Raw genomic sequence first — 57,671 nt, 5'->3', positions numbered from 1 at the left:
TGATCCTCGCGCTGGCCTATTTTGGCAGCAAAATCGTACTCGAACTGCTGCTGGATCGACATTGGGGCGCAGGGATTTTTTGAGCCGGCAGCGCGGAATCTTGACGACCGGAGGCAGACTGGTGAAATATGCGGGTAAGTCGCAACCACGGGAGGTGCTCACTCGTTGAGCGATGATTTCTCTTTAGGCGCCCAGATCGGAATCCTGATCGCGCTGCTTATACTCTCAGCGTTTTTTTCCAGCTCCGAGACCGCGCTGATGAGCATCAACCGCTACCGGCTTCGTCATCGCGCGCGCTCCGGGCATCGCGGCGCGCAGCTTGCCGAGGCTTTGCTGAAAAGGCCGGATCGCATCATTGGTCTCATCCTGCTGGGTAATAACCTGACCCACATACTCGCGGCCTCGCTGACGACGCTGATCGCTATTCGTCAATGGGGAGAACATTCCGTCGCTGTGGCGGCACTGGGTCTTACGGTAATCATTCTGATTTTCGCCGAGGTGATGCCCAAGACCGCCGCGGCGAGGAACCCGGAAAAGATCGCTTATCCGGCGGCCTTCATTTATTACCCTTTGCTCAAGATAACTTACCCGATTATCTGGATGCTCAGCGGTATTTCCAACGGCCTGCTCTGGCTGATCGGGATTCGCGATCAGGACGGGTACCAGCACCATGTGACCAAGGAAGAACTGAGAGCGGTCCTGACCGACCCGGGCACACGCATCCCCAGGAAAAGACAACAAATGATGACCCGTATCCTGGATCTCGAAAACATCACCGTCGAAGATGTCATGGTGCCACGCGCGGATGTCGTTGGCATCGATCTCGCACAGGACTGGGAGGACATTCTGCAGCAGATACAGAACACGCAATACACCAGGCTGCCGGTTTTCTCCGATGAACTGGATAATCTACAGGGCGTTGTGCATTTGCGCTCAGTGGTCAGGGACCTGGCACACGGGCGGCTTGAACGGGACGCACTGGCCAGAAGCTTGAAAGAACCGTACTTCGTACACGAAGGGACGTCGTTAAACCGGCAACTGTTTCATTTCCAGAATGAAAAGCAGCGGCTGGCGCTGGTGGTCGATGAATATGGCGATATCCAGGGGCTGGTCACGCTGGAAGACATCCTCGAAGAAATTGTCGGCGATTTTACCAGCGACCCGGCCGACCTGGCGCGTGATGTACACCCGCAACGGGACGGTACATTTGTCGTCAACGGGAGCGCCAACATACGCGACCTGAACCGTACGATGGGTTGGGAACTGCCCGTCGATGGCGCAAAAACGCTGAACGGCCTGATCGTGAATTATCTTGAATCCATTCCGGAGCCGGGAACGGGTCTGAAACTTTCCGGCTACCCGATTGAAATCCTGAATGTGACCGACAACATCGTCAAGACCGTGCGCATACATCCGCGCAAAAACTCCTGAGGTTTCAGGTCGGGCGGTTAACTTAGTCCTCCCAAGGCCATACTGATCGCCTGCGAAAGGCGGTTGACGGGCATGATTTCCATGCCCTTGACCGGCTTTTTCGGCGCATTTTTTTGCGGCACAATGGCACGCCGGAAACCGTGTTTGGCCGCCTCGGCAAGCCTTTCTTCACCATAGGCGACCGGCCTGACCTCGCCGGCCAGCCCGACCTCGCCGAAACAGACCAGGTCGGATGGCAGCGGCCGGTCATGGATACTCGATACGGCGGCGAGCAATATCGCCAGGTCCGCCGCTGTTTCAGCGACGCGCACACCGCCGACGACGTTTACAAAAACATCCTGATCGCTGGCATTTATGCCCGCGTGCCGATGCAGAACCGCCAGCAACAACGCCAGGCGATTTTGCTCCAGGCCAACGCTGACACGCCGCGGATAGTTCCCCTGGCAAATATCCACCAGCACCTGAATTTCCAGCAACAGTGGCCGGCTACCCTCGCGGGTCACCATAACGACGCTGCCTGCGACCGGGTCATCGTGGCGCGAGACAAACATCGCCGATGGATTCAGCACCTCTTTCAAGCCATCCGCGCTCATCGCGAAAACACCCAGTTCATTAGCTGTACCGAAGCGATTCTTTACCGCGCGAATCAGCCGGAACCGGCTGCCGGGTTCATTTTCAAAATACAACACGGCATCCACCATGTGCTCGAGCACCCTGGGTCCGGCGATGTTGCCTTCCTTGGTCACGTGGCCTACCAGGAATACGGCGCAATCGCTTTGCTTGGCATAGCGGACAAGTTGCGCGCCGCAGTGTCTGATCTGCGCAACCGAGCCTGGGGCCGACGGCAGGTCTGCCGACACCAGCGTCTGTATGGAATCGACCACCAGCGCACCGGGCTGGGTTCGCACAGCATGGCCGAGCAGATTTTCCAGGCTGGTATCCGCCAGCAGACTCATCTCGCTGGCCTGCAGGCCTAAGCGCCTGGCGCGCATACCAACCTGGCGCACCGATTCCTCGCCGGTCACGTAAAGACAGGGCAGCCTGGCGCTCAGGTTGGCCATCATTTGCAACAGCAGCGTGGATTTTCCTATCCCCGGATCGCCGCCGATCAGCGTTACCGATCCATGGACGACTCCACCGCCCAGGACCCGGTCGAATTCCCTCATGCCGGTGCTGATCCGCGGCTCTTCTTTGGCAGCCGTCTCCGCCAGCGACTCCAGGCCGATCTCTCCGGCATAACCCGGCAGGCGGGAAACTTTGGCGATTGCTTTGGCCTCGTCGAGTGAATTCCAGGTGCCGCAATCCGGGCACTGACCGGCCCATTTCGGACATTGCCCGCCACAGGCGCTGCAAACATATACCAGGCGTGTTTTTGCCATTTCCGGCCCTGTATCGGCTACCTGAAGACGATATTAGCATGCGGGCAAATATTCACTGACAGTCGAAAACCGACAAAAAGCTGCTTATACTGCTCGCGACTTGGCCGCAAGGAATGCTATGCCGGGGAAAAATGGAAATAACTGGCGTGCGAACTGGGTGACCGGTCTCGGGTTTACCGTCATATTCTGCCTGTTCGGGTACTGGCTGGCCGCCGGGTTTTTCTATGGCCTGGAAACATCGATATACGACCGCGGGATTTTGCTGACCCAGGCCGAGCCCAGCGACCGGGTCGCAGTCATCGCGATCGATGACCGCAGCATTCAAAATATCGGGCGCTGGCCGTGGTCCCGCGATATTTTGGCGGGCCTTATCGATCGCCTGGGCGATGCCAAGGCACGGGTGGTCGCCAGCACCATTTTGATGTCCGAGCGGCAGCTCGATCCGGGCCTCGAGCAGCTCAATCAGCTGCAAAACCTGATCGACGAGCTCGAATCGCAGCAGCAAACCACTGCCGCCAGTTCGGATCTGAGCATCGCCCTGGCCGCACTGCGCGCTCGCCTCAAGCAGTCCATCGTGGATATCGATTACGACCAGAAGCTGGCAGACAGCATCCGCCGGGCCGGCAACGTCATCCTGCCCATGGAGTTTCACCTGGGCACGTGGCTGGGCAACCCCGATGCGCCGACAGCGGAATATGTCAGTAAACACGCGCTATCCGGTAGCGGGCGCGATGCCGGTCAGCTTGGCGGCATGCCGGCGGCAAAGTTGATACCGCCTATTGCCGAACTGGGCGACGCAGCCATGGCCATTGGTCATCTGAATCTCAATCTCGACCGCGACGGCCGGCTGCGCTCCGAAGCGCTGGTGATCAACTATTTTGGTCAACTCTATCCTTCACTGGCACTTAGCATCGCCACGCAGAGTTTGAATCTTGACCACAGCGACATCCAGGTGCATACAGGTGGCGACGTAAGCTTCGGCGGCCTGTACATCGGGACCATGCCTGACTTCAGCATGCTGAACTTTTTTTACCCGCATAAAGGCTCGCAGCCGGCGTTCAGCGTCGATTCTTTTTACGATGTATGGACCGGTGTTATTCCGGCGGACAAATTCCAGGGCAAAATCGTATTGATCGGACCGACGGCGGTGGGAATCGGGGATTTTCAGGCCACGCCGATCGATGCCAGTACGGCGCCCATCCTGATTCTGGCGCATACAGTATCCAGTATTCTGCAGCAAAATTTTGTGGTCAGACCGGGCTGGGCCTGGATCATGGAGTTTGCAGCCATCGTCCTGATCGCGATCTATCTGTGCGCGGTCCTGCCGAGGCTAAGGGCAGGCAGCGCCGCGTTAATCAGTTTCCTGCTGGTCATGATCCTGATGGCCAGCGAATACAGTTTGCTGATACTGGACGCGGAATGGCTAAGATTGGGGGTTCCCGCCTTGCTGCTCGTCACCGGTCATCTCGTCATGACGGTTCGCAATTTCAGAATTACCGAACATCTGAGATTCCGCGCGGACGCTGAAGGCGCAGAAAGCAACAAGATGCTGGGCCTGGCGTTCCAGGGCCAGGGGCAATTGGACATGGCGTTCGAAAAATTCCGCCGTTGCCCGCTCGACGATTCGATGATGGATCTGCTGTACAACCTGGGGCTGGATTTCGAGCGCAAAAGGCAATTCAACAAGGCCGGCGCTGTTTATGGCCACATGGCCGAACGTGACATCGACTACAACGATATTCGTGATCGCCTGCAGCGATCGCAGAAACTGGAAGAAACCATGCTCCTGGGGATAGGCAGAGGCGCCTCAAACACTTCGCTGCTACTCGAAGGCTCGGGCGTCCAAAAACCGGTACTCGGCCGCTACCAGATTGAAAAGGAAATCGGCAAAGGTTCTATGGGCGTCGTTTACCTTGGCCGCGACCCGAAAATAAACCGTGTCGTAGCGATAAAAACAATCCCCCTGGCTGACGAATTCGAGGAACAGGAACTCTCCAGCGCCAAGGAGCGATTCTTTCGCGAGGCCGAGACCGCGGGGCGTTTGAATCACCCGGATATTGTTACTATTTACGATGTCGGCGAGGATCACGATCTGGCCTATATCGCGATGGAGTTTCTCAAGGGCGAGCACCTGAACAATTATGTGAAGCCAGGCAATCTGCTACCTGTCGAGAAAGTCATGCAGCTTATCGCGCGCGCGGCCGACGCGCTGGATTATGCCCATCAACAAAATGTGGTGCATCGTGATATAAAACCGGCCAATATCATGTATCTTGCTGACAAGGACGAGCTGAAGATTACTGATTTTGGTATTGCCCGGCTGACCGATTCTCATGCAACCAAGACCGGGATCGTTCTGGGAACTCCGTCCTATATGTCGCCGGAACAGCTCGAGGGAAAAAATGTGACTGGCGACTCGGACTTGTTTTCGCTTGGTGTTACGCTTTATCAGTTACTGACGGGGCATTTACCTTTTCAATCGGATTCTATGACTGGGCTGATGTACAAGATTGCCAACGCCGAACATGCGCCGTTATGTTCGTTGCGGCCGGATTTGCCTGCATGCCTGGAAGATATCGTCAGCAAGACGCTGGCGAAAGATCCGGATCAGCGCTTTGAAAGTGGTTCGGTAATGGCGGCGGCCCTGCGCGAGTGCCAGGAGCAATGGGGAGTCTAGGCTTGGCACAAATGCAACTGGAAGAAAAAATTCAGCACTTGGCAGTCACCGATGTCGGCCGGGTTCGCGATCATAATGAAGACGCAATCGGCACCGACATGTCAATCGGCCTGTTGGTGCTCGCCGATGGCATGGGGGGTTATAACGCGGGCGAGGTTGCCAGCGGCATCGCTGTCAAAACCATCCTGGAACAGGTGCACGCAGGCGTCGAATCTCTCGAACGCGGCGGCGTGGATTCGGAAACGGGCCTGATGCGCCAGTCGATCGTTCTGCGCGACGCGATTGCCCGCGCCAACAAAATTATCAACCAAACCTCGGAGAGCCAGCCGCAGTGCGAAGGCATGGGGACAACCATCGTCAGCGCGTTGTTCTATGACAATCGTGTCTCAATAGCTCATGTGGGCGACTCGCGGCTTTATCGGCTCAGGAACGAGCGTTTCGAGCAAATTACCATGGACCACTCCCTCCTCCAGGAACTGGTTGACCGGGGGTTTTACTCTGAGGAAGAGGCCCAGCGGTCGACCAACCGTAATTATGTTACCCGGGCGCTGGGCGTCGAATCGCGGGTCGAGGTGGAGGTGCAGGAAGCCAAAGTCCTCCCCGGAGACTACTATGTGCTCTGTTCTGATGGCCTGTCCGACATGGTGGAAGACGAAGATATTCACTTAACTATCAGCACGTTTAGTGCTAATCTTGACACAGTGGGTAAGCAATTGGTCCAACTCAGCAACGACAACGGCGGGCGGGACAACATATCGGTAATTGTCGCCCATACAATGGATTGGTTCCCCGCGAAGATGGGGATGATGGATCGAATTAAGGGATGGTTATCCTGACCGGCCTTTTTGGAAGGAATCGAGGGACAACATGGCGCGTTTGATTCTCAGCCTCGACGGGCAAGTACTGGCCGAGTACAACATGAGCAAGGAACGGTACACCATCGGCCGTCTCCCGGATAATGACGTACGTATCGATAACGCAGCAGTCAGCGGCCATCACTCGCTGATTATCAATATCCTCAACGATTCGTTCCTGGAAGACCTGAACAGCACCAATGGAACCTATGTCAACGGCAAGCTGATCAAGAAACATGCGTTGCAAAATAGCGATGTAATCACAGTGGGCCACCACCAGCTCAAGTTTAGCGATGACGATGTCAGCGAAACCGATCAGGATGAATTCGAAAAAACCATGGTCATCCATCCGAGTTCGCAGAGCGAAGATGTTATTCGCAATGTCAACGTCGCAGTGGACGAAGTCGCCGCTGCCGTGCCGGTTACCGGTAAGCCGATACCGATGCCGGGTGAAGATCACGCCAGCACTCAGGCGCCGGAAGCTGCCCCGGCCACCGCCTTGCCAAAAGCGAGAATCCAGGTTCTCAGCGGCCAGTTTGCGGGCCGTGAGATGGAATTGACCAAGGCATTGACGACGCTGGGCAGGCCAGGAATCCAGGTGGCGGCAATTACCCGCAGAGCCGAGGGTTACTTTATCGTCAACGTGGATCCGGGAACCAAGGGATACCCGAAGGTGAACGAAGAGTCAATCGGGCCCAAGGCTCGCCAGTTGAAAGACAATGATGTTGTTGAACTGGCCGGCGTAAAGATGGGATTCTTTATCGAATAGGCGCCTGGGTGGTCATGATCTCCCGGCTGACGCGCTCGGAAACCCGGCAAAGCAATTCGTACGGTATGGTCTGTGCCGCCGCGGCGATTTCTTCCACCGGCAATTCAGGTTCTCCCCAGAGCAACACTTCGTGACCGATACGCGCATCGCTGTCCGCTCCCAGGTCGATCGCGATCAAATCCATCGACACTCGGCCCGCCAGGCCGGCATTCATTCCATTGACGCGCAGCGGCGTACCATCCGGCAAAGCCCAGGGATAACCATCGCCATATCCGCAGGCCGCGATGCCCAGCCTGGTAGGCTTGGCCGCCCGCCACCGGCAACCATAGCCGACCGTATCGCCGGCGGCGAGATTTCTGGTGGCGAGCAGCCAGGTTGAAAAACGCATCACCGGCCTCAGGCCCAGGTCGTGCCCGGTTTTTCCCGCGACTGGCGATACCCCGTAAAGAGACAGCCCCGGTCTGACCCACTCCAGGTGGCTCGCGGGAATGTTCAGGATGCCAGCCGAATTGGCCAGGCTACGCTCCCCGGAGAGGCCCGCGGTGGTTTCCAGGAACTTTTTCAGCTGATCGTGGCTGGTTGCTGACTCGTCAAGTCCAGCCGAGGAAAAATGGCTCATCAGACCGGGGTCCCGGCCAAGCGACGGCAAATTAACCAGTCGCCGGTGGGCTTCCCTGAAATCCGCCGCGGCAAAACCAAGCCGGTTCATCCCGGTATTCAGTTTCAGCCACAGATCCGCGCCAGTTGTGGAATTCTGCTCCATCAGCAAGATCTGTTCCCGGCAATGAACCACTATCTGCAGCCCATGTTGCCCGGCCAGCCCCAGTTCGTCCGCATTACGGACCCCTTCGAGCACGACGATGGGACCAGCAATACCGGCCACTCGCAACTGAACGGCTTCCTCGATGCGCGCGACAGCCAGGCTGTCCACATCGGTCAATGCGCGCGCGATCGCCACGATGCCGTGACCATAAGCGTTGGCCTTGATCACGGCCATGACTTTGCTTGCTGGAGCCCGGTTCCTGATTTGCCCGAGGTTATGGCGAAGGGCGTCGGTATCGATCCGGGCCGTGGCGGCGCTCACCTATAATCGCCGAGTCCATAATCCTCAGCGATGAGGTTTTCGAACCTCGTGTATTCGCCCAGGAAAGTAAGGTGAAAATCGCCAATGGGGCCGTTTCTTTGCTTGGCAATGATGATATCGGCTACACCTTTCCTTGGCGTTTCGGGGTCATACACTTCCTCGCGATAAATGAACGCAATAAGATCGGCATCCTGTTCGATGGCGCCCGACTCTCTCAGATCCGACATCACCGGCCGCTTGTCAGTGCGCTGCTCAACCCCTCTGTTGAGCTGCGACAAGGCGACGATAGGCACATTCAGCTCTTTTGCCAGCGCTTTTAGCGCGCGCGAGATTTCCGATATCTCGGTCGCGCGGTTTTCCCGGGTGCCGGAAATCCCCATCAGCTGCAGGTAATCCACCACTATCAGGCCCAGGCCATGCTCCCGTTTCAGGCGGCGCGAACGGGCACGAATTTCCGTCGGACTGAGGGCCGGTGTATCATCGATAAAAATCGGGGCCTGCGACATCAAAGCCACAGCAGAGTTTATTCGGGTCCAGTCTTCGTCGGAGAATCTTCCGGTTCGCAGGTTGCTTTGATTGACCCGCCCGATCGAGCCGATCATCCGGAATGCCAACTGCTCCGCCGACATTTCCATGCTGAATATCGCCGTCGGGACCTTGCCGGCAATGGCGGCATTCTCCGCGATATTCATGGCCAGCGTAGTTTTGCCCATCGATGGCCGGCCGGCAATGATGATCAATTCACCGCCATGCAACCCCGCCGTCAACGCATCAAACTTCTGAAACCCGGTCGCCACCCCGGTGATATCGCCATCGGAATGACTCAGTTCGTCGAGGCGGTCGATGACACCAGGCAGAATTTTCCTCAATCCGATAAAGCCGCTGCCTGCACGCTGGCCTCGCTCGGCGATCTCGAACACCATGCGCTCGGCCTCATCGACCAGATCGACGGCACCCCGGCCATCGTTTGCGTGCGCACTGCCGGCAATTTCACCGCCCACCCGGATCAGCTCACGCAGCATCGAACGCTCACGGACGATTTCGGCATAAGCTTTGATATTGGCGGCGCTTGGCGTGTCCCTGGCAAGACTCGCGATATAAGCCAAGCCACCGGCATCGTCGAGCTGGCTGCGTTTTTCCAGGTGCTCGGAAACGGTGACCGCATCGCTGGGTACGCTTTTCTCGGAAAGCGTACCGATGGCTTCGAAAATCAACTGATGGTCGCGGCGGTAAAAATCGCCACTATGCACGAGATCGGCGATACGATCCCACCCGCTGTTGTCCAACATCAGGCCGCCGAGGATCGACTGCTCTGCCTCCACCGAATGAGGCGGCAAACGCAGGCTTTCCGCAGTTTGCATACCCGGGTATTGTGACTGAACCGCCTCGACCATGAGCCTACTCTATCACCTTGCCGGGCGACTGGAAATCGCCCCCGAATCCTTGGCTATTCCTCGGTTGCGGTTTCTTCCGCGGCTTTGGGCGCCGCAATATCGGCGGGTTCTTCTTCGTCCACCTCGACCACTGCCGCGGACTCGTCCGGGGCAACCTGAATCGTGATCGCTACATTGACGTCTGAGTGCAGATGCAGCATAGCCTGGTGTTCGCCAGCCACGCGAATCGCACCATCGGGCATGCGAATTTCGCTGCGCTGTACATCATGGCCCATTTCTGCAAGCGCTTCGGCAATGTCGATCGGTCCGACCGAGCCAAACAATTTGCCTTCAGGACCAACCCGGCTTGCCACCGTAACCACCAGGCCGGTCAGCTTCTCGGCCCGCGTACTGGCCTCGGCCAGCTCTGCATTGGCCTTGGCTTCCAGTTCCGAGCGCAACGCCTCCAACCGCTTGACGTTCTCGCTTGTCGCCAACAGCGCCTTGCCCTGCGGCAACAGGTAATTGCGCCCGTAACCCGATTTGACCTTGACCTGATCGCCAATTTCACCCAGATTTTCGACTTTTTCCAGCAGTATTAAATCCATCACTTCACCATAAGATTGATAGCCCGGCCTGTGCCGGTAATTAATTGCGTGAGATCAATTTTCCTCTCAGATCCAGCCAGTTATCCACCAGACCGGCCGCCAATACCAATGGTATCGCCAGCTGTGCTGCAAAAATCATGGCGGCGTACAGCACCATTAGCGGCATAGATCCCAGTCCGCTCTCCTTCACCAGGGCATGCGCTACCGCAAGACCCTGAACAAAAAATACCGCCCCGGCCACCACCAGCAGGTTGGTCGCGCCGGGTCCATCGAGCAGAACACCGGCCGCCAGACCGGCGGTTGCCAGCAACCCGGCAATCCGGCCAAGCCGATACTGCCGAAACTCCGCAGCAAATTGTTGCTTCCCGGTCAACAAACCGTGCCAGTAGCGTCCAATTGCCAGACTGATCAGCAACGTCGCCAGTATTGACACGATCATAATACCCGGCATCAGCTCGGCAATTTGTCGAATCACCGTAGAATCCGCCTGCAGATTCCCCTGACTAATCAGCTGCTGCAACAGCCCCATAACCAGCGGTTCGAACGTGCTCCCTGGGTCGGTCCACAGCAGGCCCCAGACAACGATACCCAACAAGGCGACCAGGCTGGCCAGCTGTATGGCCAGGTTTAGCGAACCGAATCGCCGGACCAGCGCCGCCATACCGATGACCAGCGTCCAGCCGATCAATGTCGCCAGCGCCGACCAAACCTGCTCGCCGCTGACTATCGCCAGTATGGCCAGAATTCCGGCGGCTATCCCCGCCAACTGGATGGCCAGCCTTGGCGATTGCGCCAGCGCGCACAGAACCAGCAAAGCGCTCGCCAGCGGCGCGGTCACGGACAAGACTCCCAAGGCTGTGCTCAGCAGGACTATCCGCCAGCGAAAAGCCAGCGCCCAAATCAATATGTCACGCATCGATAGCCGGGCGCGCCTGCGCGCCCGATGCCCGCTCAGTGACGGTCGGTGTACGGCAGCAAAGCCAGATAACGCGCTCTTTTTACTGCCGTGGCCAATTGTCGCTGATAATGCGATTTGGTACCGGTAATCCGACTGGGAACGATTTTCCCGGTTTCAGTGATATAAGCCTTCAGCGTAACCAGGTCTTTGTAATCGATTTCCTTGACGCCATCGGCCGTGAATTTGCAGAATTTTCTGCGACGATGAAATTTTGCCATGTCCGTTCCTTAATAGTTCGATAGCGGTCAAGTGGTCCCGGCAGAGGCCTCTTTGCCGGATTCTTCTGGAGTATCGGGGTCATCAGCGACTACGTCGCTCTCGGCCTTTGCAGAAGACTCCTCTGCGCGATCGGGATCATCGGCGACGGTAACTTCGTCAGCCTCAGCCACTTCAGTGCTGGCCTCTGCCGCAGATTCTTCAGCAGTATCGGGGTCGCCGACTGCTTCGCTCCCAGCCTCTGCGGTTTTTTCGTCACTGCTTTCCTGCACGGGTTTCGGCCGCCGGCGATCCGACCTGGCGTTGCTCTCTTCTTCCGCAACAGCCATAAACGAAGGCTCGGAAATCGCTTCTTCTCGATTGACTACCATGTGGCGCAAAACGGCATCACTGAAACGGAAAGCGCCCACCAGCTCTTCGAGAGTCGATTTCCCGCACTCGATGTTGAGCATCAGGTAATGCGCCTTGTGGATTTTGTTGATCGGATAGGCCAGCTGCCGCCTGCCCCAGTCTTCCTGCCGGTGAATCGCACCGCCACTGGACTCGATCATCGAACGATAGCGTTCCAGCATGGCTGGCACTTGTTCGCTCTGGTCAGGGTGGACCAGAAACACGATTTCATAGTGTCTCATGAACTCTCCTTACGGATTGAACAGCCCCCCGGCTTTCCGGTGAGGCAAGGAGTCGGCGTTTTTTAGACGCCTTGTGTGTCTGCGCCAAACGCAGCGAGCCGAATGCTAAACAAGTTACGGATTTTGAGCAAGCTTTTTGGGTCTCAGGCATTACGCTGGCGTAAGGCTTCGTAGAGACAGATGCCGGCAGCCACCGAGACATTCAGACTATCGATGGCACCGCGCATCGGCAGCGCTGCCAAAGCCTCGCAGTGATCCCTGGTCAGCCTTCTCAGCCCTTTGCCCTCGCCACCCAGCACCAGCGCCAGAGGGCCCGTCAAAGCAGTGTCGTAAAGGCTGCGCTCGCCTTCGCCGCTCAGACCGATGATCCGCACGTCCTGCTCCGCCAGCCAGCGCAGCATGCGGGCAAGATTGCCGACCTGAACCAATGGCACTGATTCAGCCGCGCCGCTGGCGACCTTGCGCACCGCCGGAGTCAGTCCCGCACACCGGCGGCGAGGGGTAAGCACCGCTGAAACGCCTGCGCCATCCGCCGACCTCAGGCACGCCCCCAGATTATGCGGGTCCTGGATTTCGTCGAGCACCAGCAAGAATATCTTGCTGCCTTCGGCCAGCACCAGGTCTTTGAGGAATGCCTCGTTGCGCACTGCCTGCGGCCTGACCCAGGCCAACAAGCCCTGGTGGTTCGCGTTAGCACTGAGCCGATCCAGTTCTGCCGGGTTCGCGCGCTCAACCGGTATGCCCAGCGCCTCCGATCGTCGTACGACTTCGCCTGTGCGACGATCTTTGCGATCACGGACCATAAGCCTCTCCACGCTTTGCGGCTGCGTCTTCAGCAGCGTTTCGATCGCGTGAAAACCATAGACAAAATTCTTGCTCATCGTTTCTGCCCGCGCTTTTGCTTCCGCGATTTTCTCTGTGGCGGATCGCCTGCCAAGTCAAAATCGATCTTTCTTTTGTCCATATCAACGTGGCTGACACGTACCTGCAACGCGTCCGACAAGCGGAATTCCAGGCGCCTTTTTTCACCGGTCAGCGTGTGATGGGCCGGATCGTGCTCATAATAATCAACCGGCAGCGCACTGACATGCACCAGGCCCTCGATCTGTTTTTCAGGAATCTGCACGAACAGACCGAAATTGGTTACCCCTGATATCACCGCCGCGAACACCTGGCCAATTTTATCCTGCATGTACTCGCACTTCAGGTAATCCATGGCTTGACGCGTCGCGTCGTCGGCGCGTTGCTCCGCCGCCGAGCATTGCAGTCCCAAAAGGACCATCTCTTTTTTTGTGTAGCTGAATTCCCCGGCTTCGCCGCCAGCCAGTACGTGCTTGATCGCCCGGTGCACCAGCAGATCCGGGTATCGGCGTATCGGCGATGTGAAATGGGCATACTCCGCCAGCGCCAGACCGAAGTGGCCTGCGTTGTCGGGTTCATAGACCGCCTTGGACAGCGAACGCAGCAGCACCGTCTCGATCAGATTTTTATCGTCCCGGGTCGCCACTTTCTCCAGCAAACGGCTGTAGTCCATCGACGTCGGTTTTTTCCCGCCACCCAGCGACAAACCCTCTGCGGCAAGAAACAACCGCAGATCGGCCATCTTTTTCCGATCGGGCCCGGCATGGGAACGATAAAGAAAGGGCCGTCGTTTTCGGCGTATAAAGCGGGCCGCCTCAATGTTGGCGGCTATCATGCACTCTTCGATGATCCGGTGCGCGTCGTTGCGCGGATAGGCAACCAGGTCTTTCAGCGTCTTGTCGCTCGCAAAAACCGCCTTGATCTCGGGTATATCGAATTCCAGGGCGCCGCGCCGATGCCTGGCCCTGGCCATTGCGCGATAGGCATCGTGCAAAGCCGAAAGGGGCTGCAACAGGCGCTGGTATTTCTTCCGGCTCGCAGCATTCTTGCGAATCAGGATGTCGGCCACCTGGTTGTAGGTCAGCCGCGCCGCCGATTGCATTACCGCTTGATAAAACTCGGACGACAATACCTTACCCTGTTTCGACAGTTTCATTTCGCAGACCAGGCACAGCCGGTCGACCTTGGGCTTGAGGCTGCACAGGCCGTTGGAGAGTATTTCCGGCAGCATCGGAATAACCTCGCGCGGAAAATAGACCGAGGTCCCGCGCTGTTGCGCTTCCCGGTCCAGTGCGCTGCCTGGTTTTACATAGTGTGCAACATCGGCGATTGCCACCAGGATCGTCCAGCCGTCACCATTCCTTTCGCAATACACGGCATCGTCAAAGTCCCTGGCATCGGCGCCGTCAATGGTCAGCAAGGGCGTATCGCGCAAATCGTAGCGATCATATTTCGCGGCCTCGGGAACCCGCTTGCCAAAGCGGGCGAGCTCGCTTGCCACTGCTTCGGGCCAGGCATTCGGCAAGCCATGCGCGCTGATGGCGATCAGCGTTTCCATGCCGGGGTCATCGACTTCGCCCAGGATTTTCTGCACCTGGCCGAGCGCCGGGCCGTGCGCGGTCGGTTGTTCGCTGATCTTCAGGATGACGACCTGGCCGGGTCGGGCGCCTTTCCGGTATCTGGGCGCAACCGAGATGTACCGGCTGTACCGGTGATTGTCCGGGATGACAAAGCCCTTGCCCCGCTCAAGTTGAAACCTGCCGACCAGTTCTTTGGTTTTACGTTCGAGAATTTCGACTATCACGCCCTCGGGCCGGCCTCGCCTGTCATCGCCCCGCACCCTGACCGCTACCCGATCCCCGTGCATGACCTGGCGCATCTCTCGTGCCGACAGAAAAATATCTCGCGCACCCTCGCTATCGGGGATCAGGAATCCGAATCCATCCGGGTGGCCATGGACTCTGCCTGTGGTTACCGGTAAATGGCCGGTCAGGCAATACAGTCCCTTGCGGTTCCTGATTACCTGCCCGTCGCGGGCCATCGCATCCATCCGCCTGGCCAGCGCGGTCCGCGCGCGTTGCCCTTTCAGGCCCAGCGCGGCATGGAGTTCTGGCAGGCTCAGCGGTCTGCCGGCATCCTCGAGAGATTGATTGATCAAGGCCCTGCTGGGTATCGGAAAGCGATAGCGACTGGCTTCCCGCGCTGCTTCGGGATCACGATCCTTCCATTGTTTTTTGGTGGCCATCCGCACTCCCTGCTTGACGGTAGCGTGACAATCTACCGACCGATTGACAAGTATTTGGCGCTTGCATTAAAGTGCGCGCCTCATTTGCTGGCGCATCGCGCCAGCCCTGCCTGCCCAGGTGGCGGAATTGGTAGACGCGCGGCGTTCAGGTCGCCGTGTCCTTACGGATGTGCGAGTTCGAGTCTCGCCCTGGGCACCAATTTCTCTTATCAGGAAGAGAAACAGAAGAAAACAATCCGTCCGCACCGCGGGCAGCGGTTTCAAGCGGCAGCGTATTTATCCGCAAACCAGCCTAGCGCCATGCCGCCGACGAGGAAATAAAACAGGGACTCCAATGTCCACCAGACCCAGAGTTCATCGGGAAGATTGAATACGCCGGACCAGCCCAGCGCTAAGGATATGCTGATCAGGAACAAAACCAATCCGTACTTGAGGCCTTTAAGCCAACCAGCGCCGTCAAAGGATGAGCGAACCACGCCATAAACGCCCGCAATGAGAAATGAGCCAATCAGCCCGGTGGCGATCCAGCGCGGCATCAGGGCCGCCAAATCGGGTGGCTCCTGGTTCAGTTCGGGTCGCCAGAACTGTGCGTGCGCCTTGTACAATTCGTCGAGCACGCCCTCGTGAATCAGCGGGCCACTGATCATTGCGACTAACCAGGCACCGGCATAGTAAACAATGCCACCCGCAAAAATCAGTTTCCAATTAATCCTCTATCTCCCCGCTTTTGCCCCCGGCACAAGCATGGAAAGCCCGTGGGAAAATGCCTTATCGAATGGCGGGCCACCGACCCGCACGTGAGATTGTTCGTTTCGCCATCGCTCTTTGCTAGGATACTGCCTGTGTCGGTCATTGTCGCGGGGAATCCGGATGCGCTCAAGAAATCCATTAACCATCTTGCTCCTGGCCCTTTCCATGGGGGCCTGCACCGGCGAGGCGCCGGGGCAAAAATGGCAAGTCCTGCCGATCGAATCGCCCGCCGCCGCTGGCAGCGCGGTGCCGCATCTTCAGGCCGGCGCCGCTGAAACGATCGTTCTAAGCTGGCTCGAATCGACCGCCGCCAAGGCCACGCTGCGCTACTCGGTGTATGAAGATATGGCCTGGTCCCGGCCGCGGACGGTGGCAAGCGGTGACGACTGGTTCGTCAACTGGGCAGATTTTCCATCGGTAACCCGCATCGGCAACGATTTCTGGGCCGCCCAATGGCTGCAAAAACGGCCCGGGGGACCCTATGCCTATGACGTCAAGATTGCATTGTCCAGCGACGGCGTGAACTGGCAACCCGCGATCAGTCCACACGATGACGGCACCCCGACCGAACACGGTTTTGTCAGCATGACCGTGCTGGGCGAAACTCTCGGCGCGGTCTGGTTGGACGGACGGAAAACCGCTCAGGCAGGAGGCCACCACATGAGCGGGTCGGTCGGCGAGGCTGCGAGCAACGGCATGACCCTGCGTTGGGCCACGATCGATGGCGGCGGCCAGGTCCTTGAATCGATCGAACTGGACTCTCTCATTTGCGATTGCTGCCAGACCGACCTGGCAAATCTGAGCAACGGCGTGGCCGTGGTTTATCGTGACCGGGACCGGAACGAGAACCGCGACATAAGCATTATCCGGCTGACCGAGAGTGGCTGGAGCGAACCCGCCTTGGTGGCAAAAGACGGCTGGCAAATCGCCGGTTGCCCGGTCAACGGACCGGCGATCGATAGTCGAAACGACAAGCTGGCCGTAGCCTGGTTTACCGGCGCCGGCAATGTCAGGCAAGTCAGGCTGGCGTTCTCCGGCGACGGCGGCAAGCATTTCTCCGAAGCGGTCACGATCAGCAGTGGGGCGGCGCTGGGGCGCGTGGATGTCAGTTGGGTAGCCGATGGGCTTGCGGTGGTCAGTTGGCTCGATGATCTGGATAACGGAAAAGCCGCGTTGAAAATCAGAACCGTGGCACACAACGGCGAACTCGGTGAGCCACAAGAGATTGCCCTGACCAGCAGCCAGCGTTCCTCCGGCTTCCCGCATATGCTGCGCGCCGGCAGTGACTTGCTGTTTGCGTGGACTGAAATCGGCGAGCCGTCACGCGTGCTGACGGCCCGCTTGTCCCTGGCAGAATTTTTGGCTGAGTAATGCCGGTAAAATCCCGCAGCGGCAATTCGGCAATGGTGCCGGCGACTGTCTGCATCGTCAGACTCTCGGCGCTCGGTGATTGTTGTCACGCATTGCCCGTCATTCGTACGCTGCAGGATGCCTGGCCGCATACCCGGTTCACCTGGATCATCGGCGGTACAGAATTCGGCCTGCTGGGCAGTATCCCGGATATTGAATTTCTGGTTATAGATAAATCTCAAGGTTTCAATGGCTTACGCCAACTTCGTCGAAAGCTCATAAATAGACGATTCGATCTGTTGTTGCACATGCATCCATCGATGCGAGCCAATCTGGCAAGCGCGCAGGTGAAGTCCGATCGGCGTCTGGGCTTCGATCGAGCCAGGGCAAGAGACCTGCAATGGCTATTTACCAAGGAGCAAATAAAAGCCCGCAACCGGCAACATGTCATGGATTCGTTCTTCGGGTTTGCCGAAACATTGGGCATAACAGGACGCTCGATGCGCTGGGATATTCCCTTGTCTGCTGAGGAACTTGGGTTTGCTGAAAAGTTAATCCCCGCTGATCGACCGTCCGTCGTGATTTCTCCATGCAGCAGCATGCTGCGAGGCCGAAGACTGAACCATCGCAACTGGCTGCCCGAACGATATGCAGCCGTTGCCGATCATGCCGCCGATCACTGGCAGGCTACAGTGATTCTGAGCGGTGGAAACTCAGCAGCGGAAAAAGCGATGGCCGCAACGATTGTTGGCGAATGCAGAACCAAGCCGGTGAACCTGGTCGGCCAAACTACTCTGCGTCAATTGCTGGCGATCCTCACCAGGGCAAGTACGTTGATATGCCCGGATTCCGGACCCGGGCACATGGCAACGGCGGTTGGCACACCGGTTATCGGCTTGTTCGCATCGACCAACCCCGACCGTGCAGCGCCATACCTCAGCAGAAAGTGGTTGATCAACGAATACCGTGACGCACTGCAGGCGGAGTATGGACTCTCGGTAGCAGAGGCCAGATGGGGCATGAGAATTCATTCGCCAAAAGCGATGGACCGGATCCAGCTAAAACAGGTTACGGCGATACTGGACCAACTGTTGTCAGATTAACAATCAAGTCCGGTGATCGGGCAGGCCCACAAATGTGCCTCCATTTTGTTCGCACATCAGGCGCATCAACGTAGCAAACCTTATGCCCGTGGTTTGCAAATGCGCCGGCCTGATGAATTGAACCGGGAAACCGATCGCATGGATTCGAACCAGCCTTTTTCCATCGCGGCCCCGCCGATTGATCACGCGGATGGTCTTTAGTACCGCGTCGATCGAACGACCGGTAAACTCGTCGCCCAACACATACAGGCTGATTTTCTTGTCGGGCGCATAGAAGGTTGCGATTGCCTTGGTGATGCCTTCGACAGGACTCGAGTTGCTAAACGCATTCCAGGTGCGCAGCCGCTCGATGATCGCGCGCCGCCGCCCCGGCGTGTCCGGAATCCATTTGCCCGCATAGCGGCTGAACATGAACTGCCCCATGTCGTTCATGACCTGTATGCCCTTGACCTGGGGATAAACTTCCAGCGTTTCGCGTACCTTTTCCAGCATCAGGGGCCAAGCGTAGTTATACATGCTCCCGGATGTGTCAATAATGAAAATAATGTATTCGCTATCGATCGGAATCCCGCCGATCACGTTGTTGTCTTTTATTTCGTTGTATTGAACCAGCAGGCGCCTCATCTCCGCGGTCAGGGACTGCCGCGCAGCGGCCAGCTTGCCCTCGATAATATTGCTTATCTCGGCATCCTGGCTGGATGCGACAAACCGCCCCTGGATTTCCGACAGTTCCGCCTGTAGGCGTGCAAGGCGTTGCCGCGCGACCGACAACTGGTCCTCGCGCGAAATCATCTCGCGATTGAGGATGCTGGTCTCGCCGCGAATATCGTAAAGCCGGCGTTCCTTTTCCTCGAGTACGCCCACCAGTTCTATCGCGGTTTCTTCAATGATGATCGGCTCAAAAACCTTGGTCAGGATCAGCATCAGGATTACCGCGCCAAATCCGCAAGCGATGACATCGAGAAAAGCGATGCTGATTCCTTCTGTGTATTTGCGCTTGCGCATACCAGCCCTCCTACGGCCAGTCTCGTGACGGACTCAGAAACGAGCCACTGGTTACCTGCGCCAGTTGCCAGTATTCGGAGGCAGCGGCCGGGTCGCCCTCCATCGGAAACAATATGACATTAACCGGAATATTGGCGGGCAAGATACGCAGGGCCCGCCTGAACAATCGTTCCCGCTGCCTGCCGGTAACGACCCCTTGCTTCTTGATATTTTCGCCCTGGGTCGGCAGGCCATCGACCAGCAAGAATACGTTGTCGGGGCGCGGGCTCAGCGAATTAATCACCTGAAACGCCGCGTGCAGGCTGGTGCCTTTTTCGGGCACCACATGACCCAGGTTCTCGACCGCACGGTTAAGATCGCTGCCGTCTCCCGCGGCCAGCCAGCGGCCGCGGGTCCCTTCGACCAGCGGGGTCGCAGCCGTGTTAAAGGTATAGATTTGAAACTGGCTGCCGGGTGGAATCTGTGCCGCCAGCCAGTCCACTGTCCTGACCGCCCTGCGCCACTTTCTCGCAGCGAGTTTTTGTTCCGTGCGCATGTTTCTGCGGCGTATGACATTGACGATAGTCTCATCGAGCATACTCGCCGACGCGTCGAGGAGAATCAGCACCCGCTGCCCGCCCATCTGCATCCCGGTCAGATACTGACGGTTGCCTTCGCCTATGAAAGAGCGAATATTCTCACCTTTGCGCTCACCCTCTTCAACGCCCCCTTCGAGCCGGCGGCGTTCCACTTCCTGTGCCTGCAGATCCGACTTCAATTTGTTGATGCTGTCCTCGGCCGCGAGGGAATCCTGATCGAGTCTCGCGAGTTCCACGCGAATTTTTTGCAGGTTGTCCTCGACAGTATCGGCAAGACCATCGGTAGCCGTGTTCTTCTGTTGCAGAATCTTGACGGTGTTCTTGACCTGGATAAGATATTCATCCCCCTCGAGAATCTGCTCTTCGATTCGCTCGACCTCTGACAACAACTCGACGTTGACCTCTGCTTTGTTCCTCTCGGTCGAATGATTGATGATCAGGAAAACCAGGATGACCGCTCCAAAGCCGCACGACATCACATCCAGAAAGGCCAGATTGAATACATTGACCGGTCTCTTCCGTCGCGCCATTTTATTTGCTCAGGCCAATCAGTTGCGCGGTTTCGCCCGGAGAGCCCATGCGAATGACATCGCCGAGGACCAGATCCGCGGAACCATTAACCGCTCGGTCATTGACAAAGGTCCCGTAACTTGAATGATCTTCGACCCTGGTCCGCCCGTTCACCTGTTCTATCGTGCAATGCTGCCGGGACACGCCATCCAGTATGCCGACCAGCGTGATCGTCCTGTCAGAGGAGGATTTTGGGTCTGCCCCAAGCACCAGCGGCCCCTTGTCCAGGGGATAGGCGCGCGCACGATACAGAAGGTGGCTCGGTAATAAATCATGCGCCACGGAGGCGTTTGCGCTCGAAGAGTCCGCAGCTAGCGGCAGGCTGGTCAGGAAAGTGACGTCCTGCGTATCCGGATCCGCCGCATATACGGCGGTCTGGGCAAGCGCCCCTCGCGCTGCCGCACTTTCATCCAGCCATCTGAGCTCAAGACCAGCGATCAGGGCAAGACTGTCCTTCAGGCCAGGGAAATCAGCCAGCCGATGGCTGAGCGCAAGTATGCCCTTGGCCCGGGGCCTGATTTGCTGAACGATTTGCGGATAGACGGACAAACTCGCCGGCAAAAGCTGATCGCCGGTCAACTGCACGGTATAGGATTTTTCACCCGCGTTCATTTCCAGGGCCGCGCTTCCCTGTGCTTCGATATCGGCCAGCCAGCCATCCAGCTTGTTGAATAGTTGTTGCTCGGTCCTGGCTACATGCATGGGATCGAAGCGGGTCTGGCGAACAAAAACGTCGGCGATAATATCGGCCCAGGCATCCCTGATCGCGGACAGTCCTGTTTCGCAGACGACGAAAACACTCTTACGCGAAAGCTGCGGACCGCCCTCCAATTCAGTCAGTACAAATTTTCCCTGTTGCAGATCGAGGTGCAAACCCGGAACATCCGGGTCCAGGGACACGCCAGCCGCAACCGCGGAATCGACCATCCCGCTGACCGGAATATTCAGATCCGCGGTAATCCCCAGCAACAAGCCCATCTGCGCCTGATCCCAGGTGCTCGGAACCACGATGACCAGTCGGCTATCCGCAGGTCTGCTCAGCTCATGCCAGATATGTTCGAGATGCGCGTGCGCCAGATCCGCATTGGTCTGGAAACGACCCGATGGGTTTGCCAGTGGCTCCTGGTCGAGGCGGCTCCAGAAACGGTTGTTGGTCCACAACGGCCTGAGCCTGGAGTTAGCAATTGCCTCCTTGCCGACCACGATATGATTGCCGTCAAGCAGCGCGCAAGCCGGGCTGTACAACAGCGTTCGCTTGCCATCGCTGACAGCAAGACCGATATCGTTGATTTCCAGTACCAGATCAGACAATGACATCTCCGGGATTATCGAACCTGCAGGTACCGTATCAGTTGCTCATCGACATAGTTCTGTGAGTCGAGAACCAGCCGTTCTTGCGCTTCTTGCAACTGATGCAACAAAAACATCAGGACGATGCTGATAACGAGGGCGACAAAAGTCGAATTAAAGGCGACGCCCAGTGACTGGGTCACGCCGCTGATATCGCCAGCCACGGCCTCGTTGGCTCGACCCAGCGCCTGCCCGATGCCACGCACGGTGCCGATAAAACCGACCGATGGGATTGCCCAGGCGAGATAGCGCACCATCGATAACTCGGTGTCCATCCGCTCATACTCCGTATCACAGATATTTTTTACCGCCGTGGATACATCCTGAATGCTTTTGGTCGAGCGGAACCGGTGCAGGGCCGTCAGCAACGCGCGCGGCAACAGCCGGCGCTGCTGTTCAGGACCCATGGCCTCCAGCGATCTGGCGTATTCGCGGGTATCTTCCGGCAGGATGCTCATGCCTTCGCCGACATCGATCAGTTTCTCGAACACAAAACTGCGCTCCTTGCTGGTTGCCACGGCCTTGTAGCCCATCAAGGCGAATGCCCAAAGCATCAGGATAAAACAGGTTTCCTGCTCGAAATCCCTGATGATGACGTACAGGGATCGTGGCGGAACGTAGAGCGCGTCCCGCTCCATCAGGATTTCCCGCTCAAGCAATATGGCATCGGCTTGCGGTCTGATCATCGATACATAGGTCGCATGCACGACGATCACCGCGACAATCAGGGAAAATATCTGGTAAAGAAATTCAACTGGCCATCGTCGTGTCATGTCTACCCCTGGTCTGTTCAGATATCTACTGGATAGGAAATGGACAAGTCGCTGGAAATCTCTACGCTGGGCACAAAACTGTCCAGATCGTCAATCGTTTGCGCAGAATCCTGCCTGATTTTCGAATCCTCCTCAGCCGACGATTCCCCGCCAGGATCGGCCGGGACCGTTTCTTCGCGCGCCTCCTGCTCAGGCGGTGGCTCGGCATCATAATCCTGCGCGGCAAGCCGCGGCGCAAAAAGAAACTGTGCCGATACGAGCGCCCCCAAGGTTAACAGCCAGACCTTTTTATTCATCTTCCAAGATTCCGCTTATTCAAGGTATCGTGCCAGTCGAAAGCCGAGATCGTGTCGGGGTTCGCTGCCGTAATCCCGATAGCTGACCCGCAACTCGCTTATCTCGGCCGATGTCCAGCTGGATCCCCTGACCACATGATACTCCCCGTTGACCGGTCCGAACGGATCGATAGTAAGCTGCCCGGTCATCAATGGATCCGCAGAATAGTAGTCATGCGTCCATTCGGCGACATTACCCGCAAGATCATAAAAGCCTGCCACATTGGCATCGAATTGCCCCACCGGCGCGGTGGCGAGATACTGGTCGTCGTATTTCTCGATTACCGCGGATAAAACGGGTCTCGCCGAGACATCGGCAAAGTTGCCCGAACCGTCATCGGGCGGCAGCGCATCTCCCCACGGATACATTTTCCTGACGCCGTCATCCGCCATTCGCTGCGCGAAAGCCCACTCGGCTTCGCTCGGCAAACGGTACCCGGTATTCAGCGGGCTGACCGCCACCATTTTTTCGTCCTTTTCTATATAGGCGGCTGGCAAGCCGCCCTTTTTGCTCAGCCAGTTACAAAATTTTACGGCATCCTGCCAGCTTATCTGCACGACCGGATGGCTGCCCTGGTTCAAACTGGTCGTTTTCACGGCGCCCGATTTATGCTCCGGTTGGAAGCGGCGATAATCCGCATTGGTGACCTCGTGCGTGCCGAGGTAAAATGCGCGCACCAGTTTCACCGGATACTGAATTTCGTTGGCGCGTCTGCCCATCTGGCGGCGTGGGGCACCCATATCCACCCTGCCCCCGCGCACCAGCTTGAGCGACTGGCCGAGAGCGGTTTTTATGGTCGTCGGTATCGCATCCCAGCGAGCCTGGTCCAGCGTCCTCAGCCGGGCAACGAGCTGTTGTTCGAAACCTGGTCTGGGCGTCACCCTGGCGTGATACGGTGCATAGCCAGGTTTGGAAAACTCGACCAGGTGCGGCAGCGCAGACAACTGCAGCTTCAGGTTGGTTTGGCCGCGCTCGACTCCGTCTATTTTTATCGTGGCACCGGCGGGCTCACTGCGAATATCAACCATGCCAAGCAAAGCACGCAGATTGACCAGCACGCTGGCATCCCGATCGGAGCGTACGGAGATGCTGCGGGACGCTTTCTGATAACCAGACAAGCTAAAGGTCACCTGATATTCCCGATCCGGGGCCAGCGCAATGTTCAATGGCGTACGCCCGCGATACTGCGAATCGATGGTTACGCTTGCGCCCGGCGGATCTGTACGAATGGCCACCTTGCCATCGGCCCTGGTCAGTATTATCGGCAGCCTCTGATGTTCTCCGGCGGTTATCTTGATGTTTTCCCGCCAGGTTTTGAAACCGGTCTTGCTGATCCTTAGTTGTCGTGAGCCTTGCAGCATCTCCACCGACAATGGTGTGCTGCCAATTTCCTGATCGTCCACGAAAATCCGGGCGCCGGCGGGCGTTGTAATGAGTTCCACCTTTGCCCAGGCCGGTTGCAGATTGACGGTGATCACCTTGCGCTTGCCACCGCCTGCCACCTGAACCGTCTCGCGATAATCCAGGAACCGCTCCGCCGTGACCAGCAGTTCATGCTCACCCGCATGCAGGACCAACTCTGTCAAAGGGGTCCGACCCACCGGTTTCCCATCGATTTGCACGGATGCGGAACCGGCAGGTTCGCTCAGAATCTCAAAAAGGTCGGGTAATCTGGTCAACCGGAAAGACACTTCCTGGTTGGCCTTTCGTTCAACCTCAAAGGTTTCTTGCAAAGGGTAATATTCCGATTTTTGTATGCTGATCCTGGCTTTCCCAGGCAGCAGAAGATAACGGCCCCCGAGTTCCAGGCTAACCCATTTGCCATCCACGTCGATGCTGTCAGGCGCCGGATCGATGACGATGCGGACTGCCGTTGCCGAAAACATAAAACCGGCGACCAGGCCCAGCAAAACGAAAACCCCTCCGATTGCCAGTGGCAACACCGCCAGGCGTTTTTTTCCGCTGCCGGTATCTGCACTTTTGAGGTACCGCCCGGGCGAGATTTTCGTGCCGGTCTGATCCGCCGCCGGCAGCCGGATCTCCTCGCTGATGCCTTCGTCTCGTGGGCCCGCCAACAGCAACCAGACTTTTTTCTCTTGCGCTTCGTTACTACCGGGGGGAAGGGTCGCGTTTTCGTCCGCGGCCTGCTGGTACAAAATTCCGCCACGACCGTCCACAACGAAATTCAAAGCCAGATCGCCGGCGCGGAGTCGATCCCCGTTTTTCAGTACCCGCGCCTCGGTCAGCCTTGCGCCATTGCACAACACCGGAACCGCCGCAGATTGAACGCAAACCCGGACCTGCCCGACCGTTGCGGAAAACCTGGCCAGTATTGCCTGTTCATCCGCCGGCGCGGCGGGGGCCATGGCAACCCGGCCGGATTCATCGACCACCAGAAACAATTCGGAAAAACCGGCTTCCTTATCGCCATCGGCAGTCAAATCTTTTCCTCGCAACGGATCAGTACCGGCTCCGGCGAGATGCCCGGCTGGACTACCAGTTGCTGCCGAACATCACGATAACCGTCGCGTGTACCGATCAGCGTGTACTTACCCGGTACCAGTCGCACCGCGTGCTTGGCAAATGTGCCGATCTTGCCAATCCGGTTTATGAATACTTCCGTCATTTGATCCGAGACCAGGTCTACCCTGACGGGGATTCGTGCAACCTGGAGCTGAACCTGGAGTTGGAGCAACTGGGCCTGCAAACGTGGTCCCGGGTCGGCCAGCAAACGAGCCTGTTCGAGGAATCCCAAGGCCGCCTGGTAAACGTTGTCCTCTCCCAGCCGATCGGGTTGCACCACGTAGAGCGCGAATTCCTTGTCGATACGAACCATTTTCTGTGCGCGAGCTTCTCCATCGCGGGCAAAAACAAGATTCGGATCGAGCTTTAAAGCGGATTGATAATCGTTGAGCGCCAGCGGCCATTGCTCAACAACGGCGTACGCTTCCGCTTGCGTCCGCAAGCGTGAAATTTCGGCCAGTTTTATCGCCGCCTCGACCTGGGAAAGGCCATCCTGGGCGTCTTCCGAACCCGGTCTCATTCGCAAAGCCGACCGAAATGCGTCCCGGGCTCTATGCAGTCTGTTGTCGGCCAGGCTGGCGAAGCCGGCGGACATCTGCCTGCTGTAATTTTGCATCGCCAGGCTGCGATTCAGTTGCCCCAACGCTGTCTTTGCCGGCTGCCATTCGGCGTCGATGGCCAGCAATTCCTGGTAGCTCTGCTTCGCGCCCAACAAATCGCCATCCGCGGCCTTTGCCTCGGCCACCGCCATCAGCGCCAGGACCTGTTCGACAGTGGCCGCTCGGCTCAGACCCTGTGAAGCATCGAGGTTGTCCGGATCGATCGCCGCGGCCAGTTCAAAATTCAGTTGCGCTGTCTCCGGATCGCCATCGAGCAACGCCTGTCCGCCGTCCTCGAGCGCAGCATTCAATACGCCGTCAACCTGCCCTGACAGACGGTCGATTTCATCCAGCGCGGTTTGATAGGCGTTCAGCGCGCTGGCATAGTCATCCTTGTGGAACAGGCTGTCGGCGCTCCGAACCAGCTCAACCGCCGCATTGAATTCATCGCCGGCCCACAAATGAACCGCCTGGTCTTCCAGGGCAATCTGCCGGCGCAGCAGCCGCGCCACCAGGAGTTCCGCTTCCTCGCGGTCGCGGGTCGCCTGCGCCTGTTCGTAAGGCGCGAGCCGCTTATCGGCAGAGGATGGAGTATCGGCAACTGCAGCCGGGGGCTGCTCCTCGGCGATCTCATCGGTCGGCCATTGAATTTCAACTCCGGGCACCGGCTCGCGCTTCGCAACCTGGCTGGGCAGGTAGAGGAACACCACCGCAGCAATGAGCAACAGCAGGGCCATCGCCAGACCGGGCAGCCAGGATCTGCTCGGCAGATCTTCCTGGCCTGATCCTGGCCGGTCGCTTCCGGGCACATTGTGCTGCCGTCGAATCGCTACGATTTTGCCGGTACCGCTGCCGGTGCTGGCCAACTCACCGGGTGGCCGCGTGGTGGCCGAACTGACGCCAGTGATGTCGGCAAGCAGTTCCCGCACCTCACCGATCGAATCGGGCCGCTCCAGTGGGTCCTTGGCCAGGATGCGCATCACCAACTCCACGAGCCCGTCCGGCGGTGGGTAATCCGTCTTCGGCGGCGGCGGCACCTGGCCGGCAATCTTTTTCTGGTCCGGGTCCGCATAAAAGGGAGGCTTCCCGGACATCAAGGCGTAGATCATCGCGCCAACCGCGTAAATATCGTCGCCGATCGAACCTGGCTGACCATCAAGCTGCTGGGGGCTGGCCGAAAACGGCGACCCGCCAGGAAATGCATCGCTTTGCTTGCCGATAATCCCGCCGATGCCAAAGTCGCATAGCCTGACCTCCCCGTTGGCGGTGTACAACACGTTGCTGAGCTTGATATCGCGGTGCACCATGCCAGCCTGGTGTGCGTATTCGAGCGCATCCAGCGCCGGTAGCAACACCGGCAGCCAGACTTCATGATGGCGGCCAGCCAGCGCTTCCAGGCTGTCTCCCTCGACATATTCCATGGAGATAAAGTGGCTGTCGCCATCGCTGTGGAATTCATGAACCCGAACGATGTTGGGATGCACCATTTGTCGGGTCAGGCGACATTCGTCGCGCAACAGTTCAACCATGGCCGGGTTTGCGGCCAATGCGGGGCTCAGGATTTTCAGCGCTACATCACGCGCAAGGTGGTCGTCTTTGGCCAGCCAGACTTCACCCATGCCCCCCTGCCCCAAGAGAGTGATCAGGGTGAAACGGCCAGATAAGTGCTGCCCCTTTTGATATTCCCTCATCGTATGGAAGTCTGCCTAGCCCGGATCGAGGGCTGTATCCAGTTCTCCCACAATAATACCGGTTTCTGCGGCATAGATATCCCGGAGGATGACTCTCCACTCATCGAATTGCGCATCCACGCTCCCGGTCAGTTCGATCGTCTGGCCTTCGACCTCGACCACCATCGGCGCGACCTGCGCTTCCATGGACTCGCCCAGCTCCTTCATCGCTTCAAAATGGAGTTTCGCTTCCTTGCCCCTGTCCATGCCGCTTTTGAAAACGGCGATTCCCCCGATCACGCCACTGGCGCCCGCTATCCTGGCCGCCTGCGTATTCGATTTACTGTCCACGACAACCCCGCCGACTATCATCGCCAGGCCAGCGAGCTTCCGGTTTCTGGCGGCAGCTTTGAGCTCGCGCAACGCCTGCGCTTCTTCGAAGGTGAATTTTCTCCAATCCGCGTACGGCTGATCCATCTGCCGGTACAAGTCCGCGTAATACTCGTCCAGTGTATCGATGTACATGTATTCGCGCTGGCGGATGCGCAGCATCCTGGCGACCATGGGGTCGTCCACCGATGGCAATCGGCGAACCTCGTATAATCCTTTACGCTCCACAAGATAATCGCCAAAAACTTCGGCCGACAGATCGCCGGCGAACCTGAGCTCGGCGACGCGACGAATATTTTCAAGCTGGCCGACCGTCATCTGCTGGTGGATGGCCAGCAAATCGTTGGCGACCGAATTATAAAGATCGAGAAACGGGTCGCCTCGAGACGGAACGTAGTCCTTGTAGGCATATTTGCTCGCCCGATCCTCGTATTTTTTATCCAGCCACCGGTGCCCGGTCGCATCGACGGCGGTAACCCTGAGTTTGAGCACTTCCCCGTCGGACGAGAGTATTTTACCGAAAATCATCAAATCGGTGCCCTTTGAAGCCTTTGGCAAAACCCTGACCGCGCCCCAGCTACCGGAATTTTCCAGCACCCGCTTCAGCTGGAATGCCATGTAGCGAGCCTCCGCCTTGCGGACTTCAGGGAAAATGTTGCGGCTTTCCTCTTGCTCCTCGCGTACCCCAAGATCATCCGCAACACCCGGATCAAAAATCGCCACCCCAACATCAAGGACCGTCGAGTCAGGAATGTCCTGGCTGGCTGTCTGGAGCCTCGTCGGGTTCGCCTTGATGATTTGGTGCTGAACACAGCCGCCCGCAAAAGCCAGCATCGACAGAACAATGGCGATATTGAATTTCCTGGGGGTCATTACTGCCCGGTCGCCTTCTTGTATGCAAGATACTCATCCCAAAGTTTGTCCCTGAGTTCAGGATCGCTCTCATTTTCCGCCGCCTCGCGCAACTGCCTGGCGACAATATCGTCATCGCTGCCATCGGGAACACCCTCCGGCGGCGGGTTCAGCAGGGCATCGCCGCCGCTTTGCCGGCCACCGGGTCCGGTATCCTTGCCCCTTGCCAGGCTGGTCTGGTCGCGGCCCTCGGCCGCATCGCCAGCGGTCTGCCCCGAACCGGCAATCATCGGCCCCTCACCCTCGAAACCCGGTTGCCCGCTCGCGTCGCCAATACCGGTTTCCTGGCCCGGTTCACCAAAACCACCCCCGGCGCCAACGGACGATCCCATCTTGGATCCCTGGCTGGCCAGAATTATGCCATCGAAAATAGTCAACGACCCTGACAACCTGGTGTCCAGCACAGCGACCCGGTCACTGCTCGATTGCGCGCCGGCAATAATCACAACCGCTCCGCTACCGCTGCCTGAAGAGCCCTGGCCATCGTCAAACACCCGCTGATTGTTGCCGGATTCGAAGCCCCCGCCGGCGACTACGACCGCACCGGGCATATCGCCGCCGTCGCCAATCGGCCTACCCAGCACCCCGGGCAAACCCAGGCCAAGCGGGAGCTCTATTCCACCCGGCAAAAGAATACTGCCCGGGCTGGCCGTCACATCGCCTTCAAGAATCAGCCGCGTGGAGGCCTGGCGGTTTACCGCTGAAAGGCCTCCCAGCTCTGCCGCCTGCATGCCTTCGTTGATTGCGTTCATGACCTGCGCCAGTCCCTGCATTTCGGCCAGCCTGACTGCCAACTCATCGCCGGAGACATCATTGCTCGCACCCTGCGATTCTGCACGCTGACCGGATTGTTCGCTGCCCGCGGCAGCCGATCTCGGCTCGGAATCGGCCCACTCATCGCCCTGGGATTGCCGGGCCGCCTCGGCCAGTGCACCGCTGGCTTTCTCTATTTGCCGGGCGGCTTCGCTCAGCGCCTCGCCAACTGCTTTCTTTAATGCCTCCTGGTATTCAGGACTGCCAATATCCCCGGGCAGACTGCCGCTGGCATCATCCATCTGGTCGCTGTCGGCGCCGGTCGCGCCGCCGATCCCGCCCGCCGCCATTTGCGATGCGGCGATCATGTCTACCAGGCCCTGCAAAGCCTGGCGAGCGCCCTCCGTTGCCTCTGCGGCCGCCTGTAAATTCTCCTCGCCGCTCGCTGCGTCCTCGGTCGTCGAATCTTCCCCGGTGGCGCCGGGTTGACCTGCCGCAACCCGGGCTGCATCAGCGGACTGCGCGGCCGCTTCGGCGACTGCAACAGAGGCCTCTTCCAGTGCCTCGTTCGCGGCCTCGATCGCCTGCTCCGCTACCCGCATCGCTTCGTCGCCGGACTGTGCCTCCGTTTCATCGCCCGCTGAATCGGCCGCATCGGATGCAGCGCTGCTGGCTGCAGACTCGCTGGCATCACTGTAGCTTGCATCTGCCTGCGCCGAACTTTCCCCGCCCTGGGAGGAAGTTGAACTGGCGGAGGCCTCGCTCGATGAGCTTGCCTGACTTTGCGCCTGAGCCTGACTCTGGCTCGGCGACGGCAGCTGAGGCTGCGATGGCGATTGAGCCTGACTCTGGCTCGGCGACGGCAACTGAGGCTGCGATGGCGATTGAGCCTGACTCTGGCTCGGCGATGGCAGCTGAGGCTGCGACGGCGCCTGACTCTGGCTTTGCGACTTTGACTGACTCTGACTTTGCGATTGAGATTGTTGCTGCGTCGTTGCGCAGCCAGTCAATATTAAACCGGCAACTACCGGTACCCAGATTCTGCTTAAGCGTTTGCTATTCATAGTGAGCCTGCCCTTGGCTTGCAAAAAGCCAAATCAACCATTTCCGCGATTGCCCGCGGCCCCAAGGATACTCGCCCGCTTCCCCTGGCCACAAGAACGCTTTGCTGGCCAGTAAGCTACACTCCCTTGATTAGACTGGATTGGCGGTTAAAGTTCTACGACAACGGGCGGAACTATTCAGCTATCTGCGGTTCGTATTTGAACGAAGACCGAGGGAAAAGGGCGTCGCGCGGGGCTGCGTTTGAGTTTACTTTAAATGAAGCAAGTAACTTTATGAAATTAAAGAATTTATTTTCTTCAGCCTTTTTCCGGCTTGGTTTTCTCGCCCTCTCAGCAGCATTCCTGGCCGCCTGCGTCAATATCATCGAGGTCAGCGGCAGTTTTCCGGCGCCGCTGGGCGAAAGGGTCCCGCTGAGCGTCGGCTTGTATTTTGCGCCGGAATTCGAAAACTACACACCCGAAGAAGTGCTCTACCAGAGAAACGACTGGAAAGTGCACCTGGGCACAGCCAGCGTGCAAATGTTCAGCCAGGTTTTTGTCAATTTAAGCGACCAGGTCGTTGTACTGGAGGACAAACCGAGCGCTGGCGCAACGGTTGAGAATGTCGACCTGATCGTCGTGCCTTCGTTTGTCGATTTCGGTTTGCTCGATCCTTCGGCAACGCCCCTGGAATTTTTCTCGATTTCGTTCAAGTACCAGATCGACGTTTTTTCGCCCGAGGGAGACCTGGTCGCTGACTGGATCATCAACGCGTACGGCAAAGCGCCCGAGTACCCGCTGCACAAGAAAGAATCGGTCAAAGAGGCGCTGATGGTCGCGTTACGCGATGCGGCGGCAAGCCTGACCCTTGATTTTCCACGGCAACCCGGTGTAACCAGGTATATTGACAGGGCATCGAGTGCCATTGCGCAAAGCCGGGGAGAGGCAAATTCTGAGTAAATACGCAATAAAAACTTTCCATACCCGGCCTGTCATTTTGGCGGGACTGTGCGCATGCGTTGCCATGCTGGGCGCCTGCGTGAGTTCCCGGATCGAAGAATTTCGGCACGTTGCCGATAACCAACCCGCCGAGGCCATCCAGGAATTTGAATCAGTAGTCGTTTTGACCCGGCGAACACATACGGCGCAGGAAACCGAAAAGTCTTTTACCGAATGCGTCTCGAAAAAACTGCAATCGAGCAAGAACCCCTTGCGTATAACCGAACAGGCGAAATTCATCGATCTGATGTTTCCCTACTTCGAGCCACGGCTGGCGCCAAACAACCCCTATGAATTGCCCGCCCTGTTCGCCAAACCCGGGGTTCTGGAGCGTATCAACGACATCGGGGTGCGCTATGTCATCTGGATCGATGGCAGCACCGAAACACTGGACCAGGGCGGGACGATGACCTGCGCATTTGGCGCAGCCGGCGGAGGCTGCCTGGGGATTACCTGGCGCGAAAAAGAATCGAGCTATGAGGCATCGATCTGGGATCTGAAGAGACAGCAAGTGGCTGGCATCATCAGCGCGGACGCCAAGGGTACGTCCTACATGCCGGCGCTGGTCATTCCGATCCCGCTGATAGCACGAACCGCCAAGGTCGCCTGCAACGGCTTGGCGAAGCAGATCCAATCCTTTCTGACCGAAGGCGGGTAAACGGGTATTCCTACTGCACAGGCTCCCCGGAGGCTCGCTGATGCACTTCGTATGCAGTGCCGGAGAATTCTTGCCGTAAATAACAATCGTCGGTAACCACCGCTTGTGCGTTTATGTAACGTGGCCGGTAAATGGCCCGCTTGACGGCGTCTCGCATTTTCAGGTTCATCGCCGCGGGAACATTTGACTCGACAAACCTCAGGTTGCGCACTGCGCCTTCTTCGTTTACCGAGTAGCTGACTACGACATATCGGTGGTCGTAATTTTCGTACCTGCCCGGACCGGAGCGCGGCAAGGACGGCTTGGAGTATTTCAATTTTTTCGGTTGGCCAAAGTTGCTTGCCAGCAATTTCGCAGCATCTGCTTCATCGGCAAATAATTGCCAGGCGCTGCGGTATGCGCCATCTGCGAGACGGGGCTTGCGAATCACCATATACCAGTCTCCCAACCGGAGATGGGCCTGCGCACGCCGAACCGCGGGAAAGCGCTCGGGATGTGCTTCCATGATGCCAATCACCGTCTGCAGCGTCCGGGTGCCTTCCTTGCGACCGCGTTTAGGCGAAAGTTTCGGGCCCCATTCTCGCCCAAGGATCTTTCCGATATGCAGGGTACTCTGCATCTCTTTGTTCGAGGTCTGAATCGTCGATGCCGTCCGACGCGCAATCAGCCGGGAACCGGGCACGCCGTACAACTGCTCCTGGTAGCGAACAGACGCGAGGCCATTCAAGACATCGACAAAACCCGGATCGTTTTTCGACAAGGATTGCTCAAGAATTCCCAGCGCATCCGAATACAGTTCTCTTGCCACTCGAAACTGCCAGATACTGGCTTTGTATTCGGCCTGGTCGAGGATAAATGGCACAAACTCGAGAGAACTCTTGTCCAGATGACGCACATTGATGGCATAGTTCAGCTCGGTAATCATGCGAACCTCGTCAACTTGCTCCATCGCGGCAAAGCTTTTGTTCATCAGATCCAGGATCGGCAATTGCAGACTGGTCATCACTCCGTCAGTCCGATGCAAAATATGTTGCGCCCGGTTCAATCGCTCGATTGCCGCCGGATGGTCGCCACCGTCTTGTTGCAACTGCGCCAGAAAAACGAGCGGCTCCACCAGGGCCGGGTCGAACACGCCACCGTCTCTTTCGATGAGTTCAATCGCCAACCCGGCGGCCCGCTCTGCGCGAAGATTTTCGCCCGCTTGTCGCCGAACCATCGCGTCTTTCATCAACGATTCAATGAGTAATTCCCCGCTATCGGCGCCGTATTCAAAGCCTTGACCGAGAATGCGGGAAGCGAACCCCATTTCATCCGAGGACTGGTTCGATGTGGCAAGCCCCTGGAATTCCTGGGCGGCTGCCGGGTCGTTGTCTGAATTGCCCGTGCCCGATTCCGCCGACCGGACGGTCTGATGGGGAACCAGGGCGACGATGATCAAGAGTATGGCAGCAGCCGGTCGCTCAAAGTACCGGATTCTCGTACTGCCCCGATTCATTAGTCGGTCGCGTCGGCCAGCCACCACAGCATGCCCGAAAACTCTTCCCGGAAAAATAAATTATCGGTAGCCACTGCCTGTCCGTCTTCATATCTTGGCCGGAAAATTGCGCGCTTGACCGCGGATCGCACTTTGGTATTCATGGCTGCCGGCGAATTGGAATCGCCTAGCTTCAATTTGCGCACCCTGCCGTTTTCATCGACCGAATACCTGACTTCGACATATTTGCCGTCATAATTTTCATACATACCCGCACCTTTTCGCGGTATCGCCGGTTTGCGGTACTTTAATCTTTTTGGCTGGCCAAAGTAGCTTGCCAACAGGTCCGTGGCCTGGCCTTCATCGGCAAGTCTTTGCCAGGCGGCACGGTAAGAGTCGTCCGCAAGGTCGGGCTTGCGGATAATCATGTACCAGTCTCCCAGCCAGATATGGGCCTCCGCACGCTTGATTGCGGAAAAGCGCTCGCGATGCTGCTCCATGATGTGGATCATTTTTTGCAGGGCCCGGGTACCTTCCCTACGGCCTTGAGACAGTAATCTTATTGGAGGTTCCGTTACGATTTCTCGTTCGAATTGGGTGGGGATCCGGATATCGGCTAGCTTAAGTCTTCGGCCATCGGTATGCTCAGGTCTTCGGTCATCGTTTGACTCAGCGGTCCGGGCAATGATTGGAAAGCGGATGCGTGGGGCTACCAGGCTGGACGCGATCAGCTTGGGTTTCGCACTGCTGCTAGCCTGCTCCTGGTAACGAACGAACGCCAGACCATTCAAGGCATCGACAAAACCGGGATCATTTTCCGCTAAGGATTGGTCGAGAATTTCCATGGCAAAGTAAATCAGTTCTCTTGCCTTACGAAACTGCCCGTTAAAGGCTCTGATTTCGGCCTGTTCGAGTACAATCGGTACGTATTCGATAGAATCCTGGTCCAGATCGCGCGACTTGATAGCAAAGGCCTGCTCGATCATCGTGTTGGTGTTTTCTGTTTGCTTCATCGCGGTATAACTTTTGGTCATATAAGCCAGTATCGGCAACTGCAGATGGCTCATCACGCCTTCCGCTCGATGCAAAATGTGTTGCGCCCGGTTCAATCTTTCCAGTGCCGCCGGGTGATGCCCATTGTCTTGCTCCAGCTGCGCCAGGAAAATGAGTGGCTCGATCAGTTCCGGGTCGAACACCCCGCCATTTCTTTCGATCAACTCGATGGCTGACTCAGCCGCTCGAGTCGCCATGAGATAATCGCCCGAGCGCTTCTGAACCATGGCGAGCTTCATCAACGGCTCAACCAATGATGCCCGGGTTGCGGACTGGTAATCCGAGGCCTGGTCGGCCACGCGTGCGGCAACCGCCAGTGCATCCGCATAGCGGCCCGCCGTGAAAAGTACCTGGAATTCGACAACCGGCGTTGGGGCGCTGTCGATATCAGTGGTGTCTGACTCCGCCGATCGGACGACTTGCTGAGTAAAAACCATGCCGGCGATCAAAAACACAGTCGCGGCTGGCCGGTGACAAAGATTGATTGGCATTGCGAACCCGCTCAGTTACCGGTCGGCGTTTTATTGGCCGGTAACGCGGTACCGGAAAACTCTTCCCTGAGATGCTCTTTGGTGGCGACCGGCTCGCCATCGACAAATCGTGGCCTGTAGATGGACCTGCGCACTTCTTTTCTGAACATGGTGCGCAGGGGGAAAGGTGCGTTGGACGCGACCATTTCAATATCATCGACGGATCCGTCGGCCTGAACCACGAATGACGCTTCGGCAAAGGTGCCGTCGTAATCGGCGTATCTTCCGACAGCGCTGGCCACGGGGCGTGGCTTCTTGTATTGGAGACGCCTGGGGCGGCCAAAATATTGCTCTGTCAGATCCTGCGCCTTGCCCTCCGTATCCATAAGTTTCATCGCCTGCTGATAAGTTGTAATCCCGTTTCTTTTTTTCCTTAACACCATATAGGTGTCGCCCAGGTTGACATATATTGCGACCCGATCGGCGAACGGCACTTTTTCCTGGTGATGATCCACAATCTGTACCGCACGGGTGAGTGCCGCCAGCGCCTGCCCCGGGCTAGCCCCTTGTACCCTGGCCGGAGCCTGGCGTCTCCTTGCCGTATCAGAGGACAAAACGGCGGTTTGCGGCGGAGCATCATAATGGCCAATGCTGGCCTCGCGTCTGAGTTGCTCGGCCTGTTGCCTGCGGTATTCCCGGAATTCGCGGAGTTCGTGGTGATCCTGCCTTACCGATGCCAGCCCCAGCAGCAAATCGACCAGCGCAAGATCTTTTTCCCCGAGGGATTTTTCGGTTACCTGTATCGCCTCGGCATAGAGCTTCCGGGCATCGTCATACAGCCTCAGACTCGACTTGAACCTGGCCAGCTTGACCATCGATGGCACCAATAGGATCGAAACTCGTCCAAATCGATGAATATCCACCATATAGCGAAAATTCTGCGCTGAATTCGCTTTGTCCAGATTCTTCGTAATTATATAACTGCGCGTCATTTGCTCAAGAGCCGGCACCTGGTCAGGGCTGAAAACTCCGTCTATTCGATGACTGATATGCTGAGAACGCAGAAACAACCCGATCGCCCGCTCATGTTCGCCGCCTTTTTGCAGCAGGCGGCCCGCGTCGTTAATCGCCGCTACCAGCCGGGCATCATAAATACCGCCGTCTCTCTCGATCAGGTCTATGGCGCGTTCGATGGATTGCGCCGCCTCCCGATCGAGTTGCAATTTTTTCTGGGCGCCCGCCAGGTTGATCAGCGGCTCGATCAACGCCGGGTTATACGGGTCTTCTGAACGGTCTTCCTGCGCAACCGCGAACAACGCGTAATCCAATGCCTCCGGATAGCGTTCGCCGACAGACATTTTCCGCGATTCCTCGATCAAGCTCGCGGTGGACCGATCGCCCGGCTGTGGCTTTGCTGAAACAACGCGGTCGTCTGTATCATCGTCTGAACCCGGTGATGCCTGATCTTGCGCCGGCGCCGTCTCAACCCGCGAGTCAGCCGCCGTTACTTCCGGGTTCGCCTGATCGGTCGAGTCTGCGATCGTCGTGGCCGCTGCCTCAGCGCTGGGTTCGTCCTGGGCATGGGCATACGCTGGCAAAACGAGGAAACCGGCGGTAAGCACCATCGCCGATGCCGCGAAGGAAAAAAGTTCTTTTGTAGTTGCAAAAATCACTTGACAGCCGAGTGCCTCACAGAATGCAGGCAGACACAACAGCCCGACAACATCGGGGTCTGACCAGCTCGGATGACTTCATGTTTACCGCCCCTGCCGCAGACAGGTGGACAACAGGATTTATCCCCCGCCCCGATTGCCCCGCATGTTAATCAAAGGCCTGAGCGCACTTTCAATCGATCCATGATTCTTCAGTTCTTCTGAACCCAAAATCGTAATATTGGTTAAGCTATCCTTATTCGGGTTGTCGGGGTCGATCGTGCGCTTGATGCGCGAACCCGTGACTACGCGGGTCTCGGTTTCAACATGGGTTTGCGCGGCGACTTCCTGTTTGAGTGTCGGTTCAAACGGGACCGTGCTGCTGGCACAGCCGGCAACAAGCACCGCACCAGCACAAATAGTCGCCGCCGACACCAATTTCAACATTCTCTCCACGACCTTAACCTCGCTATCGACTTTTCCTGCTGATGAGTGGCAGAGCCAATTTCTCCTATAATTAAATGACCCGCCAAGCAACGCAAAAGTTCAGACTCGCTTATGCTGCAACGCGCCATTTATCAGTGATTAACCGCTCCGGGGCAGCCTCTTTTTTACACCACCGGCCTCCTCGAAAGCAAGTGATGCGCCATTGCACCGCAGGCTCACCTGCAATCTGACCGGCGCCAGGAACAAAAGTGGCTCACACTTGATGAGCGGACCACCTCGGTATAGTTTCAAGGTCAGGCCATCGGCGCGGGTAACTGATCGAATCCGCGACGGTCCAAAAAAGGAAGACAGTCATCATGTACACAAAACCGATAACAGGAATCCTTCAAAAACCTGCTTGCCTGGCGTTGCTGGCAGCGATGGCGGGGCTGTTACTGTCATCTTGCGCATCCAATCCGACCGGTGGTTCCGATTTCGTCCTGATGTCTGAAGAAGACGAGCTACAGCTCGGCGCCCGACTACACCCGCAGATCATCCGGCAGTACGGCATTTACCAGGATCAGAGATTGCAAAACTATGTCAACGACATCGGCCAGAAACTGGCCGCAGTCAGTCACCGGCCAAACATACAGTATCGTTTTACCGTTCTTGACGATGACCAGGTCAACGCATTTGCCACGCCTGGCGGGTATATCTATATCACCCGCGGAATCATGGCCTATCTGAATACGGAGGCAGAACTTGCCGCCATCGTTGGCCATGAAATCGCCCATGTCACCGCACGCCACGCGGTCAGGCAGCACGGCAAATCATCGATTGTCAAGGCGCTCTCTGCGGTCGCCGGGATGCTTACGCCGCTGCAAACGGGGGGCGTGCTGACCAGTTACGTCGGCGGCGCCTTGTTGAGCGGTTTTGGCCGGAAAGCCGAACTGCAGGCTGACGGATTGGGCGCGGAATACCTGGCGAAAGCCGGTTATGACCCGGAATCCATCATTGATGTGCTCCGCGTGATGAAGCAAAAGGAGATGTTCGAGGTTGAAAGAGCACGCCAGGAGGGGCGCAAAGCACAGGTGTACCACGGAATTTTCGCTACCCACCCCGACAATGACACCAGGTTGCAGGAGGTCGTCGGGGCGGCTGACAAACTGCAGGTCAGGCCGAATGCCGTGGTTAACGCGGAAGCCTATCTCAGCCGGATCAACGGTCTGGTATTCGGCGAATCCCGCAGAAATCGTGTGATCCGGGCCCACAAGTTTTACGACCTGAGACTCGGTATAAAAGTCACGTTCCCTGAGGGCTGGGCGATTGGTATTCGCGACGACCAGGTCATCGCGACATCGCCGGACGGCAATGCTGCGCTGTATTTCAGCGCACTGCCAATTCCGAAACGCGCCGTGCCAAAAACCATTCTTCGTCAGAACATGGGCGCCAGAAATATCCGTGATTCGAGCAATATCACGATCGATGGTTTGCCGTCTTTTCTCGCAATTGGAGATTATTCGGAGTCGGTATACGGTAAACGGCCGGTGCGCTACGCATTTATTGCGGATCCAAAAAGAAGAGTCGGATTCATATTCGCCGGAGCGGGCAAAAACGATCGGCACAACATCTCTGCAGATCCGGAATTTATCAAAGCCATTTTCAGTTTCGACCGAATGAACGACGCGGATTTTCGTGCGGCCAGGCTACCGGTCATATCGCTGCGCAGAGCTGATGGGAAATCAAGCTTTGCGAGTCTGGCGGAAAATTCGGTTATCGGCTCGCATGCCGAGGATCATCTGCGCCTGCTGAACAGGGCCTACCCGGATGGCGAACCGGTTGCCGGAAAAATAATCAAGGTAGTCAGATGAATTCACAGCGCAAGAGGTCGTCGAACAGAAGCCTGCAGCCAGGATATTTGGCATGACCCGACATTCTGTAAAGGAATTTTCATTTCTGTTGAGGCTTGTACCGCTGCTTTTTCTCGCTGCGCCATTATCGGCGCAAAAGCCGGAAACCGGCGAGATCGACGATGCATTGTGGAAGATTCTCGACAGCGCGAGACCATCGGTCGTAACTCTCCTTGCCTACGGAGCCAATGACGGACTGCGCAACATTGGCAGCGGATTCGTCGTATCCGAGGACGGCCTGATCGCCACCAATCTGAACATTCTCGATGGGACCGTGCGCATTGAAATGTTGCTGGCGGACCAACGGACCGAGGCTCTCGAGTTGGTTGCGCTGACCGATTCAAACTGGGGAGTCGCCCTGCTGCGCAGCGACGCCCCCGTTCCGCTACCGCTGTATACCGGCGCGGCGCAGCCGGCAAAAATAGGTGAAGAAATCATTGCGATTGGCAGTCCCAAGGGCGTCAACGTCACTTTGTCGCAGGGAAAAATTGTTTCACGGTTCAGGCATCGCGGTACTAACGAGTTGCTGCAAATCTCCAATGATTTTATCCCGGGCATGAATGGCGGACCAGTTCTGAACATGGATGGAGAAGTGATTGGCATGCTGACTTCGTTTGTGCGTGCCGGTCGGCCAGTACACCTGGCAATTCCGGCAAATGTCCTGCAAACAATGGTTGCGGCCGCCCAAAACAGGCCTGCGGAACGAAACCTGAAAAAAGTGCGCGAGCGAATTGCCGATCTGAAAACAGAACTGGACGAAATGCGACCGGGTATGGAGGCTCTGTGCAGCAGCGATGATTTGTCATTAATTGACTCAGTAATTAACAACGCCATAAGGTCCGGTGCCGTGGTTTACAACGAGGGAGACCCGCTAGCCTGTTTCCGGATTTATGAAGGGGCGAGTTACCAAATTCTCTATCGGCTCAATGACCGGTGCAAAATCGCCAGCCGCTTTCTCGAAAGGGTTCTGTTGGAAGCCGCGACGGCTCGCGACCCAGGGCAATGGGGCAGCATTCCGGCCGCCCAGGCCTGGATCATGAGAAGCGCATTCGACTCGTTGACCGGCGCCAGAAACAAGCTCCCGCAGGAACAAAACGACGAGAGCACCCCGCCCCTTGGGAAAGAGACGGATACCTGATCCACAGCCGGCTTTTCCCGTCCGCATGGCCTGCGTATGATTGGCATGGCAAAGTGAAACGGTCTGCCCTACAGGCCGAGACCTCGTCAATAAACAAAGGGCCAGCCATGAGTCAATCAGAATCTCAACACCATAAAATGCTCGCGCTCGCCGCATTCATCGTGGTCGTGGCCGGGATGAAAGCGGCGAGCCCGATCCTGGTTCCGTTCCTGTTGTCGCTTTTCCTCGCCGTCATCGCAGCCCCCCCGATGTTCTGGCTGCGCGACCGCGGCCTGCCGAACTGGCTCGCATTGCTCGCCGTGGTCGCCGTTATCGTCGTTGTGGGCATCGGCCTGGGCGCCGTCGTTAGCCGGTCGATCGGTGATTTTTCGCGTGACCTGCCTTTGTACCAGGCACGGCTGGCGGAGATTTCGACAGGTCTCATCAGCCTGATCGATCGTCTGGGCCTGGAGGTTTCGACTGACAACCTTCAGGAACTGCTGAATCCAGCCCGCGCCATGAGTCTTGCGGCGGGCGTGCTGGCAGGGCTGGGATCGATGCTGACCAATGCCTTTTTGATCCTGTTGACGGTAACGTTCATGCTGCTGGAGGCCGGCGGATTCGCCGCCAAATTACATACGGCGTTCCCCGGTCCGCAGGGTGTACTGAGCACATTTGCCGACGTCAGCGCCAGCATCAACAGATATGTGGGTCTGAAGAGCCTGATCAGCCTGGTGACCGCAATCCTGGTGGTCATCTGGTTGTCCATACTGGGCGTGGATTATCCGTTCCTATGGGGTCTGCTCGCATTCTTTTTCAATTTCGTCCCCAACATCGGCTCGATTATCGCCGCGGTGCCGGCTGTGCTGCTGGCGCTCGTGCAATTGGGAGTCAGCAGCGCGCTGCTGACCGCAGGAGGCTATCTCGCCGTCAACATCCTATTGGGCAGCGTGCTGGAACCCAGGCTGCTCGGCCGCACGCTTGGCATATCGCCGCTGATCATTTTTCTGTCATTGGTCTTCTGGGGCTGGGTGCTCGGTCCGGTCGGTATGTTGTTGTCGGTGCCATTGACGATGATCGCGCAGATTATCCTGTCGAGCAGCGAACGCACTCAATGGATCGCGATCATGATAGGCCCTGAACCGGGAGCAATCGTCGAACAAAAGTCATCTGAGAACGGGCAGGCCGACGAGGCCGGGCAAACTAATCAAACGGGTGGCGCAGAATGATGGTCTGGTCGCGTTCGGGACCGGTAGATATGATGTCCACCGGCGCCGCCACTGTTTCCTGGATGAATTCCAGGTAATTCCTGGCGTTTTCGGGTAGTTCCGAATACTCGGTAACGCCTGCCGTGCTTTGCTGCCAGCCTGGTAATACCTTATATACCGGCTTGCAGCGCTCGAGATTCTCTGCGTTGCAGGGCGGGGCGGTCACTTCGTGACCGTCGATCTCATAGCCTGTGCAGACACGTATGCTGTCCAGACCATCCAGCACATCCAGTTTGGTAACACACAGGCCGGATACACTGTTGTTCAGTATCGAACGTCTCAACGCAACTGCATCGAACCAGCCGCAGCGTCGCGGGCGTCCGGTGGTAGCGCCGAACTCGTCACCGGCCCGGCCAAGGTGTTCACCGGTCGCATCGAACAACTCCGTCGGGAATGGACCGGCCCCCACTCGCGTCGTGTATGCCTTCACGATCCCAAGCACGTAACCAATGTAACGCGGGCCAATGCCGGTTCCCGTGGCCGCGCCCCCGGCCGTCGTGTTCGATGAAGTCACGAACGGATAGGTCCCCATATCCACGTCCAGCAACGCGCCTTGCGCGCCTTCGAACATGATGTTGTCCCCGCGCTGCTGCAGGTCTCCAAGAATGGCTGTCACATCGGCAATCATGGGCCTGGTCCGGTCTCCCAAAGACAGGCATTCATCGAGTACCTGAGCGTAGTCGACGGTCTCGCTTTTCAGATAATGCTGCAGGACAAAGTTGTGATAATCGAGCAACGCCTCAAGTTTTTCGGCCAGCTTTTGCTGGTCAAGCAAGTCAGCGACGCGAATCGCCCGGCGAGCGACCTTGTCCTCGTAAGCGGGGCCGATACCGCGGCCGGTCGTGCCAATCGCCAGCTTCCCTCGCGCCTGTTCGCGAGCCCGATCGAGCTTGATATGCGACGCCAGAATCAACGGGCAGGCCGGGCTTATTTTTAGCCGTTCAATCACCGGAACGCCACGCGCCGTCAGGCCATCGATTTCGGCAAACAACGCGGGCAATGATACCACTACACCGTTGCCTATCAGGCATTGCACCTGGTCGCGCAAAATACCGGACGGAACGAGGTGCAAAACAGTTTTTTCGCCGTTGATGACCAGCGTATGGCCCGCATTGTGACCCCCCTGGAAACGAACCACAGCCACCGCGCGCTCGGTCAGCAAATCGACAATTTTCCCCTTGCCTTCGTCGCCCCACTGGGTGCCAATGACAACGATATTTTTGCCCATTAGCTTTTCCATGGCATCACGGCACACCTGTTATCTCACCAGGTAGAGAATCAGCAAACCCAGGACGATACTGATCAGGCCGATGCGTCTTAAGAACTCTACCGGAGCCGTCGACAACTGCTGGTATAGCCGTTGCGCCGATCGTGGGTTGGCAAAAGGCAGCAGGCCCTCGATCACCAGGACCAGCGCGAACGCCGTCAGCAAATCCGACCACTGCATCTGTCAGTTCCCGAATGAATCCAGGGCTTATTTTTTGCCGTCGGATGATTTCAGATAATTGAAAAACTCGCTATCCGGGTCCAGGACCAGCAGGTCGCCGTGTCCTCTGAAAGCGGAGCGATACGCCTGCAGACTGCGGTGGAAAGAATAAAACTCCGCATCCTGACTGTAGGCATCGGCATAAATCGCAGCGGCCTCGGCGTCTCCCTCACCACGGGTGATTTCCGACTGTTTGTAAGCCGCGGCCAGCAGAATGGTTCTTTCGCGATCGGCATTCGATTTGATTTCCTCGGAACGCTCCGCGCCTTCGGCCCTGAGTTGCTTGGCGATACGGACTCTCTCTTGCCGCATGCGCTCGAACACCGAGCCGCTGACTTCATCGGGCAGATCGATACGCTTGACCCGCACATCGATCAAATCGATACCCAGTTCCGACGCAATTTCCGTGGTGGAGATCAGCATGCCCTCCATGAAATCAGAGCGCTCGGCGGAAACCAGTTGCTTGATGCTTCTCTCCGCAACCGCCTTGCGCAGGCCGTCGGTAACGATCGAAAGCAGGCGCGTGACCGCAACCGGCTCGCTGCCTCCGGTAGCTCGATAGAAAAGATCGACATCGATGATGCGCCATTTGACAAAAAAATCGATTAGCACGTACTTCGTGCCGCCGGTCAAAAACCGCGTCGGCCGTGTGTCGACCGTCATCAGGCGCTTTTCGAACTTTAAGACGTTGTCGATCGGCCACTTGAAATGCAGGCCCGGATCATAGTCGGCTTTGATGATTTCACCGAAGCGGAGCTTCAGCGCCAGTTTGGTTTCCGAGACCGTAAAGAAAGACATGCTGGCAACCATCGCAGCGACCAGCAACGCGATGACGCTGCCAATTCCTTTAAAATTCATCGCCGTGTCCTCCCGCTGGTCCGTTCGGCATCCCGTTGCGAAGGCTGACCGCTGCTTTCTGCCGCAGGACCGAAACCGATCGAGCCGCTCACTCCCTGACGGCGCTGCTCTATGAGTTTGTCCACCGGCAGGTAAAGCAGGCTCCCGCTGCCGGCCGCGTCGATAAATACCTTGCTGACCGAGCCGTAAACTTCCTGGATCGTTTCCAGGTAAAGTCGTTTCCTGGTCACCTCCGGCGCCCGGCGATACTCGCCCAGCAGGGCCAGGAAACGGCTGGTTTCGCCTTCGGCATCCGCCACCACGCGGGCCTTGTGTCCTTCGGCATCCTGAATCTGCCTGACCGCTTCGCCGCGGGCCCTGGGCAGGATATCGTTTTCGTAGGATTCCGCTTCGAGAATCATACGTTCATGGTCTTCGCGCGCCCGGGTCGCGTCATCCACCGCTGCCTGGACCTGGGCCGGCGGGGTCGCGTTCACCAGGTTGACGACCATGATTTGGATACCGGTGCCATACTGATCCAGCGTTTTTTGCAACAGCGCCTTGGTTCTGTCCACAATCTCGGCCCGGCCGAAACCCATGACCATTTGCGCGCTGCTGGTGCCCACCACTTCGCGAATCGCGCTCTGGCTGACTTCGGAAAGAGACAGAGCTGGATCTCTGACATTGAAGGCCCAGGCCTTGGCATCGCTGCGCCGATACTGTACCGACAATTCGATGGAAACGATATTCTCATCGGCGGTCAGCATCTGGGTCTGGTGATCGTACTCCTCGGTACTGGCGATGTTGACTTTGACGACTTCATCGATCAGTGGAATCCGCCAGTGCAATCCTGGCAGGGTCGTGGTCAGATACTGGCCAAAACGCATGACGACGCCCTGCTCCGGCGCATTGATCTTGTAAAATCCAGTCGCCAACAAGGCGCCCAGTATCAGCGCCGCAATAAAGCCAAGGCTGAAGCCACCGGGTTTATTGCCACTGCCATCGCCACCGCCACCGCCGCCGAACAAACTGCCCAGGCGTTCCTGCATCTTTTTTACAACTTCGTCCAGATCCGGCGGACCCTGATCGGGGCCCTGGTTCCATGGACTCTTGCCATTTCCAGAGTCATTCCAAGCCATACCACATCACTCCTGAATTCTGTTAGCGCACGTTACCGGCGCGCAATTGTAGAAAGCCTTCGTTCGGTTCACAAGAAAAAATCTCCAGGCAACCCGGATCGAGCTCCTGTTGCTTGCACAATCGTTCCAATTCGATCCTCGGCAACCTGATTTCCAGCCTGCAACCACCATCGTCAAGACTGCATTCCGCCACCACGCCCTGCAGCTCGTAGAGGCGGGCCCGCACGCCGGCCTGGTCCGCGGCCAACTCGAGCACGCCGTGTACGAGCCTACTCCTAAAATGAAGCTGCAGGGACTTTGCCAGCAAATCCAATCCTTCACCGCTGACCGATGACAGCCACACCCTGGCCTTATCGCCTTCGCCGGAGCTGTCCAGCCTCGCCGGCTGCCCCGACAGGTCAATCTTGTTAAAAACCCTGATTTGCGGCACTCGACCAGCGCCGATCTCCTCCAGTACCTCGTTGACAGCCCGCTCTTTCTCATCGCGCCACGGGTCCGCCGCATCGATGATATGCAAAAGCAAATCAGCCTCGCGCGTTTCCAGCAACGTAGAGCGGAAAGCGGCGACCAGTTCGTGCGGCAGATCACCCACGAAACCGACCGTATCCGCCAGCACGATATCTCCCGAGCGGCCGAGTCGATAGCGACGCATCGTCGGATCGAGGGTCGCAAACAATTGATCCGCGGTGTAAACGGCCTCCGCGGTCAGCGCGTTGAAGAGCGTTGATTTGCCGGCATTGGTATAGCCAACCAATGCAACGGTCGGCACTCCCGATCGCTTGCGGTTGCGCCTGCTCATTGCGCGTCTGTTACGGACTTTTTCGAGGCGTCTGCGCAATTGCTTTATCCGGACAGCCAGCAAACGTCGATCCGTCTCCAGCTGGGTTTCGCCGGGTCCGCGCAGGCCGATACCGCCTTTTTGCCTTTCCAGATGAGTCCAGCCGCGAACCAGGCGGGTCGACAAATGCCGGAGCTGCGCCAGTTCAACTTGCAGTTTACCTTCCGAACTGCGCGCGCGGCTGGCAAAAATATCCAGAATCAGGCCGGTACGATCCAGCACGCGGCATTCGATCGCTTTTTCCAGGTTTCTTTCCTGCGATGGTCTGAGGGCTACCCCAAACAAAACGAGTTCGGCGCCGGTGGCTTTGACTGCGTTAAGGATTTCCTCCACCTTCCCTGAACCGAGCAGGTATCGGGAAGCCGGTGAGACCTTGTTGATCTTGAGTTCATCGACGACGATCGCGCCGGCGGATTCGGCCAGCGCCCTGAATTCATCGATATCGTGGTCGGTAAGCGATTTACCGAGGCCTACGTAAATCAGACAGGCTTTTTCACCCGATCGTGGACGGTCAATCAAAGTATTTCTGCATACTGCTCATTCTGACGGGCCGGCCTCCCTTGTGTCACTGTCAGCCGCGCGATCGCCGCCGCTGGCCGCATGCTCGTCGCTCATCGGTAGCTTGACGTTGCGAGCCGGCACCACGGTCGAAATCGCGTGTTTATAAACCATCTGATTCACGCTGTTGCGCAGCAGCACAACAAACTGGTCGAAAGAATCAATCTGACCTTGTAGTTTGATACCGTTTACCAGGTAAATGGACACTGGCACCCTTTCCTTACGCAGGGCGTTCAAGAAAGGATCTTGTAATGATTGCCCCTTGGCCATTATTTTTCTCCTTATTATTCAAGGGTTTAATGTTTTTCTTCCCTTGTGCGCCCGACCGCCAGTCGCAAAGCGGGTGAATATCCGGACGCCTACACAAATTTTAGCACAGTGGCAGCGGCTTACCGCTGATTTTTCAGCCAGCGCTCCAACAGCCTGTTTATGGGGGCCAACCGTGATCCTTCAAGGGCCGAGACCCTTTTCACATCCTGATCTGCGCGCAGCCAGGTCAACTGCCGTTTGGCCAGCCGCCGGGTAGCCACTTTCGCATTCTCGACCGCCTGTTGCAGTTCAGTCTCACCGGCAAGGTGTTGCCAGAGCTGGCGATAACCCACACAGCGCATTGCCGGCAGATCGGCATGCAACTCATCGCGCTGATACAAAGATTCGACTTCACCCAGCAAACCCTGCGCCATCATCTGGTCGAAACGCTCGCCAATTTTTCTCGCCAAACGCTCACGATCCTCAGGCCACAAAGCGATTTTCAGAAAATTTGCAACGGGCTCTTCCGCCGTTTGACGATGGAACGAACTGATGGTTCGGCCGCTGATTCTAAAAACTTCGAGCGCGCGCTGAATTCTCTGGGCATCGTTTTCACGAATTTTTGCCGCTGCGTCCGGGTCTATGCCAACCAGGCGGCGATGCATTTCTGGCCAACCAACCCTTTCAGCCTCAGCGTCCAATGACCTTCGAATCTCCGCGTCAGCCCCCGGCAAATCAGCCAGACCATGTAACAGCACATTGAAATACAGCATGGTCCCGCCCACCAGTACCGGCAGCCGACCACGGTTGCCGATTTCGTCCATCAGCCCAAGCGCATCGCGCCTGAACTCACCGGCCGAGTAAATCTCCGCTGGGTCGCGGATATCGATCAGGTGGTGCGTCACGCCGGCCCTTTCGGCGAGCGGCGGCTTGGCCGTACCGATATCCAGCCCACGATAAACCATCGCCGAATCCACGCTGATAATTTCCAAAGGCAGCTGTTTCGCCAGTTCGATGACGGCCGCGGTCTTGCCGGTGGCCGTCGGCCCCATCAGCATCAATGCCGGGGAACGTTGCGCGGGCCGGCTCATTGGCCACGCAGGAACAACCGATCCAGCTCGGCCATGCTGATGCTGGTCCAGGTAGGCCGCCCGTGATTGCATTGATCGCTGCGTTCGGTCTGTTCCATTTCGCGCAGCAGCGCGTTCATCTCCGGAATGCTCAGTCGCCGGTTGGCCCTGATCGAGTGATGGCAGGCCATCGTCGCCAGCAGTTCGTTTTGCAGATTCTCTATGCGCTGACTTTGACCGTGTTCGCGGAGATCGGCAAGCACGTCGCGGATCAGCTTTTCGGCATCGACATCTTGCAAAATGACCGGTATTTGACGCAATACGAGGCTTTGCGGGCCACCACGATCGATTTCCAGCCCAAGACCCTGGAACAACTCGCGATGACGGATCGCCAGTTCCACTTCATCGTCCGCTACCCGAATTCTCTGTGGCACCAGCAGTGGCTGAGCTTGCAAGGATCCGTCCGCCAGCGAATTTTTGAGACGCTCATAAGTGATCCGCTCGTGGGCCGCATGCATATCGACCAGCACCAGTCCCTCGCGGTTTTCGGCCAGGATATAAACGCCCCGCAACTGTGCAAGCGCGAATCCCAACGGCGCATCTGCCAAGTCTTGATCCGGATCGTCGATCGCCGGTGCAACATACAAGGCCTGGTACGCCGCGGCCGCATCCGCCGTCCCCAACGACAGCCCGCCCTGTCTGAGCGCGCCACGACCGCCAGCACTACCGACGGCGGCCGGTTTTGGCGCCGACCCGTGTACGCTGACGCCACCGGGTCGTGTTCCGGAAAGCAGTTTGTGCAGGCTGTGGAAAACAAAGTCGTGTACCAGCCGGCTATCGCGGAAACGCACTTCGTGCTTGCTCGGGTGCGCATTGACATCCACCTCGGCCGGATCCATTTCCAGGTAGAGCACGAAGGCCGGATAGCGGCCATGGAAAAGGACGTCCTGAAATCCCTGGCGCACGGCATGCGCGACCAGTTTGTCACGGATCATGCGTCCGTTGACATAGAAGTATTGCCGGTCGGCCTGGCTGCGCGAAAAAGTCGGCTGGGCTACCCAGCCTCGCAAATACAGACCGGAGGACTGGTGCTCGATCTCCAGCATATTGGCCGCGAATCCTTCTCCGCAGATCGCCGCCAGCCGACCGCGTTGGTCCTGCTCGCCGGCAGCCGCGGGCCAATGCGCGATATCTCGCCGATTGTGGCGAATCTGAAACCCCGTCGAAAACCGACTCAACGCGACGCGCCGGACCAGTTGGTCGATGTGCTGCCACTCGGTCCGTTCGGCGCGTAAAAACTTTCGGCGCGCGGGCGTATTGTAAAAAAGATCGCGCACCTCAACCGTCGTTCCCGGTTTGTGCGCCAGGGGTGCCGGCGCACATGTTTTTCCGTCGCGTACTTCACATTGCCAGCCACGATCGGAATCCCCTGTCCTGGATGACAATCGCAGCCGGCTGACCGACGCGATGCTGGGCAGGGCTTCACCACGAAAACCCAGGCTTGCGATGTGTTCGAGATCGTCCAGCGTTTCTATCTTGCTGGTGGTGTGGCGCGCCAACGCCATTGCCAATTCTTCCGCTGGAATACCGCTGCCGTCGTCGCGTACGCGGATCAGGCCGGCGCCGCCTTTTTCGATATCGATTTCTATATGGGCTGCACCGGCGTCCAGGCTGTTTTCCAGCAACTCCTTGACTACCGACGCAGGCCTTTCGATGACTTCGCCGGCAGCAATCTGGTTGATCAACTGTGCGGGCAGTTCTTTGATCGTCATCGGGCATCCTTTGAAAAAAACACGCTGCCAATCCGGCTGGCGCGTCTGAAAAGGATTATATGACGATAAGCGGATTCAGTAACGAATGGGAATCTGCAAGACCTGGCCGACCATGATGCGGTCGCCACCCAAGCTGTTGTACTCGCGCAGCTTGCGCAGCGAGACCCGGTAATGGCTGGCGATACCGCTCAGGGTATCCCCGCGCTGGATCACATGCGCTGTTTCCAGTTTCGGGTTTGGCAGATCGCCACGCGCCAGCAGCGTTCCTGCCGGCGGGTTGGCATGCAGATAGACCACCAGGCCATTGAGGATAGCGCCCGCCAGCCTGTCCTGGTGGGCCTTGTCACGCAGCTTTTTTTCTTCCTGCGGATTGGAGATAAATGCGGTTTCCACCAGTATGGAGGGGATATCGGGTGATTTCAGCACCAGGAAATTGGCTTGCAATATCTTTGGCTTGTGCACGAAACCGACAGCACCCAACTGTTCCAGAACACTATCGGCCACGTTCATGCTGGCGCTGATCGCATATGACTGAGACAGGTCGAGCAATACCGAAGCCAATACATCGTCTTTATCGGCCAGTGAAACCCCGCCAATCAGATCGGAAGCATTTTCTCTTTCGGCCAAGAGGCGGGCTGCCTCGTCGCTGGCGCCTTTTTCCGAAAGCACATAAACCGAAGCGCCGCGAGCCTTGCGGTTGGAAAACGAATCTGCGTGTATCGAGATAAACAAGTCGGCTCTTTTCTGGCGAGCCTTTTCCATGCGTTTTGCGAGAGGCAGAAAATAGTCGCCATCGCGAACCAGGAAAGCGCGCATACCCGGCCGTTCGTCAACTTTACTTGCCAGGCGCCTGGCGATTTGCAGGACTACGTCTTTTTCACGCGTACCCCTGCGGCCAAGCGCACCAGGATCCTCGCCACCATGGCCCGCGTCGATAGCGATTACGACATCTCGTCCCTGCAGGTTTGCAGCGCTCAATTGGCGAACCGGTTTTTGTTTTTTGGCCGCGACCAGATCGATGACCAGCCGGTAACCGTATTTCTCGTTTGGTTTTAGCAAAAAACTTTTAGGCCGCACCTTCTCGCTGACATCCAGCACTATACGCAGACTGCCGTCATTTCGGCGTCCGCTGCGGATATTGGCAACCAGGCCCTGAGCGGCAGGAAGCTGGACCCAATCTTTGTTCAGCGCCCCACCGGCGATATCGATGACCACGCGGTTGGGCGATTCAAGAATCATCAGATCGTGCGCGGCGGACCGGTCCAGATCCAAAACTACGCGCGTATTATCCGGCGCCGCCCACAGGCGAATCCCCTGGATATTGACGGTTGCGACGGTCTGGGAAGCCCAGAACAAACCCAGCAACACAACCATCATCAGCTTGTACGCGACCCTGATGAAGCCCATTTTGCAAAATCCCTTTTCAAGTCTGGGCTAACACTAGAACGGTTTTTCTTTTTGTTCAACTTTTTTCTGATGTTTTCTTGTTATTAAACATCAGATTACCGTTAATCTTTAAAGTCCTTCCCGCAAACGCTCATCGCCGGACAATGCTAACCCGCATATTTCACCAAGGCGGCAGCGACGCCAGCATCCGGCTTGCGGCCTTGCCCGAACCGGTGATGCTCAGCGTTCTTTGCTCACCCGAAAAGGCCAGCGCGAGCTGATAATCCAGGCGTTTCATCAACACCGGCGCTTTTTCCGGCCATTCGACCAGCACCAGGCCGGGCTCATCGAGAAAATCCGACAGACCCAGAAATTCCAGCTCACCCGGGTCATCCAGGCGATAAAGATCCAGGTGGTGAACCGGGCCGCTCGTCGTCTCGTAGGGTTCGATCAGCGTGAATGTCGGGCTTTTGATTCGCCCATTAACGCCAAGAGCCTTGAGGAGTCCCCTGGCCAGCGTGGTTTTCCCGGCACCCAGCGAGCCAGTCAGACCCAGCAACATCGGCTCGGTGAACGGCGCGAGCCGATCAGCGAGCAAAGCGCCGGCTGCTTCCGTTTCCTGCTCATTCGCCAGCTGCCAGCTCAAGCTTTCGGGTTTACCCATTTTCTTATCCACTCCATCAAATCGCCGGCCACCAGTCCGCGCTCGCCATTGCCGCTGGCGTTATCGCCGGCCAGGGCATGTACCAGCACACCCACCCTGGCGCTGCGGATCGTATCCCGCGTTTGCGCCAGCAGTCCTGCGATCAAACCGGTCAATACATCGCCCATCCCGGGCACGGCCATGCCGGGATTACCGAACCGGCATAATGCCGGTGAGCCGTTGCCATCGCTGAGCAGGGTTCCGGCTCCTTTCAGTACAGCCACGCCGCCATATTTCCCTTGCAAACTCCGCACGGCCGCCAACCTGTCCGCCTGTATCGCCTTGCCATCGGTCTCGAGAAGCCGCGCCGCCTCGCCCGGGTGCGGAGTCAGTATCCAGTCGTTTCTTCGCGCCGGAAACTGCGCCAGCCAGTTTAGACCGTCGGCGTCGATAACCAGCGGACGATCGCCTGCGATGACTGCGTCCCAAAGCGGTCTTGCCCAGTCGCTTTGCCCCAGTCCAGGCCCCAGCGCAATAACATCGGCTTTTTCTATCAATGCTGTGAGTTGACCGGGCTCATCGATCCCATGGCACATCAATTCGGGCCGGCTGGCGAAAAAATCCAGGTGCCCGGGGTGGGTGGCAACACTGACCAAACCCGCGCCGCTGCGCAACGCCGCTTCACCCGCGAGGCATGCCGCGCCCGGCATTCCCGGCCCGCCGCCCACGATCAGGACATGGCCGAAGTCACCTTTGTGCGCGGTTTTCGCGCGCGCCGGCAACAACTCCAGGATCTCATCTTCTTGCAACAATTCGGCGACCGGGTCGGCGTGGTCGTAAACCACATCCGGGACATCCAGCCCGGCAAAAAAGATCTCGCCGCAAAAGCCTGGTCCTGATCCGAGGAAAAGCCCGGCTTTGAGCGCGACGAAACTGACCGTTGCTGCCGCCTTGATCGTCACCCCCATCGGCAAGCCCGTATCGGCCGACAGTCCGCTGGGTATATCCAGTGCAAGAACCGGCTTGCCCTGTTCGTTGATGGCTGCGATGGCCTGGGCAAATGCGCCGCCAACCGGTCGGTCCAGCCCGGTGCCCAGGATGCCATCGACAATCACATCTGCGCCGGCCAACAGCGATTCGGAGAATTCGACCGCCTCGCCACCGGCGGCTTTGAAATCCTGACAGGCCTTCGCCGCGTCACCGCCTAGCCGGTCGATCGGGTGCAAGGTCAGCAGATGCACGGTCAGGTCCGCGGCCAACGCCAGCCGGGCAACCACCAGCCCGTCCCCCGCATTATTGCCAGCCCCGCAGACGATGGCCAGCGTGCGCGCCTCCGGCCAGCGCTCGCCAATAACCGTGTACACGGCTTCACCCGCGCGGGTCATCAATGTATAACCGGGTAGCGCATGATCCTCGATCGCCCGCCGGTCGAATTCACGAACCTGGCTGGCCAGATACAGGTTTTTGGGGAGCCGTTGCATGTCGCGTGATCAGCGGCCGGCGGTCACGCCGGTCCGGCGACCGTAGGGAGCGAACTGCATCACCTGGTTTCGCGCCCAATGGCTAGCCATAGAAACAACAATACTTATCCTGCTCAACAACCTTAAGAAACTCCTCAACACTTCGTACCTCCGCATTCGGATCGTAACGGTCCCAATTCGATAAGCCCGCTCCCGGCCTCCCCCCGCCATTCTGTGGGCCAAACAGGGGCGGCTAAAACAGTTGTCTTCAATACTTGGGAGAACATGGCATCGAATGCTTATTATAATGTCGTTAATATGAATATCACGCCAAACAATTTAGCCGGGCTCGCGGACCAGATTCGCCGCTGGGGCAATGAACTGGGTTTTCAGCAAATCGGCTTTGGCTCGATAGAGCTCGATGAGGATGAACAGCATCTAAAACGATGGCTGGCCGCCGGACGGCATGGCACGATGGATTACATGGTGCGTCACGGCACGATGCGCAGCCGGCCCGCCGAATTGCTGCCAGGAACGCTCAGCGTGATCAGCGCTCGCATGGATTACTGGCCCGATGCGGCGGACGCGTGGCAAACGCTGGCACAACGAGATCGTGCCTATGTGTCGCGTTACGCGCTGGGCCGTGATTATCACAAACTGCTCAGGCCCCGTTTGGCGAAGCTGGCGGAGCGCATCCGGCAAGCCATTGGCAAACTCGGTTACCGGGTTTTTGTCGATAGCGCGCCGGTACTGGAAAAAGCGCTGGCCAGAAATTCGGGGCTCGGCTGGATCGGCAAACACACAAACCTGATCAACCGTGAGGCTGGCTCCTGGTTTTTTCTTGGTGAAATTTTTGTAGATCTGCCATTGCCGCCAGACCAGCCGGTCGCCAATCATTGTGGATCCTGCCGCGCCTGCCTGGATGTTTGTCCGACCCAGGCGATTATCGCGCCGTACCAGGTCGATGCCCGCCGCTGCATCTCTTACCTCACCATCGAAAATCGCGGCGCCATCCCGGTTGAATTTCGGGAAGCGATGGGCAACCGTATTTACGGGTGCGACGACTGCCAGCTTGTCTGCCCCTGGAACAAGTTCGCGAAACTGAGCTGCGAACGGGATTTCCAGCCTCGTCATGAACTCGATCGGAAAAAACTGGTCGAGTTGTTCGCGTGGAGCGAAAACGAGTTTCTGCAAAAAACCAAAGGCAGTGCGATCCGCAGGGCCGGTTATGCGGGCTGGCTACGCAACGTGGCCGTGGCATTAGGCAATGCCGAACCTTCAAAGGAGGTCATCGCCACCCTCAGGTCACGCAAGGACCACCCGGATGAGATGGTCAGGGAACACATCGAATGGGCGCTGGAAAAACTGATTTCCGGAAAAAACCGGCGTAAATCGTCGTGCAATATGTAAAAAGCGGAACTACTTCAAAGAAAATCCCTGAAATCCCTTTATCCTCAAATGTGGACGAGGACTTATGTCTCGAGGCTCATGCCCCGCGGATGACATAAGTTGTTGTACTTAAGTACATGGTCGGGAGGACGCAGTGGCTGCATCAACCAGCGCCTTATATCGTATGCTGTCCAGCAGCATGGAACTGTTCCAGGGAGTAGATCCGGAACTCGTGGCGTCCTGCCTGCAAGACACGGAGAGACTGGATCTGAAATCAGGCGACCTCCTGCTCTCGCCGGATAAGGAAAACGACAAGGTTTACCTGATTCTCAGCGGCAGCCTGCAAGTTCACCTCAACAGTCTCAGCAATGCGCCTCTGACCAAACTCCCGCAGGGCTCGTGCGTCGGTGAAATGTCGATAATCGAGGACCGGGACCCATCGGCCTATGTGGTCGCAGCCGAAGACAGCCACCTGGTGGTAATCAGTCACGATTTGCTGTGGACCTTGATCAACACCTCGCATAACTTTGCCAGGAACCTCCTGACCGTGCTGTCGTCGCGGGTCCGTTTTGACAACCAGGTCATTATGGACAATGTCGGCGCCCTCAAACAATTCGAGCGCAACGCGATAACCGACGCCTTGACCAACCTGAAAAATCGCCACTGGATGGAAGACATGTTCAGACGCAAGATTAAACGCTGTCAGACCGATGCCGACCCGGCCTGCCTGGGAATCGTCGATGTCGATTATTTCAAGCGCTTCAACGACCGCTATGGGCACCTGGCCGGCGATGAAGCACTCTGCTTCGTTGCGGATTCGCTGTGTGGCCAGTTCCGGCCGACCGATATGATCGCGCGTTATGGCGGCGATGAATTCGTGGTTTTGCTGCCGGATACGAAAATAGAGCAAGCGTTACAGTGTGGCGAACGGGTCCGCAAGGCCGTTGAGGAAGGCGATCCCCTGGGCGACCAAGGACCGCCGTTCAAAGTCACCATCTCAATGGGCATCGCCGAGATGCAACCGGGCGACGTGCTGGAAACATTATTGCAGCGAGCCGACTCCGCGCTCTACCGGGCCAAGCTCAGTGGTCGTAACCAGATCGCCGGCTAGCCCGCTAGGCGATTGCCGGACTCCAGTGTTCGTCGCTAGGCTCCTGGGAAAAGCTCAGGCCGCCTGCACCGGGGTGGTGTTGGCGGTACGCGTGATCTCGTTGCGCTCGTTCAGATAAACCAGCCGCGGCTGGTGCCTGCTGGCCTCCTGCTCAGACATCGCCGCGTAGGTGCAAATAATCAGGCGATCGCCGGGGGACGCCTTGTGGGCCGCCGCCCCGTTTACCGATACGATTTTAGATCCGTGTTCCGCCCGAATCGCATAGGTCGTAAAGCGCTCACCATTCGCGATGTTATAAATCTGAATTTGCTCATATTCCTTGATGCCGGCGGCATCGAGCAGATTCGTATCGATTGCGCATGAGCCCTCGTAATCGAGCTCGGCATGGGTAACGCACGCGCGGTGCAGTTTTGCGGTCAACAAGGTGAGCTGCATTTAGGTCTTCCTGTCATTTGTTACGGCCCAGGCGCACTTTAGCCTACCCATCGCTGGCGCGAAATTTTACCGACGGTCCGAGGCAACTACAAGCGATTATAACGAAAACAACAGGTTATCGATCAAGCGAGTTTTGCCGAGGCAAGCGGCGGTCAACAGCGCAAGGTCCTGGTCTTTTTTGCCCGCTACCGACAGATCGGTGGCCCGGCGCAACTCGAAATAGATCGGCCGAAAACCTGCCGCGGCAAGATTTTCAACCGCCCGCTCGAGTATTTGTACACGCGCCGGCGAGCCGGCTCTGATCAGCGCCGCCGCTGTCTGCAGTTCAGCATAAAGGCGTGGCGCAACCGCCCTTTCCTTTGCATTCAGATAACGGTTGCGCGTGCTCATTGCCAGGCCGTCCGCTTCCCGGCAGGTCGGTCCACCGAGGATATCAACCGCCAGATCCCGTTCGGCCACCAGTTGGCGTATCACCAATAGCTGCTGGTAATCCTTTAGCCCAAACACCGCCAAATCCGGTTGCACAACCTCAAACAAACGATTCACGGCCGTCGCAACGCCATCGAAATGGCCAGGCCTGCTGGCGCCACACAGGATACCGCCGAGTTCGCCGGCCGAGGCCTGCGGCACGGATTGTCCACCTTGCGGATACATCGCCGCTTGGCCTGGCGCATACACAGCATCGACTTGCTCTTTTTCCAGCAGGCCGGAATCGGCGCCCAGTTTCCGTGGATAACGATCGAAATCCTCGTCAGGCCCGAATTGCAGCGGGTTGACAAAAATGCTGACCACCAGGCGATCAGCCTGTTCACGGGCCAGCCGGACCAGGCTCAGGTGGCCTTCGTGCAAGTCGCCCATGGTCGGCACCAGGCCGATCGTGTGCCCCCGGCTTTTCCACTGGGCGATCTGGCTCTGCAGCAGCTCAACGGAAGTTATGGTCTGCATTAACTGAAACAATGCTCCGGCGCCGGGTAGTCGCCGCTGCGCACGGCTTCGACATAGGCCTTGACCGCGTCGATCGGGCTGCGGCCGCCAATCGTGAAATCCTGTGCAAAGCGCGGCTTGCGACCGATCGTAATATTCAGGATGTCGTACAGGACCAGGATCTGGCCGTCGACATCCGGACCCGCACCGATGCCAATCACCGGCACCTTGAGTTCGCTGGTAATCCTGGCGCCGAGTTCGTTGGGGATGCATTCGAGCAAGACGATGTCGGCACCCGCGTTTTCCAGCGCCCTGGCATCCGCGAGCATTTGTTTCGCGGTCGCGGGGTCGCGCCCCTGGATCTTGTAACCGCCAAGCTTGTGTACCGACTGGGGTTTCAGGCCGATGTGGGCACAGACCGGCACATCCCGCGAGGCCAGGTATTCGACGATTTCCACCTGCATCGCCCCGCCTTCGAGTTTGACCATCTTGGCGCGCCCTTCCTGCATCAGGCGCCTTGAATTACCCATGGCCTGCTGCGGCGTCGTATAACTG

52 protein-coding genes and 1 tRNA gene (2 of these 53 cut by a window edge) are annotated in these 57,671 nt (G+C 57.6%); 15 read left to right on the top strand and 38 right to left on the bottom strand.

Going from position 1 to position 57,671, the window contains the following annotated elements; translation table 11 throughout:
• On the top strand, nucleotides 1-83 hold the 3' end of the coding sequence (ccsA, locus tag IIA05_01365; protein ID MCH9025748.1) for a cytochrome c biogenesis protein CcsA. It extends 724 nt beyond the left edge of the window; the window shows 83 of its 807 coding nt (coding positions 725-807); its start codon lies beyond the left edge, outside the window; the stop codon is at nucleotides 81-83.
• 82 nt (nucleotides 84-165) lie between these two features.
• Nucleotides 166-1,431: an HlyC/CorC family transporter gene (locus tag IIA05_01360; protein ID MCH9025747.1), complete on the top strand. Its 1,266-nt coding sequence runs from the start codon at nucleotides 166-168 to the stop codon at nucleotides 1,429-1,431.
• 17 nt (nucleotides 1,432-1,448) lie between these two features.
• Here the strand turns inward: IIA05_01360 and radA are convergent, their stop codons facing one another.
• The gene (gene radA / locus IIA05_01355) at nucleotides 1,449-2,810 is read right to left on the bottom strand and encodes a DNA repair protein RadA (protein ID MCH9025746.1); all 1,362 of its coding nucleotides are present in this window, start codon (nucleotides 2,808-2,810) and stop codon (nucleotides 1,449-1,451) included.
• A 118-nt stretch (nucleotides 2,811-2,928) separates the two neighbouring features.
• Here radA and IIA05_01350 point away from each other — a divergent pair, with 118 nt between their 5' ends.
• Genes IIA05_01350 through IIA05_01340 form a run of 3 tightly spaced genes read left to right on the top strand, consistent with a single transcriptional unit; the run spans nucleotide 2,929 to nucleotide 7,110 of the window.
• Nucleotides 2,929-5,487 carry a CHASE2 domain-containing protein gene (locus tag IIA05_01350; protein MCH9025745.1) on the top strand — a complete coding sequence of 853 codons (2,559 nt, stop codon included), beginning with the start codon at nucleotides 2,929-2,931 and terminating at the stop codon, nucleotides 5,485-5,487.
• A gap of 11 nt (nucleotides 5,488-5,498) precedes the next feature.
• Nucleotides 5,499-6,323 (top strand): Stp1/IreP family PP2C-type Ser/Thr phosphatase, encoded by an 825-nt coding sequence (locus IIA05_01345; GenBank protein MCH9025744.1) that lies wholly within the window; start codon nucleotides 5,499-5,501, stop codon nucleotides 6,321-6,323.
• A gap of 31 nt (nucleotides 6,324-6,354) precedes the next feature.
• The gene (locus IIA05_01340) at nucleotides 6,355-7,110 is read left to right on the top strand and encodes an FHA domain-containing protein (protein ID MCH9025743.1); all 756 of its coding nucleotides are present in this window, start codon (nucleotides 6,355-6,357) and stop codon (nucleotides 7,108-7,110) included.
• On the opposite strand, the gene alr is transcribed toward IIA05_01340, so the two are convergent.
• The 8 genes from alr to rnr form a co-directional block, all read right to left on the bottom strand.
• Nucleotides 7,100-8,194: an alanine racemase gene (alr, locus tag IIA05_01335; protein MCH9025742.1), complete on the bottom strand. Its 1,095-nt coding sequence runs from the start codon at nucleotides 8,192-8,194 to the stop codon at nucleotides 7,100-7,102. The two genes, IIA05_01340 and alr, sit on opposite strands and share 11 nt — an antisense overlap.
• Complete coding sequence (dnaB, locus tag IIA05_01330) at nucleotides 8,191-9,555, bottom strand: replicative DNA helicase (protein MCH9025741.1); 1,365 nt, start codon at nucleotides 9,553-9,555, stop codon at nucleotides 8,191-8,193. The genes alr and dnaB overlap by 4 nt, the downstream gene beginning before the upstream one ends.
• Nucleotides 9,556-9,641: 86 nt before the next feature.
• Nucleotides 9,642-10,175: a 50S ribosomal protein L9 gene (gene rplI, locus IIA05_01325; protein ID MCH9025740.1), complete on the bottom strand. Its 534-nt coding sequence runs from the start codon at nucleotides 10,173-10,175 to the stop codon at nucleotides 9,642-9,644.
• Nucleotides 10,176-10,215: 40 nt separating this feature from the next.
• Nucleotides 10,216-11,091, bottom strand: a complete 876-nt coding sequence (locus IIA05_01320; protein MCH9025739.1) for a hypothetical protein — start codon at nucleotides 11,089-11,091, stop codon at nucleotides 10,216-10,218.
• A 35-nt stretch (nucleotides 11,092-11,126) separates the two neighbouring features.
• The gene (gene rpsR / locus IIA05_01315) at nucleotides 11,127-11,351 is read right to left on the bottom strand and encodes a 30S ribosomal protein S18 (protein ID MCH9025738.1); all 225 of its coding nucleotides are present in this window, start codon (nucleotides 11,349-11,351) and stop codon (nucleotides 11,127-11,129) included.
• 27 nt (nucleotides 11,352-11,378) lie between these two features.
• Complete coding sequence (gene rpsF / locus IIA05_01310; GenBank protein ID MCH9025737.1) at nucleotides 11,379-11,981, bottom strand: 30S ribosomal protein S6; 603 nt, start codon at nucleotides 11,979-11,981, stop codon at nucleotides 11,379-11,381.
• A 143-nt stretch (nucleotides 11,982-12,124) separates the two neighbouring features.
• Complete coding sequence (gene rlmB / locus IIA05_01305; GenBank protein MCH9025736.1) at nucleotides 12,125-12,862, bottom strand: 23S rRNA (guanosine(2251)-2'-O)-methyltransferase RlmB; 738 nt, start codon at nucleotides 12,860-12,862, stop codon at nucleotides 12,125-12,127.
• A complete protein-coding gene (gene rnr, locus IIA05_01300) occupies nucleotides 12,859-15,087 on the bottom strand; it encodes a ribonuclease R (protein MCH9025735.1) in 2,229 nt (742 codons plus the stop codon). The genes rlmB and rnr overlap by 4 nt, the downstream gene beginning before the upstream one ends.
• A gap of 112 nt (nucleotides 15,088-15,199) precedes the next feature.
• Between rnr and IIA05_01295 the strand changes: the two genes are divergently transcribed.
• Nucleotides 15,200-15,286, top strand: a tRNA-Leu gene (locus tag IIA05_01295).
• Nucleotides 15,287-15,347: 61 nt separating this feature from the next.
• Here the strand turns inward: IIA05_01295 and IIA05_01290 are convergent.
• On the bottom strand, nucleotides 15,348-15,734 hold the full coding sequence (locus IIA05_01290) for a hypothetical protein (protein ID MCH9025734.1): 387 nt from the start codon (nucleotides 15,732-15,734) through the stop codon (nucleotides 15,348-15,350).
• 223 nt (nucleotides 15,735-15,957) lie between these two features.
• Between IIA05_01290 and IIA05_01285 the strand changes: the two genes are divergently transcribed.
• Both IIA05_01285 and IIA05_01280 read left to right on the top strand, forming a co-directional pair.
• Nucleotides 15,958-17,208 carry a hypothetical protein gene (locus IIA05_01285; protein MCH9025733.1) on the top strand — a complete coding sequence of 417 codons (1,251 nt, stop codon included), beginning with the start codon at nucleotides 15,958-15,960 and terminating at the stop codon, nucleotides 17,206-17,208.
• 32 nt (nucleotides 17,209-17,240) lie between these two features.
• A complete protein-coding gene (locus IIA05_01280; protein ID MCH9025732.1) occupies nucleotides 17,241-18,290 on the top strand; it encodes a glycosyltransferase family 9 protein in 1,050 nt (349 codons plus the stop codon).
• Between the two features lie 3 nt (nucleotides 18,291-18,293).
• Here IIA05_01280 and IIA05_01275 read toward each other — a convergent pair whose 3' ends face one another.
• From IIA05_01275 to IIA05_01235, 9 genes are read right to left on the bottom strand one after another with little or no spacing between them, the layout of a single operon-like run.
• Nucleotides 18,294-19,295: a VWA domain-containing protein gene (locus tag IIA05_01275; protein MCH9025731.1), complete on the bottom strand. Its 1,002-nt coding sequence runs from the start codon at nucleotides 19,293-19,295 to the stop codon at nucleotides 18,294-18,296.
• Between the two features lie 10 nt (nucleotides 19,296-19,305).
• Nucleotides 19,306-20,403: a VWA domain-containing protein gene (locus IIA05_01270; GenBank protein MCH9025730.1), complete on the bottom strand. Its 1,098-nt coding sequence runs from the start codon at nucleotides 20,401-20,403 to the stop codon at nucleotides 19,306-19,308.
• A 1-nt stretch (nucleotide 20,404) separates the two neighbouring features.
• Nucleotides 20,405-21,754: an FHA domain-containing protein gene (locus tag IIA05_01265; GenBank protein ID MCH9025729.1), complete on the bottom strand. Its 1,350-nt coding sequence runs from the start codon at nucleotides 21,752-21,754 to the stop codon at nucleotides 20,405-20,407.
• A 14-nt stretch (nucleotides 21,755-21,768) separates the two neighbouring features.
• Nucleotides 21,769-22,566 (bottom strand): MotA/TolQ/ExbB proton channel family protein, encoded by a 798-nt coding sequence (locus IIA05_01260; GenBank protein ID MCH9025728.1) that lies wholly within the window; start codon nucleotides 22,564-22,566, stop codon nucleotides 21,769-21,771.
• Nucleotides 22,567-22,583: 17 nt separating this feature from the next.
• On the bottom strand, nucleotides 22,584-22,862 hold the full coding sequence (locus IIA05_01255) for a hypothetical protein (protein MCH9025727.1): 279 nt from the start codon (nucleotides 22,860-22,862) through the stop codon (nucleotides 22,584-22,586).
• Between the two features lie 15 nt (nucleotides 22,863-22,877).
• The gene (locus IIA05_01250) at nucleotides 22,878-25,358 is read right to left on the bottom strand and encodes a PEGA domain-containing protein (protein MCH9025726.1); all 2,481 of its coding nucleotides are present in this window, start codon (nucleotides 25,356-25,358) and stop codon (nucleotides 22,878-22,880) included.
• On the bottom strand, nucleotides 25,340-27,715 hold the full coding sequence (locus IIA05_01245; GenBank protein MCH9025725.1) for a protein kinase: 2,376 nt from the start codon (nucleotides 27,713-27,715) through the stop codon (nucleotides 25,340-25,342). Before IIA05_01245 ends, IIA05_01250 begins: the two co-directional genes overlap by 19 nt.
• 15 nt (nucleotides 27,716-27,730) lie before the next feature.
• Nucleotides 27,731-28,957, bottom strand: coding sequence for a hypothetical protein (locus IIA05_01240; GenBank protein MCH9025724.1), 1,227 nt, complete (start codon nucleotides 28,955-28,957; stop codon nucleotides 27,731-27,733).
• Nucleotides 28,957-30,813, bottom strand: coding sequence for a hypothetical protein (locus IIA05_01235; GenBank protein MCH9025723.1), 1,857 nt, complete (start codon nucleotides 30,811-30,813; stop codon nucleotides 28,957-28,959). The genes IIA05_01240 and IIA05_01235 overlap by 1 nt, the downstream gene beginning before the upstream one ends.
• Nucleotides 30,814-31,086: 273 nt before the next feature.
• Here IIA05_01235 and IIA05_01230 point away from each other — a divergent pair, with 273 nt between their 5' ends.
• Nucleotides 31,087-31,752, top strand: a complete 666-nt coding sequence (locus IIA05_01230) for a hypothetical protein (protein ID MCH9025722.1) — start codon at nucleotides 31,087-31,089, stop codon at nucleotides 31,750-31,752.
• Nucleotides 31,753-31,831: 79 nt separating this feature from the next.
• On the top strand, nucleotides 31,832-32,449 hold the full coding sequence (locus tag IIA05_01225) for a hypothetical protein (GenBank protein MCH9025721.1): 618 nt from the start codon (nucleotides 31,832-31,834) through the stop codon (nucleotides 32,447-32,449).
• 10 nt (nucleotides 32,450-32,459) lie between these two features.
• Here IIA05_01225 and IIA05_01220 read toward each other — a convergent pair whose 3' ends face one another.
• From IIA05_01220 to IIA05_01205, 4 genes are all read right to left on the bottom strand, one after another.
• Nucleotides 32,460-33,944 (bottom strand): tetratricopeptide repeat protein, encoded by a 1,485-nt coding sequence (locus IIA05_01220; protein MCH9025720.1) that lies wholly within the window; start codon nucleotides 33,942-33,944, stop codon nucleotides 32,460-32,462.
• The gene (locus IIA05_01215; GenBank protein ID MCH9025719.1) at nucleotides 33,944-35,467 is read right to left on the bottom strand and encodes a tetratricopeptide repeat protein; all 1,524 of its coding nucleotides are present in this window, start codon (nucleotides 35,465-35,467) and stop codon (nucleotides 33,944-33,946) included. The genes IIA05_01220 and IIA05_01215 overlap by 1 nt, the downstream gene beginning before the upstream one ends.
• An 11-nt stretch (nucleotides 35,468-35,478) precedes the next feature.
• Entirely contained in the window at nucleotides 35,479-37,119 is a 1,641-nt protein-coding gene (locus tag IIA05_01210; protein MCH9025718.1) for a hypothetical protein, read from the bottom strand.
• Nucleotides 37,120-37,239: 120 nt separating this feature from the next.
• On the bottom strand, nucleotides 37,240-37,545 hold the full coding sequence (locus IIA05_01205; GenBank protein MCH9025717.1) for a hypothetical protein: 306 nt from the start codon (nucleotides 37,543-37,545) through the stop codon (nucleotides 37,240-37,242).
• A 356-nt stretch (nucleotides 37,546-37,901) separates the two neighbouring features.
• Here IIA05_01205 and IIA05_01200 point away from each other — a divergent pair, with 356 nt between their 5' ends.
• The 3 genes from IIA05_01200 (at nucleotide 37,902) to IIA05_01190 (ending at nucleotide 41,780) form a co-directional block, all read left to right on the top strand.
• Nucleotides 37,902-39,395 carry a M48 family metalloprotease gene (locus IIA05_01200; protein ID MCH9025716.1) on the top strand — a complete coding sequence of 498 codons (1,494 nt, stop codon included), beginning with the start codon at nucleotides 37,902-37,904 and terminating at the stop codon, nucleotides 39,393-39,395.
• 52 nt (nucleotides 39,396-39,447) lie between these two features.
• Nucleotides 39,448-40,572 (top strand): trypsin-like peptidase domain-containing protein, encoded by a 1,125-nt coding sequence (locus IIA05_01195; protein MCH9025715.1) that lies wholly within the window; start codon nucleotides 39,448-39,450, stop codon nucleotides 40,570-40,572.
• A 107-nt stretch (nucleotides 40,573-40,679) separates the two neighbouring features.
• Nucleotides 40,680-41,780 (top strand): AI-2E family transporter, encoded by a 1,101-nt coding sequence (locus IIA05_01190; GenBank protein ID MCH9025714.1) that lies wholly within the window; start codon nucleotides 40,680-40,682, stop codon nucleotides 41,778-41,780.
• Here IIA05_01190 and IIA05_01185 read toward each other — a convergent pair.
• The 12 genes from IIA05_01185 to IIA05_01130 all read right to left on the bottom strand — a co-directional run bounded on the left by IIA05_01185 (nucleotide 41,755) and on the right by IIA05_01130 (nucleotide 53,504).
• Nucleotides 41,755-43,047, bottom strand: a complete 1,293-nt coding sequence (locus tag IIA05_01185) for an adenylosuccinate synthase (protein ID MCH9025713.1) — start codon at nucleotides 43,045-43,047, stop codon at nucleotides 41,755-41,757. The two genes, IIA05_01190 and IIA05_01185, sit on opposite strands and share 26 nt — an antisense overlap.
• Before the next feature lie 30 nt (nucleotides 43,048-43,077).
• Entirely contained in the window at nucleotides 43,078-43,266 is a 189-nt protein-coding gene (locus IIA05_01180) for a DUF2065 domain-containing protein (protein ID MCH9025712.1), read from the bottom strand.
• 27 nt (nucleotides 43,267-43,293) lie between these two features.
• Nucleotides 43,294-44,163, bottom strand: coding sequence for a protease modulator HflC (gene hflC / locus IIA05_01175; protein ID MCH9025711.1), 870 nt, complete (start codon nucleotides 44,161-44,163; stop codon nucleotides 43,294-43,296).
• On the bottom strand, nucleotides 44,160-45,281 hold the full coding sequence (gene hflK / locus IIA05_01170) for an FtsH protease activity modulator HflK (GenBank protein ID MCH9025710.1): 1,122 nt from the start codon (nucleotides 45,279-45,281) through the stop codon (nucleotides 44,160-44,162). The genes hflC and hflK overlap by 4 nt, the downstream gene beginning before the upstream one ends.
• A gap of 22 nt (nucleotides 45,282-45,303) precedes the next feature.
• Nucleotides 45,304-46,638 carry a GTPase HflX gene (hflX, locus tag IIA05_01165; GenBank protein ID MCH9025709.1) on the bottom strand — a complete coding sequence of 445 codons (1,335 nt, stop codon included), beginning with the start codon at nucleotides 46,636-46,638 and terminating at the stop codon, nucleotides 45,304-45,306.
• An 18-nt stretch (nucleotides 46,639-46,656) separates the two neighbouring features.
• Entirely contained in the window at nucleotides 46,657-46,947 is a 291-nt protein-coding gene (gene hfq, locus IIA05_01160; GenBank protein ID MCH9025708.1) for an RNA chaperone Hfq, read from the bottom strand.
• Between the two features lie 119 nt (nucleotides 46,948-47,066).
• The gene (gene miaA / locus IIA05_01155) at nucleotides 47,067-48,017 is read right to left on the bottom strand and encodes a tRNA (adenosine(37)-N6)-dimethylallyltransferase MiaA (GenBank protein MCH9025707.1); all 951 of its coding nucleotides are present in this window, start codon (nucleotides 48,015-48,017) and stop codon (nucleotides 47,067-47,069) included.
• Nucleotides 48,014-49,768 (bottom strand): DNA mismatch repair endonuclease MutL, encoded by a 1,755-nt coding sequence (mutL, locus tag IIA05_01150; protein MCH9025706.1) that lies wholly within the window; start codon nucleotides 49,766-49,768, stop codon nucleotides 48,014-48,016. Before mutL ends, miaA begins: the two co-directional genes overlap by 4 nt.
• A gap of 75 nt (nucleotides 49,769-49,843) precedes the next feature.
• On the bottom strand, nucleotides 49,844-51,142 hold the full coding sequence (locus IIA05_01145; protein MCH9025705.1) for an N-acetylmuramoyl-L-alanine amidase: 1,299 nt from the start codon (nucleotides 51,140-51,142) through the stop codon (nucleotides 49,844-49,846).
• Between the two features lie 193 nt (nucleotides 51,143-51,335).
• Nucleotides 51,336-51,818: a tRNA (adenosine(37)-N6)-threonylcarbamoyltransferase complex ATPase subunit type 1 TsaE gene (gene tsaE / locus IIA05_01140; protein ID MCH9025704.1), complete on the bottom strand. Its 483-nt coding sequence runs from the start codon at nucleotides 51,816-51,818 to the stop codon at nucleotides 51,336-51,338.
• Nucleotides 51,797-53,278 (bottom strand): NAD(P)H-hydrate dehydratase, encoded by a 1,482-nt coding sequence (locus tag IIA05_01135; protein ID MCH9025703.1) that lies wholly within the window; start codon nucleotides 53,276-53,278, stop codon nucleotides 51,797-51,799. Before IIA05_01135 ends, tsaE begins: the two co-directional genes overlap by 22 nt.
• An 82-nt stretch (nucleotides 53,279-53,360) precedes the next feature.
• Entirely contained in the window at nucleotides 53,361-53,504 is a 144-nt protein-coding gene (locus IIA05_01130; GenBank protein MCH9025702.1) for a DUF3024 domain-containing protein, read from the bottom strand.
• Between the two features lie 71 nt (nucleotides 53,505-53,575).
• On the opposite strand from IIA05_01130, the gene queG reads away from it, so the two are divergent.
• Nucleotides 53,576-54,667 carry a tRNA epoxyqueuosine(34) reductase QueG gene (queG, locus tag IIA05_01125; protein ID MCH9025701.1) on the top strand — a complete coding sequence of 364 codons (1,092 nt, stop codon included), beginning with the start codon at nucleotides 53,576-53,578 and terminating at the stop codon, nucleotides 54,665-54,667.
• Between the two features lie 133 nt (nucleotides 54,668-54,800).
• Nucleotides 54,801-55,757, top strand: a complete 957-nt coding sequence (locus IIA05_01120; protein ID MCH9025700.1) for a GGDEF domain-containing protein — start codon at nucleotides 54,801-54,803, stop codon at nucleotides 55,755-55,757.
• Between the two features lie 54 nt (nucleotides 55,758-55,811).
• Here the strand turns inward: IIA05_01120 and IIA05_01115 are convergent, their stop codons facing one another.
• From IIA05_01115 to panB, 3 genes are all read right to left on the bottom strand, one after another.
• Nucleotides 55,812-56,192: an aspartate 1-decarboxylase gene (locus IIA05_01115; GenBank protein ID MCH9025699.1), complete on the bottom strand. Its 381-nt coding sequence runs from the start codon at nucleotides 56,190-56,192 to the stop codon at nucleotides 55,812-55,814.
• Nucleotides 56,193-56,288: 96 nt separating this feature from the next.
• On the bottom strand, nucleotides 56,289-57,137 hold the full coding sequence (locus IIA05_01110; protein MCH9025698.1) for a pantoate--beta-alanine ligase: 849 nt from the start codon (nucleotides 57,135-57,137) through the stop codon (nucleotides 56,289-56,291).
• Nucleotides 57,137-57,671: the 3' portion of a 3-methyl-2-oxobutanoate hydroxymethyltransferase gene (gene panB / locus IIA05_01105; protein ID MCH9025697.1), read on the bottom strand. 296 nt of this gene lie beyond the right edge of the window; only the last 535 of its 831 coding nucleotides appear in the window; its start codon lies beyond the right edge, outside the window; it ends in the stop codon at nucleotides 57,137-57,139. Before panB ends, IIA05_01110 begins: the two co-directional genes overlap by 1 nt.

Source organism: Pseudomonadota bacterium (assembly GCA_022572885.1).
GTDB lineage: Bacteria > Pseudomonadota > Gammaproteobacteria > Steroidobacterales > MnTg04 > MnTg04.
This window is presented reverse-complemented; position numbering and strand designations above follow the sequence as displayed.

Excerpts from the sequence above, each read along its gene's own strand:
- radA (MCH9025746.1), bottom strand. The coding sequence starts at position 2,810 with ATGGCAAAAACACGCCTGGTATATGTTTGCAGCGCCTGTGGCGGGCAA.
- IIA05_01350 (MCH9025745.1), top strand. The coding sequence starts at position 2,929 with ATGCCGGGGAAAAATGGAAATAACTGGCGTGCGAACTGGGTGACCGGT.
- IIA05_01345 (MCH9025744.1), top strand. The coding sequence starts at position 5,499 with ATGCAACTGGAAGAAAAAATTCAGCACTTGGCAGTCACCGATGTCGGC.
- IIA05_01340 (MCH9025743.1), top strand. The coding sequence starts at position 6,355 with ATGGCGCGTTTGATTCTCAGCCTCGACGGGCAAGTACTGGCCGAGTAC.
- dnaB (MCH9025741.1), bottom strand. The coding sequence starts at position 9,555 with ATGCAAACTGCGGAAAGCCTGCGTTTGCCGCCTCATTCGGTGGAGGCA.
- rplI (MCH9025740.1), bottom strand. The coding sequence starts at position 10,175 with ATGGATTTAATACTGCTGGAAAAAGTCGAAAATCTGGGTGAAATTGGC.
- IIA05_01320 (MCH9025739.1), bottom strand. The coding sequence starts at position 11,091 with ATGCGTGACATATTGATTTGGGCGCTGGCTTTTCGCTGGCGGATAGTC.
- rpsR (MCH9025738.1), bottom strand. The coding sequence starts at position 11,351 with ATGGCAAAATTTCATCGTCGCAGAAAATTCTGCAAATTCACGGCCGAT.
- rpsF (MCH9025737.1), bottom strand. The coding sequence starts at position 11,981 with ATGAGACACTATGAAATCGTGTTTCTGGTCCACCCTGACCAGAGCGAA.
- rlmB (MCH9025736.1), bottom strand. The coding sequence starts at position 12,862 with ATGAGCAAGAATTTTGTCTATGGTTTTCACGCGATCGAAACGCTGCTG.
- rnr (MCH9025735.1), bottom strand. The coding sequence starts at position 15,087 with ATGGCCACCAAAAAACAATGGAAGGATCGTGATCCCGAAGCAGCGCGG.
- IIA05_01290 (MCH9025734.1), bottom strand. The coding sequence starts at position 15,734 with ATGATCAGTGGCCCGCTGATTCACGAGGGCGTGCTCGACGAATTGTAC.
- IIA05_01285 (MCH9025733.1), top strand. The coding sequence starts at position 15,958 with ATGCGCTCAAGAAATCCATTAACCATCTTGCTCCTGGCCCTTTCCATG.
- IIA05_01280 (MCH9025732.1), top strand. The coding sequence starts at position 17,241 with ATGGTGCCGGCGACTGTCTGCATCGTCAGACTCTCGGCGCTCGGTGAT.
- IIA05_01275 (MCH9025731.1), bottom strand. The coding sequence starts at position 19,295 with ATGCGCAAGCGCAAATACACAGAAGGAATCAGCATCGCTTTTCTCGAT.
- IIA05_01270 (MCH9025730.1), bottom strand. The coding sequence starts at position 20,403 with ATGGCGCGACGGAAGAGACCGGTCAATGTATTCAATCTGGCCTTTCTG.
- IIA05_01260 (MCH9025728.1), bottom strand. The coding sequence starts at position 22,566 with ATGACACGACGATGGCCAGTTGAATTTCTTTACCAGATATTTTCCCTG.
- IIA05_01255 (MCH9025727.1), bottom strand. The coding sequence starts at position 22,862 with ATGAATAAAAAGGTCTGGCTGTTAACCTTGGGGGCGCTCGTATCGGCA.
- IIA05_01245 (MCH9025725.1), bottom strand. The coding sequence starts at position 27,715 with ATGAGGGAATATCAAAAGGGGCAGCACTTATCTGGCCGTTTCACCCTG.
- IIA05_01240 (MCH9025724.1), bottom strand. The coding sequence starts at position 28,957 with ATGACCCCCAGGAAATTCAATATCGCCATTGTTCTGTCGATGCTGGCT.
- IIA05_01235 (MCH9025723.1), bottom strand. The coding sequence starts at position 30,813 with ATGAATAGCAAACGCTTAAGCAGAATCTGGGTACCGGTAGTTGCCGGT.
- IIA05_01230 (MCH9025722.1), top strand. The coding sequence starts at position 31,087 with ATGAAATTAAAGAATTTATTTTCTTCAGCCTTTTTCCGGCTTGGTTTT.
- IIA05_01220 (MCH9025720.1), bottom strand. The coding sequence starts at position 33,944 with ATGAATCGGGGCAGTACGAGAATCCGGTACTTTGAGCGACCGGCTGCT.
- IIA05_01215 (MCH9025719.1), bottom strand. The coding sequence starts at position 35,467 with ATGCCAATCAATCTTTGTCACCGGCCAGCCGCGACTGTGTTTTTGATC.
- IIA05_01205 (MCH9025717.1), bottom strand. The coding sequence starts at position 37,545 with ATGTTGAAATTGGTGTCGGCGGCGACTATTTGTGCTGGTGCGGTGCTT.
- IIA05_01200 (MCH9025716.1), top strand. The coding sequence starts at position 37,902 with ATGTACACAAAACCGATAACAGGAATCCTTCAAAAACCTGCTTGCCTG.
- IIA05_01195 (MCH9025715.1), top strand. The coding sequence starts at position 39,448 with ATGACCCGACATTCTGTAAAGGAATTTTCATTTCTGTTGAGGCTTGTA.
- IIA05_01190 (MCH9025714.1), top strand. The coding sequence starts at position 40,680 with ATGAGTCAATCAGAATCTCAACACCATAAAATGCTCGCGCTCGCCGCA.
- IIA05_01185 (MCH9025713.1), bottom strand. The coding sequence starts at position 43,047 with ATGGGCAAAAATATCGTTGTCATTGGCACCCAGTGGGGCGACGAAGGC.
- IIA05_01180 (MCH9025712.1), bottom strand. The coding sequence starts at position 43,266 with ATGCAGTGGTCGGATTTGCTGACGGCGTTCGCGCTGGTCCTGGTGATC.
- hflC (MCH9025711.1), bottom strand. The coding sequence starts at position 44,163 with ATGAATTTTAAAGGAATTGGCAGCGTCATCGCGTTGCTGGTCGCTGCG.
- hflK (MCH9025710.1), bottom strand. The coding sequence starts at position 45,281 with ATGGCTTGGAATGACTCTGGAAATGGCAAGAGTCCATGGAACCAGGGC.
- hfq (MCH9025708.1), bottom strand. The coding sequence starts at position 46,947 with ATGGCCAAGGGGCAATCATTACAAGATCCTTTCTTGAACGCCCTGCGT.
- miaA (MCH9025707.1), bottom strand. The coding sequence starts at position 48,017 with ATGAGCCGGCCCGCGCAACGTTCCCCGGCATTGATGCTGATGGGGCCG.
- mutL (MCH9025706.1), bottom strand. The coding sequence starts at position 49,768 with ATGACGATCAAAGAACTGCCCGCACAGTTGATCAACCAGATTGCTGCC.
- IIA05_01145 (MCH9025705.1), bottom strand. The coding sequence starts at position 51,142 with ATGGTTGTGTTGCTGGGTTTGTTCTGGGCTTCCCAGACCGTCGCAACC.
- tsaE (MCH9025704.1), bottom strand. The coding sequence starts at position 51,818 with ATGGGTAAACCCGAAAGCTTGAGCTGGCAGCTGGCGAATGAGCAGGAA.
- IIA05_01135 (MCH9025703.1), bottom strand. The coding sequence starts at position 53,278 with ATGCAACGGCTCCCCAAAAACCTGTATCTGGCCAGCCAGGTTCGTGAA.
- queG (MCH9025701.1), top strand. The coding sequence starts at position 53,576 with ATGAATATCACGCCAAACAATTTAGCCGGGCTCGCGGACCAGATTCGC.
- IIA05_01115 (MCH9025699.1), bottom strand. The coding sequence starts at position 56,192 with ATGCAGCTCACCTTGTTGACCGCAAAACTGCACCGCGCGTGCGTTACC.
- IIA05_01110 (MCH9025698.1), bottom strand. The coding sequence starts at position 57,137 with ATGCAGACCATAACTTCCGTTGAGCTGCTGCAGAGCCAGATCGCCCAG.